This window comes from Bradyrhizobium sp. USDA3010, from assembly GCF_056429065.1.
Genome location: NZ_JBWJZD010000015.1, coordinates 1 through 54,987, shown reverse-complemented (window position 1 = coordinate 54,987; position 54,987 = coordinate 1). Strand labels below are relative to the sequence as shown.

The window sequence follows — 54,987 nt, the reverse complement described above, 5'->3', positions numbered from 1 at the left end:
GGTTGATCAGGGCCCGTTCCGCATCACTGCGGATCGACATCCGGAGCCTGCCATGACCCGAGCCTATTACAGCACCGTTCTCGACCACCCGCTCGATACCGTGTGGTCGCTGATCCGCGACTTCAACAATTATCCCGCCTATATCGAGGGCGTCAGCGAAAGCGTGATCGAGGACGACAAGCGCGGCGACCAGGTCGGTGCGATCAGGCGCTTCTGCTATCTCGGGCTCTGGGTCAGGCAACGCCTTGCCGGCCACTCGGACACGCAGCATTCGCTGACCTATGCCAGCATCGAGCCGCTGCCGTTTCTGGCGGATGCCGGTTCGGACGCGCCGCAGCCGACGCATTACGAGGGCACGATGCATCTGCTGCCGGTCGTCGAAGGCAACCGCACCTTCATCGAATGGTCGATCAAGCTCGACACGGCGCCCGGTGACGCCGATCGCTGGCACAGCCAGTTCCAGGCGTGGATCCCGGATTGGACCGGCTCTCTGGTCAGAGCGCTGGCGCGTCAGCCGGGCTGAGGCCTGCTGAAGCAGCTATTGTTGCTGATCGTCGGCGTCGGCCTTCGGCCGTGCGCCGGCGAAGATCTTCGCGCCTTCCGCCGTCAGATAAGGCTTCAGCGCCTCCCACGGCACGAAGACGACATACTGGCCTTCGGCATAGGGGCCGACGGCGTAGGGCGGGTAGTGAAAGGTGAGGCCGGAACTTTTGCCTGAAACGGTCGATGGCGCCAGCGTCACGGCGCCGATCTTGAGCAAGGACGGCTTCAGCTCCTTGTACCACTCGGCGGTTGCGGTCTCGCCGGCGCCGCGCCGCTTCTTCTCGGCATTCAGTGCCGAGACGACGGCCTTGCGCATCGCCGTCAGGGTCGGGCCGTTGTCGGCTGTCTCGGTGAAGAAGGGACGGATGCTGATGCGCTTCTTCGCCGTCGTATCCCACAGGATGGTGTTGACGTCGGTGTTCGGATGCGCGCCGAGCGTGTCCATGTAATCGTCGCGCAGCACGCTGACATAGCGGCCGTCGACGACGGAGCGCACCGAATATTTGCGCTTGGATGAATAGCCACCGCGGTCTTTGAAAAGCTCAGGCTCGTCCTTGCGCGCGGAAGCCGCCTCGACGGCGTTGTTGTCGGTCCACTTCCGGCCTTCGGCGAGGCAATCGGCCGCCAGCGCTGCGTCCGCCTTGATCTTGTCGTCGAGATAGACGTTGGCCTCGATGCTCGCATTCTTGATCGTGGCGTCGGGCTTGGGGTCGGCGGCGCGCGCGGAAAGGCAGAGGCAAGCCAGCAGGCCGGCAAGACCCATGATGCGGGCAGGCGTCGGGAAGCGAGCGGCGCGCATGGAAAGCTCCGAGCAAGGGAGGCGAAGGCGGCAGCGTCACTCCGCCGCCGCGCTATGGCCGAGCCGGGCGTTGAGCTTGTGGATCAGCTCCTCGGCGGCGTCGGAGATCACGGTGCCTGGCGGGAAGATCGCTTCGGCGCCCGCGGCATAGAGCGCATCGTAATCCTGCGGCGGCACCACGCCGCCGATGATGATCATGATGTCCTCGCGGCCGTGCTTCTTCAGTGCCGCCTTCAATTCCGGAACCGCGGTGAGATGGGCTGCTGCGAGCGAGGAGACGCCGAGAATGTGGACGTCGTTCTCGACCGCCTGCCGCGCGGCTTCGTCGGCGGTTGCGAACAGCGGTCCGATATCGACGTCGAAGCCAACATCGGCGAAGGCGGATGCGATCACCTTCTGGCCGCGATCATGGCCGTCCTGGCCGATTTTTGCCACCAGGATGCGCGGGCGGCGGCCTTCGGCTTCCTCGAAGGCGTCGATCAGCGCCTGCACCTTTTCGACCTTGTTGGACATGGCCGCTGCCTCTCGCTTGTAGACGCCGGTGATGGACTTGATCTCGGCGCGGTGCCGGCCGAATACCTTTTCCATCGCGTCTGAAATCTCGCCGACGGTGGCCTTGGCGCGCGCGGCGTCGATCGCCAGCGCCAGCAGATTGCCGTTGCCTTCGCCGGCCGAGCGGGTCAGCTCGGCCAGTGCCGCATCGACGTCCTTCTGGTTGCGCTCCTTCCTGAGCCGCGCCAGCTTGTCGATCTGCAGCCGCCGCACGGTGGAGTTCTCCACCTTCAAGACGTCGATCGGCCTCTCGTTCTCCGGCCTGAACTTGTTGACGCCGATCACCGCCTGGCGGCCGGCATCGATCCGCGCCTGGGTCTTGGCGGAGGCTTCCTCGATCCGCAGCTTCGGCACGCCGGCCTCGATCGCCTTGGCCATGCCGCCCAGTTCCTCGACCTCCTGGATGTGACCCCAGGCCTTTGCCGCGAGATCCCGGGTCAGCCGCTCGACATAGTACGAGCCGCCCCAGGGATCGATGATGCGGTTGGTGCCGCTCTCCTGCTGCAGGAACAGCTGGGTGTTGCGGGCAATGCGCGCCGAGAAATCGGTCGGCAGCGCCAGCGCCTCGTCGAGCGCATTGGTGTGCAGCGACTGGGTATGGCCTTGCGTTGCCGCCATCGCCTCGATCGTGGTGCGCATCACATTGTTGAACACGTCCTGCGCCGTCAGCGACCAGCCCGAGGTCTGGCAATGCGTGCGCAAGCTGAGCGAGCGCGGATCCTTCGGGTTGAACTGCTTCAGCAACTTGGCCCACAGCAGCCGCGCGGCGCGCATCTTGGCGACTTCCATGAAGAAGTTCATGCCGATCGCCCAGAAGAAAGAGAGGCGAGGAGCAAAACGATCGACGTCGAGACCCGCGGCCAATCCGGCACGCAGATATTCGACGCCGTCGGCCAGCGTATAGGCGAGCTCGAGGTCCTGCGTCGCGCCGGCTTCCTGCATGTGATAGCCGGAAATTGAAATGGAATTGTATTTCGGCATCCGCTGCGAGGTGTAGGCGAAGATGTCCGAGATGATCCGCATCGAGGGCGCCGGCGGATAGATGTAGGTGTTGCGCACCATAAACTCTTTCAGAATGTCGTTCTGAATGGTGCCCGACAGCTTCTCCGGCGGCACGCCCTGTTCCTCGGCGGCGGCGACGAACAGCGCGAGGATCGGCAGCACCGCGCCGTTCATGGTCATCGACACGCTCATCTGGTCGAGCGGGATGCCGGCGAACAGCGTGCGCATGTCGTAGATGGAATCGATCGCCACACCGGCCATGCCGACGTCGCCGGAGACGCGCGGATGATCCGAGTCATAGCCGCGGTGGGTGGCGAGGTCGAACGCGACCGACAGGCCCTTCTGGCCGGCCGCGAGGTTGCGGCGATAGAAGGCGTTGGAATCCTCCGCCGTGGAGAAGCCGGCATATTGCCGGATGGTCCAGGGCTGGTTGACATACATGGTCGGGTAGGGGCCGCGCAGATAGGGCGCGATGCCGGGCCAGGTCTCGAGGAAGTCGATGCCTTCGAGGTCGGCCTCGCTGTAGACGGACTTCACCGGGATGCCCTCGGGCGTCAGCCACGGCTCGGCGCTCGCGGCGGGCGCCGCGGTGGCGACGGGCTGGAAGGCAACATCGGCGAAATTGGGAATGCGGGTCATTCCTTGGCTTCCTTAGTCATGGTCCGGATGCTGATGGCTGACGATGGTCGCCATCTTCTCCGGTCCGTAATTCTGCATCGTGGTCTGGCTCGGCAGATTGGCGATGCCGACCACCCAGCCTTGGCGGGACTCGGTTCCGAATTGCTGCGTCGGGATCACCCGGTCGGGCCGGTCGAAGGCGCCGGTCATGATCTCGATACGGGGACCGTCGATCCGCCGGAAGCTGAGCGGCGTGCCGCAGGCGGCACAGAAGTCGCGCTCGGCGATCGAGGAGGATTTGAACGCCGCCGGCCTCCCCCGGGTCCAGGCGAAATCCTCTTTGTTGATGTCGGCGAAAGAGGCGAACGGCGCACCGGAGGCCTTTTGGCACATCCGGCAGTGACAGATGCTGACGCGGTTCGGTGCCGCGGACACCGCAAAGCGCACGGCGCCGCACTGGCAACCGCCGGTCAGAACGGGTTTCGCTGGTGTCTCTGCCGTCATGCCTGCTCCATCCGCCGATAGGCGTCGCGCAATGTCGCCAGCGCATCACCGCCGGCAAAGACGAACTCACCGATGCCGGCCGCCCGCAGCGCCGCTTCCTGGTCGCCGGGCCGCCCTGCCAGATAGATATGCCTTGCTCCGGCGCCGTGAAGGGCCTTGGCGGCCTCAGCGGCGCTAACGGCAAAGACCTTATCAGAGGAACAAAGGCACGCCATCGCGGCGCCCGAGGCCTTGAAGGCCGCGGCAAGCGCTGCCGCGTCGGCAAAGCCCTCGCTGTCGATGGCTTCGATCCCGCCGGTCTCGAAGAAGCTTTTTGCAAATGTCGCGCGGACCGTGAAATCCGCCGGCGTGCCGAGATTGGCGAGGAAGATCTTGGGCCGTGCGCCACGCGCCTTCAGCGCGGCGTCGGATTTGTCACGCAGCGCCTCGAACGGTTCGGCGAGCCGCATCGGCGCAAGGGCATCGAAGCTGACCTTGGCACCGGCGGTGGACACCGGCGCGGCCGGTTTCACATCCAGCACCGCGAGGTTGGTCTCGTGGAGGTTGGGGAATTCGCTGGCGCCGGTCAGCACGTCGCGCCGCTTCGCCACATTGGCTTCGCGCTGCGCCCGCGTCGCGGCGACCTTCTTTTGCAGCAGCCCCTGCTCGAGCGCGGTGAAGACGCCGCCGGCCTTCTCGATCTCCTGGAACAGCGTCCACGCCGCCTCGCAGAGTTGCGCGGTCAGCGTCTCGATGCCGCCTGAGCCTGCCGCGGGATCGGAGACCTTGGCAAGGTTGGACTCCTCAAGCAGCACGAGCTGCGTGTTGCGCGCCACGCGGCGGGCGAAATCGTCCGGCAGGCCGAGCGCCAGCGTATGCGGCAGCACGGTGATCGCATTGGCGCCGCCGAGTCCGGCGGCAAAGGTCGCGATCGTCGCGCGCAGCATGTTCACGTTGGGGTCGCGCTGGGTCAGCATCCGCCAGGCGGTCTGCGCATTGACGAAGATCGGCTTCGGCATAAGGCCGCAGGCCTCTTCGATCCTTGCCCACAGGCGGCGCAGCGCGCGGAATTTCGCCATCGTCAGGAACTGGTCGGCATCGGCGCTGAGCCGGAACGACACGGCTGCGCGCGCCGCATCGAGGTCGAGCCCTGCGGCTTCCAGCATGCGCAGATAGGCGAGCGCGGTCGCGAGCGTGAAGGCGAGTTCCTGCACCTCTGATCCGCCGGCATCATGCACCGGCCGGCCATCCGCCAGCACGAACGGGCCCTTGAAGCCGCGCTTGATCAGGCCGTTGACGACCTGGCCGAACGGCTTTGCGTAGTCGGCCCAGCTGGCTGCCGCCGCACCGCGCACGGCCATCGTGCCGAGCGCCTGGTAATTGAAATGCAGGTCGAGCTTGGCCGGATCGAGCTTGCGGGCCTCGACCATGTCGGCAAACGTCTCGCCGGCGTTCTCGCGTCCGATCACCGGGTTGAGCGCGATCATGATGCCGGCGTCGAGATGGACGCCGCCACAGGCCCGCGCCAGCGTCTTCTTGCTGGCATCGGAAAGACCGAAGCCGCGCGCGCCGGGACCGCCGGCGAACTCGAATTCGAGCCCGGTCGCTCCGTTCTCGAGATCCTGCAGCGCCTGCGCATTGGCCGCTGCGGCGTCGGGATGATCGACCCGCTGCAGGATCTGCCAGGGGGTGGCGGCGGCACGGCCGGGAAGCGGGCTTGAGTTGGTCGCGCGGCGATAGATCGGATCGATCCTCAGGCCATCATAGGTCTTGCCGACCAGCTTCTCGAACGGCGCGCCCTTGAGCACGCCGTCGACCAGCTTCCGCCAGTCGTCATAGGTCGCAGGTGCAAAATCCGAAGCCAGAGCCAAATCGTCAGTCGAGGTCGTCATCCGCCCAAATCGTCCTTCATCGGCCCCGCGAGGGCGCCCCGTGATTTGGCCGGAAATTGCCACGGGCGGGCGGCCAAGCCAAACGGTTGTTTGCGGTCGCGCGGCTTTTAATCAAGGTCCGCTAGACGGAAAATACCGTTCGTCGAGACCCCAGCCAGCGCATCCGCGACGCGGCGCCCGGCGATGACGCGGTCGGGAACGATCTCGGCCAGCGGCACCAGTACGAAGGCGCGCTCGAACAAACGCGGGTGCGGCAGCGTCAGTTCCGGCTTGTCGAGTGTGATGTCGTCATAGGCGATCAGGTCGAGGTCGAGGGTGCGCGGTCCCCAGCGCTGCTCGTTCCTGCGGTCGCGGCCGAATTTGCTTTCGATCTTGTGCAGCGTGAACAGCAGCGCGTGCGGATCGAGGCTGGTGTCGATCTCGATGCAGGCATTGATGAAGCTGTCCTGCTGCGCTTCGCCCCAGGGCGGCGTCGAGTAGTCCGACGAGCGCGCCACGAGCGCGGCCTGCGTCATGCCGCAGATATTGGCGATCGCCTTGCGAAACGTCGTGCGGACGTCGCCGACATTGCCGCCGAGTGCGATCAGGACGTCAGCCATCAGCGTTCAACCTTGGGCGTTCAACTCTGTGACGGCGGATGCCGCGAGCGGGTCAGCACCACGCCGACATCGTCGAAGATCGCGGCGATCGGCGCATGCGGCTTGTGCACGGTGACCTTGACTGCCCTGACGCGCGGGAAGGTGGTCAGGATGTCATCGGCCACCGCGCCGGCGGCGCGCTCCAGCAGCTTGTAATTGGTGTTCTTGAATGCCGATGTCGCGGTCGCCACCACGTTGGAATAGGACACCGTGTCGGAGAGGCGGTCGGTGCGCGAGGATTCCGAGAGGTCGGTATAGAGCTCGAGGTCGATGACGAACCGCTGCCCGACTTCGGTCTCATGTTCCATCACGCCATGGCGGGCATGGATGACGATCCCGGTGATGAAGATCGTGTCGGTCATTGCTGTCCCTCGATTGCCGCGGCCACCCGCAGCGCCTGAACGGTTTCCGCGACGTCGTGTGCACGGATGATGCGGGCGCCATTCCGCGCGGCGATCAGATGCGCCGCGATCGAGCCGCCGATCCGCTGTTGCGGCTCCGAGGCCACGATCGTGCTGATGAAGCGCTTGCGTGAGGCGCCGACCAGCACCGGCAGGCGGAACGCGTTGAGCTCGGCAAGCCGCGCCAGCGCGATCATGCTCTGCTCCGGGGTCTTGCCGAAGCCGATGCCGGGATCGAGCACGATCCGGTCGGGCGCAATGCCGGCGCGCGCCGCGATCTCGAGCGAGCGTTCAAAGAAGGCCGTGATGTCCTGCATGATGTCGATCGCCGGATCGGCCTGCTCGCGATTGTGCATGATGATCACGGGCACGCCGCGCGCGGCGACGAGCGGCGCCATGCCGGCATCGCGCTGCAGGCCCCAGACATCATTGGCGATCGCAGCACCCTGGTCGAGCGCCCAGGCCACGACCTCCGACTTCATGCTGTCGATCGAGACCGGCACGCCGAGCGCGACCACCTCGGCCAGCACCGGCTTCAGCCGCGCCATTTCGGCCTCGGCGATGACCGGCTGCGAGCCGTAGGGGCGGGTGGATTCCGCGCCGATGTCGATGATGTCGGCGCCTTCAGTGATCAGCCTGCGGGCCTGCGCCAGCGCCTGTTCGGGCGCGATGAACTGGCCGCCGTCGGAGAACGAGTCCGGCGTCACGTTCAGGATACCCATCACCGCTGGATAGGGCCTCGACAGCAGTGCCGGCAGCACCGCCGATACGGCCGGGCCGGTCACCGCCGGTGCTATGGGCCTGGTTGCCATCATGCGGTGGCTTTGCGCTGACCGCAGCGGCAAGTCAAGGTGTCGCCGCGATGCGCGGCGCCGGCGGCCGCGGGTGCGGTTAAGGCTGCCTAATAGTGATGCTAATAGGTGATTTTGAGCGGCAGCTTGCGTGCCTGTTCGATCAGCAACTCGACCGATTTCTCTGACGGCATCACGCGGACGAGCTTACGCCGCACATTGGCGTCCTTCATGCTCTGCGCCAGCCGCGACGGGTTGCGCTGCGCGAGCTCGCGCACGGTGGTGACGCCGGCGGCGCGGACCAGCCCGACCTTCGCCTTGCCCATGCCGGGAATCCGCATGTAGTCGGAGATGTTGGCCCATTCGAGCAATTGCTGTTCGCTGATCCCGGTCTTGGCGGCGAGCGCCTTGCGTCCCTTGACGGTGCGGGCGGCTTCAAGCAGCGCGTCGGTCGTGCGGATACCCTGCGATTTCAGTTTGGTGGCGCAATAGGCGGACAGGCCTTCGATCTCGGAGAGGGGGTATGTCATGATACTCGTATGCAGGTAACAGGTAGAAGGGAGCGCGCGCAGGGCCGATGGAAAGTGCTTCAGGCAAACTGGCTGAGGCCCGGCGTCCCCGAGATGATCTCGCCCATTTGATCCGCTCCGATTTTGTCGCGGCCGAACCTGAAAAGTTCACGCGCGACGTTCTGAATTTCACCCATGCTCAGGCCAAGCGCCATCAGCCGGGTGCCGACAGCCATCAGGCCGCCGCCCATCAACCGCGATAGGCCACCGCTGTTGTTGGAGGCGGCAATTGCCGCTTCGGCGCCGGGGATTTGGTCGATCAGAGCCTGAACTTTGTCGGAAGGTCCCTCGTTACGGAGGAAACCCAGAACGATGCCGATGGTTTTCTCAGCGACAGTGCCATCGATGCCGGCCTTCGCGGCCAGCTGTCCAACCAATTCGTCCATCTTGCCCCGCCTCAACCGGACTTTGCCGGGTCGTTCTTGAAGATTTATCTTGAGCGCCTGTGTCACGAAATACAAGCGATCCGCGCATTTCAGTTCGTTTTCTTTTTCGATCGCGTCGTGACTGTGGCCTCGCTGCAAGAGTGAGCGGCGGATTCACACCATCTTGTCGCAATGCGCAATGCCTTTCGTCACTTCGCCGGGAATAAAATATGAGGAACCACTGGCGCGACAATATACGCCAGCTTGCGCTGATGGTTTCAATCGACCGGCAAGATGCAATATGATGGCGCTGGTTCGGTATCGAACCGGGTTCGAGGTTTCGAACCGGGTTCGACGTATCGAACCGGGTGAGATGATCGAAACGATCTAAATCTGCGCGAAGAGGCGAAGCGATGGCGACCTCGGACAATAAATTGGCCGATACCGACGAAAAGATTTTTATCGGCAAGGGTGAGGAGACAGCCTGGCTGACGCTGGCGCTGGCCAACCGGCATGGCCTCGTCACCGGTGCAACCGGAACCGGCAAGACCGTCTCGCTTCAAGTGATGGCTGAAGGATTTGCGCGCGCCGGCGTTCCGGTTTTCGCCGCCGACATCAAGGGCGATCTCTCCGGTATCTCCGAGGTCGGCGAGGCCAAGGACTTCATTGTGAAGCGCGCCCAGGAGATGGGCTTGACCTTCCAGCCCGATCAATTCTCGACCGTGTTCTGGGACGTGTTTGGCGAGCAGGGCCATCCGGTGCGCGCCACCGTCACCGAGATGGGACCGCTGTTGCTGTCGCGGATGCTCGATCTGAACGACGTGCAGGAGGGCGTGCTCAACGTTGCCTTCCGCGTCGCCGACGAGAACGGCCTCGCGCTGATCGACATGAAGGATCTGCGCGCCCTGCTGGATGCGATCGCCCCCGACGGCAGCAAGAAGGGCGCCGACGACGGCGAAGATCCGTTGGCGTCGATCCGCAAGGCCGCGCAGAGCTACGGCAACGTGTCCAAGGCGACGGTCGGAACGATCCAGCGCCAGCTGCTGGTGCTCGAGAACCAGGGCGGCGCGAAGTTCTTCGGCGAGCCCGCGCTGACGCTGAAGGATTTCATGCGGACCGACCGCGACGGCCGCGGCATGGTTAATATCCTCGTCGCCGACAAGCTGATGCAGAGCCCGCGGCTTTACGCCACGTTCCTGCTCTGGATGCTCTCGGAATTGTTCGAGGAATTGCCGGAGGCCGGCGACCTGCCGAAGCCGAAGCTGGTATTCTTCTTCGACGAAGCGCATCTGTTGTTCACCGATGCGCCGAAGGCGCTCATGGACAAAATCGAACAGGTGGTGCGGCTGATCCGCTCCAAGGGCGTCGGTGTCTATTTCGTCACGCAGAATCCGATCGACGTACCGGACAAGGTGCTGGCGCAGCTCGGCAACCGCGTGCAGCACGCGCTGCGCGCCTTCACGCCGCGCGACCAGAAGGCGGTTGCCGCGGCCGCGCAGACCTTCCGGCCCAATCCGAAGCTCGATACTGCGCGGGTGATCATGGAGCTCGCCAAGGGCGAGGCGCTGGTCTCGTTCCTCGAGGGCGGCGGCACGCCGGCGATGGTCGAGCGCGTCATGGTGCGCCCGCCGTCGGCGCGGATCGGGCCGATCACGCCGGAAGAGCGCAAGGCGATCATGGATGCGAGCCCGGTGAAGGGCAAATACGACACCGCGATCGACGCCGAATCCGCCTACGAGATCATCCAGAAGCGTCTCGCCGGCACGGCGACGCCGGCCGACGGTGCGCCCGGCGAAGGCGGCGGCATCCTCGGCCAGCTCGGAGCCATTGCCGCCACGATCTTCGGCACCAACGTCAAGCGCGGCCGCATGTCGACCGGGCAGGTGATCGCGCGCAACGTCACGCGCTCCGTCACCGACAAGGTGATCGGCGGCGTGGCGGCCGATCTCGGCAAGTCGGTGGGAGGATCGGTCGGGGGATCGATTGGCCGCGCTCTCGTGCGCGGCGCGCTCGGAGGATTGCTGCGCAGATAATATTAGAGCTATCATCCCAGCATTGTCGTCATCTGATTGGAACGAACATTTGCTGAGATATCCTTCGCTGAAGGCGCCGTTTCATCTGTTGTTTTTGGTCTGCTGCATCGGGCTGACAGCAGACGTTCTGGTCCCGGAGATTTGGGGACACGGCAAGACGAAGGATTATCCATTGTGGTTCTGGGCCGGACAGCAAGTGCTGCATGGTCACAGCCTCTATCCCGCCGATGCCTCCGGCTATTTCGAGTTCATCTACCCGCCGTTACCGGCGGTGTTCCTCGCGATTCCGGCGTTCTTCGGCAAGATCCCGCTTTACTTGTGCCTTTCCCTGCTCAACGCCGCCGCGTGGTGGATGGTTGCGCAGTTCTCGCACGCGATGGCGGGATCGGGTCGCGAGCCGGGGCCCTGGCTTGAGGCGCTGCCGGGCTGCCTCATGGTGACCTTCGTCATCGATATCTTCGACCTTGGGCAGCCGAATCTGATCCTGCTTGCGATGATGCTCTATGGCTTCTGGCTGTTGCGGAGCGGGCGGTCGTGGCTTGCGGGCGGCATGTTTGCCCTGGCGGCCGCAATCAAGGTGTTCCCGATTGCGGTATTGCCCTATCTCGTCTGGCGCAGGCGCTGGGGCGCGATCGCCGGCATGACTGCATTTCTGGTCTTCTTCCTGTTCGTCCTGCCGGCGCCATTCCGTGGCTTTCAGCACAACGCTGCTGAATTGAAGACCTGGTACCACGGCATGGTTGGGGCGAGTTCGGCCGAGGGGTTTGGCCAGCGGGCCGAGCAGAACTGGTCGTCAGTAAACCAGTCGATCATCGCAGTATCGCATCGGCTGCTGCGGCCGCTGAACTACAATCAGGACGATCCGAGCAAGCCGCCGCGTTACATGAACCTCGTCGATCTCGACTTCGCGACGGCGAACTGGGTCATCGTCGCGGTGAGCATCCTGATCGGGCTTGGCTACATCTGGGTCATGCCGCCGGCCTGGTTGCGGACCGAAAAGTCGGACGCGGAGGAGATCGGCATCCTGTTCTGTCTGATGACGGTGGCTTCGCCATTGGCACGCGAATACTACTTCGTGTGGTTGTTCTTCCCGATCACGGTCTTGATGCATCGTGCCGTTTATCATCCGCGGCCAAAGGTTCGGACCGGAACCTGGGTCGTGGTTGCGGTCGTTTGTGCCCTGCTCGGGCTCTCGTTGCCGTGGTATCCGACCGCGCTGCAGGCCTATGGCAATAATCTTGTTGCGGCCTTTGTGCTGATCGCGGGCCTGGTCTGGCACATCCGCAAGTCTTCCGGCAAGGAAAGTGGGGAAGCTTTGCCTCCGGCGGCCGGCGCGCTACAACTTGGCGCAATGTCCAACCAATGGGATATAAGCGATGTCCAACGCCAAGCTGCAGCCCGTCCTCGACCGCATCGACGCCGATTTCGACAACAGTCTCGAGCGGCTGTTCACGCTGCTGCGGATCAAATCGATCTCGGCCGATCCGGCCTTCGCCAATGACTGCAAGGCGGCTGCCGATCACCTCGCCAAGGATATCGCAACCCTCGGCTTCAAGACCGAGGTGCGGCCGACCGCCGGCCATCCGGCCGTGGTCGGCAAGCTGAACGGTGCGACCGACGGCCGCCCGCACGTGCTGTTCTACGGCCACTATGACGTGCAGCCGGTCGATCCCCTGAATCTCTGGCACCGTCCGCCGTTCGAGCCCGTGGTGACCGACCATGCCGACGGGCGCAAGATCATCGTCGCGCGCGGCGCCGAGGACGACAAGGGACAGTTGATGACCTTCGTCGAGGCGTGCCGCGCCTGGAAGAATGTGACGGGATCGCTGCCGATCGACATCACCATCATTATCGAGGGTGAGGAGGAGATCGGCTCGAAGAATTTCGTGCCATTCCTGGAAGCGAACAAGGCCGAGCTCAAGGCGGACTTCGCGCTGGTCTGCGACACCGGCATGTGGGATCCGAACACGCCGGCGATCACGACGTCGCTGCGCGGCCTGGTCTATGATGAGGTCAAGATCAAGGCCGCCAATCGCGATCTGCATTCCGGCGTGTTCGGCGGCGGCGCGCAGAATCCGATCCGCGTGCTGACGCGGATCCTCGGCGGCCTGCATGACGAGAACGGCCACATCACCATCCCCGGCTTCTATGACGGCGTGAAGGATCTGCCGCCGGACATCCTGGCGCAGTGGAAGCAGCTCAATCTGACGGCAGACAGCTTCCTCAAGCCGATCGGCCTGTCGGTGCCGGCCGGCGAGAAGGATCGGCTCCTGATCGAGCAGGTCTCCTCGCGGCCGACCTGCGACATCAACGGCATTGTCGGCGGCTATACCGGCGAAGGCTCGAAGACGGTGATCCCGGCGGAGGCGTCGGCGAAGGTCTCATTCCGGCTGGTCGAGGGACAGGACCCCGAGAAGATCCGCCAGGCGTTCCGCGATTATGTGAAGGCGCGCGTGCCGGCGGATTGCAAGGCCGAATTCATCGATCATTCCTCCGCGCCGGCGATCGCGCTCGACTGGAACATGAAGCCGCTGGCGGCCGCCCGCCGCGCGCTGACCGACGAATGGGGCAAGGAGGCGCTGCTGGTCGGCTCCGGCGCCTCGATCCCGATCGTCGCCGACTTCAAGCGCACGCTCGGCCTCGACAGCGTGCTGGTCGGCTTCGGGCTCGACGACGACAACATCCATTCGCCGAACGAGAAGTACGACCTCAAGAGCTACCACAAGGGCATCCGCTCTTGGGCGCGGATCCTGGCGGCGTTCGCCGACACCAAGTAGTGCGACGGGCCGAACGCGAAAACGCCGCCCGGAATTGGGCGGCGTTTTGATTCATGTCGTGTAGAGGGTGTTGGCGGCTAGCTTACCCGAAGATTGTGAAATTTCAATCACGGTAGCCGGGATTGACGCGGTCGAGCTTGCGCAGCAGCGGCGGCCAGACCAGCTGGGTCGAGCGCAGCTCGGCGCGATCGGGGTTCGACAGCAGCTCGGTGTTCTTGTCGATCGCGTGCTGGTCGACCGGATAGGCGTTTCCGCCGAGCGCGCGGGTCGCCACCTGCATCGAGCAGGCGCGCTCCAGATGGTACATCCGCTCGAAGGCGGAGGCGACCGAGCGGCCGACAGTCAGCGTGCCGTGATTGCGCAGCAGCATGTGGTTCTTGGTGCCGAGATCGCGCTGCAGGCGCGGGCGCTCGTCGTGGTCGAGCGCGATGCCTTCATAGTCGTGATAGGCGAGGTCGTGGGTGACGAGCTGCGCGGTCTGGTTCAGCGGCAGCAACCCATCAGGGCCGCTCGACACTGCGGTGCCGTCGACCGTGTGCAGATGGAGCACGCAGCCGGCGTCGTCGCGCACCTCGTGGATCGCCGAATGGATGGTGAAGCCGGCCGGGTTGATGCTGTAGTCGCTCTTCGAGAGCTGGTTGCCGTCGAGGTCGACCTTGACCAGGCTCGAGGCGGTGATCTCGTCGAACATCAGCCCGTAGGGGTTGATCAGGAAGTGATGCTCGGGTCCGGGCACCCGGGCGGAGATGTGGGTATCGACCAGATCGTCCCAACCATAGAGTGCCACAAGCCGGTAGCAGGCGGCGAGATTGATCCGCTGCTCCCATTCCGCCGCGCTGATATCCGACGGGACTTCCTTCAGGCGCGCTTCCGCTGGCGACATGGCCGATTGCTCCGTTGATGGCTGTTTCCTGGGTCGAACCTAGCGTCGGCGCCGGATCGCGGCAAGGCAGCGTAACGGCGTGACAGTCATGTCAGCGTACGACGGCTCGCCCACGATCTGGAAGATCATGCTTCAGAAGTGGGCAGAAGCGCAACAGACGTGCTTTGCGTTACGGCGCCGGGATCGCCAGCAGGCTCGAGATGCTGCGGCCGCGGATATCATAGACGCGGGCGAACACGACGTCGTCGCGCTTGATCTCGACCATCACAGGGGCGGCCAGGCCCTTGCAGTAGAACTCGCCGAGCGTCATCGCGAAGTCGGCGGCATGGCTGTCCCAGCCGATCGTGAAGTCGGGCCCGAGCGCGACCTGCGCGGGGCGCTGCGGTCCGCAGACGGCGACCTTCCATTTGCGGTGCTGCGGCGGCACTTCCTGCCGCTCCGCCAGCTGCTCGCGCAGCCCGTCGGATGCCTGCTTCAGCGCCAGGCCCCAATAGTCGAGCATGAAGAAATTGTCGGCGGTTCGCACCGTGCCGGCGATGTGGTTGAAGTGCGTATACTGATACGGATGCAGGCGGATCATTTCGCTGAGCGGCAGCAGCAGGCCGAACGCGAACACGGCGAGCGCCGCAGGCTGCCAGGCGCGGCGGTTCTCGCCGAGCCAGTCCATGCCGCGGGCGAAGGCGACGCCGCCAAGCACCGCCATCGGCGGGATCACGAAGATGAAGTGGCGAATGCCGTTGTAGAGCGCCGGCCGCTTCACCATTGCGATCACCAGCGGCAGCGTTGCCGCCAGCGTCAGCATCAGCATGACCGACTTGCGCTTCGCCGCCACATCGGTACGCGACAGCGACATGAAGGTGGTGATGACGGCCGCGCTCAGCAGCACCAGCAGCACCTCGGGAAGCTGCAGCGCGAACAGCGTCGGCAAATAGGACCACGGCATGTCCGGCACCGAGACCAGCGCGCCGTCGAACATTTCCTTCCATGGCTTCTCGAAGAAGTGCGAGAAATAGGTCACCGCTTCCAGCGGATGCCCGGGCTCCATGATCGACCACGGCCAGATCAGGCCCATCACGAGATAGCCCAGCACGAGCCCCGGCAGCAGCACATAGATGGCATGGGCAAAGCGATGGGTCGCCTCGCGCGGGCCCTGCTTGCGGAATTCCTCGATCCAGAGCGGGATGAAGCCCACCACGGCGTAGATCAGGGCGAGGCCGCCAAGGACGCGGCAGCCGATCGACAGGCCGGCCCCGAGGCCGACGATCAGGATCGTGCGCGGCGAGGGCGCCGGATATTCCTCGATCAGGCGGACGAGGCCCATGATCAGGACCACCATCGCCACGGCGAACGGTGCATCCTTCGGATTCATGAACATGTGACCGTAGAAGGTCGGGCACAGCGCGAGCAGCAGCAGGGCCGCCAGTCCTGCCAGCGGGCCACCGACGCGGCGCGCCAGGCGCCAGGTTATGGCAAGCCCGATCACGCCGACGATCGCGCCGAGCAGGCGGCGCGTCTCGAACAATTCGAGCGGGATGACCTTGTGCAGCAGGGCTGCGGCCATATCGAAGCCGCCGCCGTACATATAGAGATTGGCGAACGAGAGCGCGCCGGTGTCCTTGAACCCGGACCCGTACATGCGCAGCAGGAGGTCGGCGTATTCAGCGTGGGTGTAGTCGTCCCAGCCCAGACCGTAGTCGCGGAATGTGAGGCCGGCGACCACGGCGACCACGCCGAGGACGAGGAATGCGAGATCGTCGCAGGTCTTCTCCACCGAGCGCCGTGCAGGCGCCTCGAGGGCAGACGTCGTAATCGATGACATAGCTAGTGATACCGGCGTGCCTGTGGCCCAGTTTGGCGCTTTAGGGCCTCATTCCCCGGCATCCATAGCGCAGTTCCGTTTCCGAGTAATTGGTAATTGTGGCGTAATTTCCCAGATGCATTGCAATATATTGGCAGCAATTCGTAGCCAGTAAATCTACGGGAGACGGGGCCTGCGCGTGGTTGCAGCCGCGATCAAGAAGCGCATCGGGCGCGGTTAAGCGGGATTTTAGGGAACTCCGTCTACAATTGGCGGTTGGCGGTGTGGGCAATATGACGGTATCGTGGCGTTGGTGGCCTGCGCCGATTTTCGGTCGGGTCTCCCGGGGGTTAGTTCGATGATGGTTGGTCTGTTGGTCGTCGGCGTGGGCCTGGTTGTGGCGGGCTTGGCGGCGATCGGCTTGGGAATCCCCTATAAGGAATTCAGCGTCGGCGGCGCGTTGATCACGACCGGCGTGACCGGCGTCTGCACCGGCGCGATCGTGCTGGCGCTCGCCGCCATCCTCCGGGAACTCCAGGTCATCGCCAGGCGGCTCGATCCCGTTGCCGCAGGCGCCCGGGCCGAGGTTCCGTCAGCGTCTGCAACTTCCCCGCGCAATACCCCCGAGGATCCTGTTTTCCCGCCGCGTGAGCCAAAGGTTGCCGCGCCTCCACCGCCGGGCCCGCCGTCCGCGTCAACGGCCCCGCCGCCCTGGCACGACGAAATCCCCCCGCGTGGCGCGCCAGGCGAGGCGCCGCCGCCCGTGCCGGGTGGCGCGCCCCCGGAGGGCGAAGCCACGCCCAAGCGGCGCAACCTGTTGTTTTCGTCGTCGCGGAAGGAACGCGAGCGGGCCCAGAGCCGTACGGCCGAGCCGCTGACGCCGGATCTGCTGTCGCCGGAGCTGCGTCCTGATCCGGCCGCGGCGGCCGAGCCCGCGCCGGCAACGTTCGACGATGCCTGGCCGAAGGCTGAGCGGCCGAGGTCGGTCGATGTTGCCCCACGGCGCACGCCCCGGCCGTCGACCTTCGGCGAGACCCGGTCAGCCGGCGCGGCGCCGTCATCAGGCCACCCGCCGCCGCCCCAGGAGCAGCCGCCGGTGACTGTGCTCAAATCGGGCGTCGTGGACGGCATGGCCTATTCGCTCTATTCGGACGGATCGATCGAGGCGCAGATGCCGGAGGGCATGATGCGGTTTGCCTCGATCGACGAGCTCAGGTCGCACCTGGAGCAGCGGCCCTAAGGTCGGCGTCAATACTTGCGAGCGGCCGGTTCGAGGCCGGAAAAATACGGCCGTTCTTGTCAGATTTGCTGTAATCCGCTCATATTCGCAAAGTAGTACGCGATTCCATTAATGTATTGCTGCACGTGGATACTGTCCGGTGGGCGCCGGGCCGTCGAGAGCACGGGGAAGATTGAGCCATGTCCGATACGTCAGGCAAAACGCCGGTCGAGCTGACCGCAAACATCGTTTCGGCCTATCTCAGCAACAATCCGACGCCGGCCTCGGACATTCCGAGCCTGATCAGCCAGGTCCATGCGGCGCTGCTGCGGGTGTCGAGCGGGCGTGCCGACACGCCGAGCGAGCCGGCCAAGCCGGCGGTGTCGATGAAGAAGTCGATCACGCCGGAATATCTGGTGTGTCTCGAAGACGGCAAGCGCTTCAAGTCGCTCAAGCGCCATCTGCGCACGCAGTACAACATGACGCCGGAGCAATATCGCGACAAATGGGGCCTGCCGGCAGACTATCCGATGGTGGCGCCGAACTATGCCGTGGCCCGATCACAACTCGCCAAGAAGATGGGACTTGGCCAGCAGGCGCGGAAGCGGAAGTAGGGATTTTACGCGGCGGACGCCAGCGCCTCGCGCGCGTCGTTGCGGATGCGATCGACCATCGAGCGGAGGCCGTTGGAGCGCTGCGGCGTCAGATGGTCGCGGAAGCCGAACTCGTCGAACAGCGCGAGCGCGTCGGTGGCGAGGATTTCCTGCGGCGTGTGCCCGGAAAACAGCGTCAGCACGATCGCGACCAGGCCGCGCACGATGTGGGCGTCGCTGTCGCCGACATAGTTCAGCCGCGGTTCGCCATTGGCATCGCGATCGATCCGCTTCGACAGCCAGACCTGGCTGACGCAACCCTGCACCTTGTTCTCGGCCGAGTGCTCCGCCTCCGACAACGGCTCCAGCGTGCGGCCGAGCTCGATGACATAGCGGTAACGGTCGTCCCACTCGTCCAGCAGCGCAAAATTGTCCCTGATTTCGTCGATCGTCGTCATCGTGGCCCGCGTCCTATTCTCAACGGCTTATATAGGAAGGCGGGCCGCGAAAGCGACGAAAATGGAACCGGTTCCCGGTTGTTTTGACGCGTTTTCTTCACGCGAGCCGGCATCCGTCTCCCGCGAAAGCACTCGATTGGCGCTTACGGCATCGGCGGCAGGCGGAATTCAATCGTCTGATCGTCCGCCGTCAGCGTGTCGCGGGACGCGCCCGGGTCGGTATCATCCTTGCCGATCGAGCCGGTGTGGTCGGGCGGCTTCTTGTCGGTGATGATCTGGTAGAGCTTGCGCGCACCATCGGTCGCGCGCTGGCCGATCGCGGTCGCGGCCTGGCCGCCGACCTCGCAGGCGGAAGGCTGACGCTTGCAGAACTGACCCATGTCGTTGATCGTCGCCGTCGCGGCCGACACCGCGTCCGATGCGCTGATCTGCGGCGTCTTGTCCGCTTCAGGTGTTTTGTCTCTCGGCAGCAGCACGAGCACAAGCCCGAGCCAGAATGCCAAACGCAGCAGGAAGAACATGGCGCGATCCCGGTCGTCTATCTTGTCTTTTGCTTCTTGCGCGGTCGATGCCGCTATTGCCCTCACGGTTAGCATCGGTCGATAAATCGGAAGTATCTGCATTGAAGTAAATCCGCCGAAAAAATCGCGGAAAATTCGCCTGAATCGATTCGCCGTAAATTTTCGATTGATGGCGGCTGACGAGTGCCGGATACGCAAGATGCGCCGCGTCCACCATTTCGAAACCATAGTTAGTCGCACCCGGAAACCAGCCGTTCACCATCCCCGACAAATGACCGGTGAATGACAGCGTCGAAGCCTCGCCAATGCACGGTGTTTGGCAGCGGGCCGCCCGGCCTTAGCGTTCGCTTAAGTTCGCTCTGACACGTTGGCCTGCAATCACAAAGGAGGCGTTCCGGCGCGTCTGTCTGACGATTAAGCCGAGGCGCGAGTGCTGTGAGTAGTTTGAGTCTGATCCGCGATTGTCTGGATGCGCTGCTGCATCCGTCGGCGCAATATGATGCGCTGACGCGTGCGCGCCACCGTGCCTTCATGGCGCCGCGGCTGCTCGGCAGTCTGGCGGCGCTGGCATCGTTCCCGGCCTTTCTGGCGATGCGCGGGGCGCCGACCGCGATCGAGGTCGCGGCCTTCGCCTGGCTGATCGCGCCGATCCTGCTGTCCTGGTTCCTATCGCGCACCGGCCGCTATGAAGGCGCGCATGTGCTGTCGTCGCTGGCGCTCGCCGGTCTCGTGATGATGATCGCGGCGTCGACCGGCGGCATCGCGTCGTTCGCGGCGGTTTGGCTCGTCGTGATTCCGATCGAGGCGGCGCTGTCGGCGTCGCGGCGCGTGGTGGCGTTTGCGTTCGCGCTGGCGATGATCTGCGCCGCGCTGCTCAGCGTGCTTGGCCATTACCACGTTCTTCCGGTGGTCGATCCCGCGGTTGCGTCGAACAGCACGCTGGTCGGCTTCGGCGTCGTGTCGGCGATCTTCTATGCGGCTGGGCTTGCCTTCGGCGCGGAGTCGCTGGCGCGCACCAGTGTGGCGCTGCTTTATGTCGAGGAAGAGCGCTACCGGCTGCTCGCCCATAACATGAGCGACGTGCTGTCGCGGCACAGCCGCAACGGCGCGGTGCGCTTCATTTCGCCCGCGGTCGAGATCATGCTCGGCGTGCCGGCATCGCGGCTGTCCGGCCACGGGCTGTTCGACCGCGTTCATGTCGCCGATCGTCCGGCCTATCTCACCGCGCTGTCGGACGCCGCGCGCGGCGAGTCCCGCAGCGTCGAGTTCCGGGTGCGCCGCGACGGCGCGCGTGGCGAGACGGCCGCCGAATTCATCTGGGTCGAGATGCGCTGCCGGGCGCTCGAGCAGGCCGCCGCCGATGCCGAGGTGGTCGCCGTGATCCGCGACGTGACCGATCGCAAGGTGCAGGAGCACGCGCTCGAACAGGCGCGCCATGCGGCCGAGCAGGCCGATGCATCGAAGACGCGCTTCCTGGCCACCATGAGCCACGAGTTGCGGACCCCGCTCAACGCCATCATCGGCTTCTCCGAGATGATCGCGCAGGAAGATGTGCTCGGCCTCGACGCGGCCCGCCGCAAGGAATACGCGCAGCTCATCAACGACTCCGGCCAGCATCTGCTGTCCGTCGTCAACGGCATCCTCGACATGTCGAAGATGGAGTCCGGCAATTTCGAGATTTCGCCGGAGCCGTTTGCGCCGCGGCCGGCGCTGCTCAATTGCTGCAATCTGGTGGCGCTGAAGGCGCGCGAGAGCGGTGTCGACCTCGTCACCCGGGTACCCGACGACCTGCCGATCGTGAACGGCGATTCGCGCGCGTTCAAGCAGATCGTCCTCAATCTGGTTTCCAATGCCATCAAGTTCACCGAGCGCGGCGGCAAGGTGACCGTATCGGCCGGCGTCGAGGGATCGCGGCTGTTGCTGCGGGTCTCCGACACCGGCGTCGGCATCGCCGCCGACGACCTCAAGCGGATCGGCGATCCGTTCTTCCAGGCCGGCAAGACCTATCAGCGCCGCCACGAAGGCACCGGCCTCGGCCTCTCCATCGTCAAGGGGCTGGTTGGACTGCACCATGGCGAGATGAATGTGGAGAGCAAGGTGGGCGAGGGCACCATCGTGTCGGTCGCGCTGCCGCTGTCGTTCACTCCGCCGGCCGCGGTCGAGCCGTCCAGCAATGTCTCGACCCTAACGCCCGCGTTGCGGTCCGGATTGCAAGAACAAACCCAACAGGTGAAGAAGAGTGCCTAGACAGACTTTGGATGACGACGAAACGCCGCGCCGTCGCCGCGGCGCCAAGGCGGTAGCCATCGCGGCCGAGGAGGAACGTGGCCTCGTCCTGCGCCTGCTGCTGCATAGTCCGAAGGATCTGGTTGCGGGCGTGCTGGCATTGTCCGCCATTGTTGCGATCCTGATCAACGCATTGTTCCTGCAGGCTGGCCGTCATCCGTCGCCGATGTTCGGCGGCTCGGTCGTGACGCTGCCGCCGCCGGCTCCGGTTGCCGCCACCACCAGTCCGATTCCGCGCCCGCGTCCGGCCGAGGCCGCCGCCCGATCGATCGAGCCCGCTGCCGTGGAACCATCAAGGCCGGTTGACGTGAAGCCGGTGGAGACCAAGCCCGCCGAGTCCAGGTCCGTTGAAGCCAAGCCGGCCGAACCTAAGGTCGAGTCCAAGCCGGTCGATCCGATGGCCAACCTAGTGCTGAAGTCGACCGTCGCGCCGCCTGCTGCGGCGCCGTCCCCGGCCGCCGTGCCGTCCGGCGTCATTCGTCCGCCGGCGCCGATCCCGACACAGCATCTGAGCCCGGCCGGCAAGCGCATCGCAGCGGTCCAGCGGACGCTGACCGAATATGGCTACGGTCAGCTCAAGCCGACCGGCACGATCGGCGCCGATACCCAGCACGCGATCGCGAAGTTCGAGCGCGCGCGCAAGCTGCCGGTGACCGGCCAGATGTCCGATCGCCTGGTGCGCGAGCTCAGCACGATGATCGGGCATTCGATCGACTAGGCTATGCTGTCCTTGCCATGGCCGGGTCTTGCTCGGCCATGCACGTCGTTCGTCGACGCGCTGACGTGTCGTCAGATTGCGTCGCCCAGCAGAACGTCCCTGACCTCGTCGGAGAACAGCTTCCTGCGGCCGGCCAGCAGCACCCATTCCGGATCGTCGCGATCCGGAACGGCGCGCGGCATGCCGTGATCGAGCAGGGCCTGCGCGCAGCCCGCCCAATCGCCGCCACTGACCGGTTCATTGCAGGACGCCCAGGACAAGGTTCCGGACGCGTTGTCGCCGAAGCCGTGCTGCTCGGTCCACTCCGCGCCGTGCTCGAGCAGGAACCGTGTCAGCCCGGCATTGCCGCGGAATACCGCATGATTGAGCGCGGATGCATCCCAATCGCCGCCGCGCACCGCGATGGGCCAGCCCAGCTTGACCATCAGCCGCACCGCATCGTCGCCGCCTGCCGCGGCGAGCTCGGGAAGCAGTCGCAGCTGCTGAGCTGAAAGCGAGCCTGGAAGATCGGACCGGCTGGCCTGGATCCGCCGCGCCTCGCGCTCGTTGCCGCTGCTGCACGCCGCGACGAACCGCTCATCATCGGCAAGTGTCTCGTCGCCGGTGCGTTGCCGCAGCAGTTCGGCGACCTCGGTCAGTCCGAACTGCAAAGCGTAGCGGTAAGCGCTGAGACCGTCCGGTGTCGTGATGCGTGGATCTGCGCCGGCGTCGAGCAAGGCCGCGATGCATGTCCGCGAGCGCCGCCGGCGGATCGCCCACATCAGCGGCGATCCACAATCCGTCAACGGCGCGTTGCGGGCCGGCTCGTTCGGGTCGCCGCCGTGCCGCAGCAACAATTCGAGCGCTGGCACGTTCTCGTCGTCGAGCACCTTGTACATCGCGTTGGTGCCCGCGATCCGCGCGCCGTGCTCGAGCAGGGCACCTGTCGTCACGGAGCCTTCGAGCGAGTGGTACAGCGATTCATTGTCGTTCGGATTGGCGCCGGCCTCGAGCAACAGCCGAGTCAGCGCGAGATCGTGATTGCGCCCGGCAGCGCCGTACAGGGCCGACAGCGGATTGCTGTCATCGGCGGCATCGACCGATCCGGGCGGCCAACGGCTGCTGATGTGCTGGTCGGGATCGGCGCCGGCCTGCAGCAGCAGGCGCGCGCAGCGATGCAGCCGCGCCTGAAATTCCGGAATCTGCAGCAGGCTGGAATGCGTCACCGCAACCAGCGGCGGCAGTTTCAGGGGACCGCCGGGACGGTTGACCCAAGCGGGATCACCGGCTGCAGTGCGCCGTATCGTCGCTTCGTCACCGATGGCGCAGGCGAGATAGGGATCATCGGCCACAAGATCGGGATCCTCGGTGAGTATCCGCACCGCGACGCGCGGATGGGCGCGATCGGTGGTGCCGCCGACGTCTGCGGCGTAGACGAGCTGCAGCCATCGCCGCACCCGATCGTCCCGGCTCTTGCCTGATGGCAATAGGGCTTCGACATAGCGGCGGAGTTCCGGCCACGAGGCGAAGCCGAGATCGCGCGCCAAGCAGGACTGCGCATCGTGGAGCCGCAGATCAAGTGCGGCGATCTGGGCGTCGCTGCGCCCTTCCGCAGCCGGAAGCGCCTGCCGGAAACGGGCGTAAGCCTCCGGCGCCTGTCGCCGGTAAAGGCGAAGGAGCTCCTTGGCCTGCTTCTTCAGATGTTCGAGATTCAATCGCGCGGGCGATCGGTTCATGAAAACCTCCGTGCATCATCGCCGATGGTCCACAAAACCGGCTGCACAAAGGCTTGGTTGGCCGCGTATCAGGTGCAAGTGGGTTCAACCCTTCCCGTGGACCCGGGCGCGGCTTGCACCGCAGATGCAAGGATATGAGCGACGCTTGTTTCGGTCAACCCGCCGGTGCGTGATGTCATCTGTGACAATTGGACGTGGCCGCGGCGCTGGCCTATAGGTCGGCGCATGCGATTGAAAACCAGCATATGGGTCGCGGCGTATCTGCGCCGCTGCCAAACCGAAGGCGTGTTCGGCGCGATCCGCAAGAAGGGCGCGGAGGAGGCCGGCGCCGTGTTCGTCAAGGTGGCGCTGATGGACGGCAACGCGATGCTGTATGCGCCGGCGCCGCAGACGTTCTATGACGACAGCCGTCCGGCCGAGCGGCTGTTCGTGCCGACGGCGCAGCAGCCGGTGTCCGAACCTTCGGTCGAGGAGCGATTGATCAAGGAGCTCCGATTCGATCCCGATGCCTGGATCGTCGAGACCGAAGATCGCGCCGGGCGGCACTTTCTCGATCTGGCGAAGGCCTAGCTTCCAGACTTTTGGTTGCGGATAGCGGGCGCGCTGCCGGGCTGCGCTACGGGGCGTGTCTGAGACGGCGTCGCGCGGACGCGATGGCGCTCGTCATCATAGAGCGACGAGCGGTACTTGGCGCGCGCCACCGCCATGGTCGAGCCGCGCCACGCCGCCAGCATCACCAGCGCCGAACGCTCGCTGAGGCGATCGTAGAGCCGCGACAGCCGATAGACATAGTTGACCGAGGAGCCGGCTTCCGGATTGAGGAACATCAGGATCCGCTGGAACGCGGCGCTCGAGACGTCAAGCGCCCGCATCGCGCAGGCGAGCGGCTCGCCGCCGGGATCGTTGACGACATCCGCCGCGATCCGCGACGGCAGGATCAGTGCCTCGCCGAGTTCGAGCGTGAAATTATCGAGGTCCTCGGCAAACGCCGCCATCTCCAGGATATGGATCGCGCGCGCGGCGCGCGCCGCCGGAATCCGTGCCGCGGCCTTCAGCGGCGTCTCCTGCAGATTGTGCAGGATCTGCGCGCGCTCCTTGGCGCTGGCGGCAAAGAACATGTCGGAGATTTCGGCGGCGTCGTTCGGCCGCATCGCAAGGCTCGCGGCCATCCGCAGCTCTGCTTCGGTGGGGATCCTGGCGGGCAGCGCGGACGGTGCGGGCGCAGGAATTGGCGCGGCCGTCGACGTCGGCTGCTCCGGACCGGTGCGACGCAGTCCGAGCTTGTCCATGATCCTGGCGGGCGTTGCCGGATAGATCGCAAGCCGCGCGCGGACGGCGGCGCGGGTCGCGTCGTCGACCTCGTCGATCAGGCGCGACGTCAACTCGACGAACTGGCGCTCTTCGTCGGCGGAGTGCGCGCTCGCCTGCACATACAGGTCGGTCAGGACACGCAGCAAAGTGGGGCGGATGTCGACTCCCTCGCGGCGGGAGAGCGTCATCAGCCCATCGAAACCAGGAAATAGCGGAGCTGCGCTCATCTCGGGCGTACGCGACTTGCCAATAAGACTCGGTTTGAAAACCTTGTGGCAGCGAGCCTACGCAGGCTGTTTTAAGACGCAGTTAAGGAAAACAAGCCGTGAAGGCGAACGCTCGAATTTGCGCGTGTCTATTAAGGCACAGCGCCACATCCGTAACCGTCCGTATCGGCAGTTTAAGATGTCGTTAACCATGCGCGTTCTTAACTCGGCGAGCGCGGGGCAAATCATGTCCGTGCGGGGCCAGAGAGAACGGAACATGGGCACCATCGTTGAGTTTCCGGCGGATGCGGCTGCGCGGCGGCCGAGCATGGTCGGTGCTGCCGGCGAAGGCATGGGGACCGTGCTGATCCTTCCCGTCGTCCGGATCGAGCGAACGACGGAGGAGACCGGCGGAGGGCGCGGACCGGAGCAGGGCACTGCGCAGGGCCGTCGTCGCCGACGCCGCTCCTGATCCCATGCCGGAACTTGCGCAGCGGACCGCCGCTCGGCGGTCACTCCCGGCGCTGATCCTGCTGCTCGCGGGCTCGGCGCTCGCGGGCTGCAGCGGCGGCGATTTCGGCCGCACCCGCGCCGATTTCCGCAACGATGACATGCATCGCTGGATGGGTGCCGAGGCGACCGGAAGCGTCGGCAAGAACGCCTCGCAATTCCAGCTCACCGAACACGAACGTCAGCTGCGCGATCTCGCCTATCAGTTCATCGAGCCGCCGCTGTCGCGACCGGCGTGGAAGAGCGTGTACGGCGACTACCAGCCACTGCCTTCGCCGTGGCGGCAGAAGGTCGTGTTCGATCGCACGGCGTATGGCCGCAATCTGATCGACGAGCCACATCGCTCGTTCGCCTCGCGTTATTCGCTGCTGATCGACCAGGTCCGCGACGACATCACGCGCTTCGAGCCGTTCTTCGCCACCGCGATCCAGGTGATCGAGCTGGATCGCAAGCGCAGTGCCAGCCTCAACATGATCGCTGACGTGTCGCCGCGCGAGAAGGCCGACGCGGTGGCGCGGATGGAAGAGAACACGCTGATCGTGCAATGGGTGCAGCAGAGCCTGGAGCGGCGGATCTCGTCCTATCGCTGGGCGCTGGAGCGGCTGGTGATTCAGGCGCCCGACGGCATGGCCGCCGACGCCGAACGCCAGATCAACGAGCTCGCCCGGCTCACCGCCAATGCACCGCTGGTCTCTGGGCCGGTCACGGGCCATGCCGTGGTGACGAAGGGCTAGGTCCGCTTCATCTTCCTCGTTGTGGGTCTGACGCGGCGACTGCTCTCCTGTCGCGGCAGGCTCGCAATGAACTCCTTCAGCGCATTCGATGGCGGGTGGGCCGAGGGATAGGCGAGGCCGACCTGGCGCGTGACGTCGACATCGATCGGGCGCACCGCCACGTCCGGATTGCCGCGCGCCACGCCTTCGGGAACGATCGCAACGCCAACCCCGGCCGCGACCAGGGCCATTGCCCATTCCTCCGATTCCGCGATCGCCACCGGCTTGCGCGGCGGCGACGTGCGCTTGAAGAATTCCTGCTGCTCGCAATGGCAGCGATCGATCATCGGAACGCCCGCGAAGTCGGTGGTCCGCAGCGTCTCTTTGAGGGTGAGTGAATGCGACGGCGGCAATGCCGCGACGTAGCGCTCGCTCCAGAGCGGGATGAAGCGCTCTCCGGCGCCGATCATGGTCTTGGCGACGATCCGCGCATCGGCTTTCTCATTGGCGCCGACCAGCCGAAGCGCGAGATCGGCATCGGCCGTCAGCGGCTTCAGCAGCGCGATCGTCCGCGCCTGATCGAGCGTCCGCAGCAGGCCGAGCGTCAGCGGCTGTTTTGTCGCAGGCTTGCGAAACAGATTTCGCGCCGCGTCCGCCTCGTCGATGATCCTGCGGGCGACGCCGTGAAACTGCGCGGCGGACTCCGTCGGTGCCATGCCCTTCTTGTGCCGGATGAACAGCGTGGTGCCGAGCTCGGCCTCGAGATTGGTGATCGCCGCCGAGATCGACGGCTGCGAGATGAAGCAGCGCTTCGCTGCGGCGGTCAGGTTGCGCTCGCGGTAGACCGCGGCGAAATAGCGGAGTTCGCGGATATCCATAGGCATATCCTATCGTATAGATAGAAAGACAATATTTTACCTATGGAAACGCGACTGGCAAGTCTGCACCGGCTTCAGCGGAGGATTTGTCATGCGCATCCACCATCTCAACACCGGCACCATGTGCCCGATCGGCAAGCGGCTCGTGAACGGCAGCGGCAGCATCTTCCAGCGCGCCCGGATGGTCTGTCACTGCTTGCTCATTGAGAGCAATGACGGCCTCGTGCTGGTCGATACCGGCATCGGGCTCGACGACATCGGCGACCCGCCGCGGCTGGGGCGCAAATGGGTGCGGCAGACGACGCCGCGGCTCGATCCGGCCGAGACGGCCGTCCGCCAGGTCAATGCACTCGGCTTCTCGCCCGACGATGTGCGGCATCTGCTGCTGACCCATCTCGATCGCGACCATGCCGGCGGCGTGCCGGACTTTCCGAAGGCCAAGGTGCATGTCGATCGCAAGGAGTATGACATGGCGGTGACGCATCAGGTCGCGCCGCCGGAAGGCCGCTACATCACGGCGCAGTGGAAGCACGGGCCGGACTGGACGTTCTACGGCGCAGGCGGCGAGGACTGGTTCGGCTTCAAGGGCGTGCGCGCGCTGGGCGATCGCGAGCCGGACGTTCTGATGATCCCGCTGCCGGGCCACACGCTCGGCCATTGCGGGATCGCGGTGCGCGGCAAGGACAGATGGCTGCTGCACGCCGGCGATGCCTATTTCCACCATGCGCAGCTCGATGCCCGGCCGCGGATCCCGCTGGTGCTCGGCATGTTCCAGCGCCGCGCCGACATGGATCGCGCGACGCGCATCCAGAACCAGGAGCGGCTGCGCCAGCTGAAGGCGGCGCATGGCGCCAGCGTCACGATCGTCAACAGCCACGATCCGGTCGATTACGAGGCCTGCCGTTGCGGCCGGCACGTGTTCGCCGCGAGCTAGCGCTTGCGTGCTGCCGGCGGCGGGGCGGGAGCCGGTAGCGGCGGCGGTGCTTCCTGCTTGGCCGCGACCGGCTCGGCCTGCACCTTGCAGGATGAGGCCGCGAGCGAGGCCTGTGCCTGCGGCATCAGGCCGGGCTCCGGCGCCAGCGCCTTCAGCAGGATCAGGCCGGTCGTCGTCGGCGAGTCGATGATCAGCCGGTCGGCGGCGGTGACTTCCTCATCCTCCGGCAGCTCGTTGTGTTGCGCTTCCGTCATCAGATCGAGCTCGATCACCTTCTTGCCGGCGGAACGGTCGTTGATCGCGTAATAGGCGACCTCGTTGCGGGTGTAGAACGACACCGAGGTATAGGCCTGGCTCACCGGCACCGTGAGCTTCAGCGGCCCGGTGGAGAGATCGTAGCGGCAGATCGCCACCGCGAAGGCCGGATCCATCAGCGGCATCGGCGAGTTGCTCGGGTCGGCCAGCGGCAGCTGCGTCACCTCGTTGAGCCTGGTCATCGGCGTGAGCCGCGAATAGGCGTCCTGCGAGGCGATGCGCGGCAGCGCCAGCACGCTGACGAGATGCACCACGCCGCCGAGCAGCACGCCTGCGAGGATGGTGAACAGCACGCGGATCATGGGCAGCCCGTCGTTGCGATCGAGGGCATCGGCGCGTCGCGCTGGGTGCGGGTCGCGACCCCGACCGGCGTGTCGTAGAGGCGCAGCATCAGCGCGTAGCGCTCGATGCCGCCGGTCGGGAGCCAATTGCCGGCGCGCGAGCGCGAGGCGATGTGGATCTCGAACGTGCCGTCGGAGGCGCGCATGATCTCCTGGCTGGTGAAGCCGTAGCGCTGCAGCGAATTGGCGACGAGGTGGCCCTTGCGGTCGAACAGCGTCAGCGTCCAGAACCGCGCCGCCGGCGTCACGCCGCTGACCACGATGTCGCAGCGGCCGTCGAGCGGCTTGTTCTTGTCGTCGGTGGTTGCCGAAAACGCGATGCCGTCGCCGGTGCCGATCGGCAGCTCGCCGCTGCGCGCGATCGTGGCGCGCGAATAGGGGTCGACGTCGGAGGTGCCGTTCTTCGGTCGCGCGGTCCAGGCGCCGATCTTCAGCGTGCCGAGATCGGTGCCGCGCGTCGCCGTCGCGTAGGTCAGGCCGAGGCCGACGGCGGTGGCGATGACGAGGGCCAGCAGGGTTGAGAGGAGGAGCCGCACGTCAGTTCTTGCGTGGCGCAGGGGCTGTCGCGCCGTCCGGCCCGGCCGCGGCAACGTAGTTTTCGGGGAACGCCAGCGCGCTCGAGGACTCCGGCTTGCCGGTTTTCGAGGGCTCGTTCAGCGTGGTCTTGTTGGTCGTCTTGGCGGCGTCGTCGAGCAGCTTCTCGACCCGCACCAGGATATCGGCACCACGCTTGGTCAGAACCGGCGGCGGACCCGGCTTGGTCTCCAGCACGCGCGGCGCCGCGTTGGCCTGGGCATTGGCCTGCGCCGGCTGCGGCGGCAGCTTCTGTCCCATGCCGACGCCGACGAGTTCCTTCACTTCCACGCCCTGATGCGCGGCGACCATGATGTCGTGCCAGGTCTGCGCCGGCAGCGAGCCGCCGGTCATGCGGTTGGTCGGCGAATAATCGTCATTGCCGTACCAGACCGCGCAGGTGAAGTTGCCGGTGTAGCCGACGAACCAGGCGTCGCGATAGGCGTTGGTGGTGCCGGTCTTGCCCGCGGTCGGAATGCCGTCGAGCGCGGCGCGGCGCGCGGTGCCTTCGCTGACCACGTGGCTCATCATGCCGGCCATGTCGGCGGCGATGTTCGGCGGGATGGCTTGCCGCGGCTTCGGACCGTCGCGGTCCCAGCGCCACACGAGGTCGCCGGCGCCGGTACGCACCTCGAGCACCGAATGCGGCGTCACCGCCTTGCCGCGGTTCGGGAAGGTCGCATAGGCCACCGCGTGCTCGATTACCGTGACTTCGTCGGAGCCGATCGGCAGCGACGGCGTATCGGGCAGCGGTGCCTTAAGGCCGAAGCGGCGTGCGACCTCGACGATCTTGGCGCGGCCGGCCTTCGGGCCTTCCTTGCCACCGAGCGCGATCGAGAGCTTGACCGGCACCACGTTGATCGAGCGGGTGATCGCCTGCGTCAGCGTGACCTGACCCGAATAGGAATGGCCATAGTTCTGCGGGCACCAGTTGCCGATGCAGACCGGGCCGTCGACGATCTTCGAGTTCGGCGTGAAGCCGTTGAGCAGCGCCGTGGTGTAGACGTAGGGCTTGAACGACGAGCCGGGCTGCCGGTAGGCGTCGGTGGCGCGGTTGAACTGGCTGGCACCGTAATCGCGGCCGCCGACCATGGCGCGGATGCCGCCGTCGAGATCGGACACCACGGTCGCGGCCTGCGTCGCGTGATAGTCACGCCCGAACTGGCGGAGCTGGTTCTCGATCGCTTCCTCGGCCGCCTTCTGCACGTTCATGTCGATCGCGGTGCGGACCACGAAGACGCGCTCGGTGTAGGATTTCGGGAACGTGTCGACCAGCTTGCGCATCTCGTCGAAGGCGTAGTCGAGATAATAGTTCGGCGAGTTCTCGTCGCGCCGGTCGACCGCGACCGCCGGATTGCGGCGGGCGCCGAACACCTGGCCCTCGGTCATGAAGCCGGCATCGACGAGGTTGTCGAGCACGACATTGGCGCGGGCGCGCGCCGCGGGCAGGTTGATATGCGGGGCGTATTTGGTCGGCGCCTTGAACAGGCCGGCGAGCATCGCGGCTTCCGCGAGGTTCACGTCGCGCACCGACTTGTTGAAGTAGAAATGCGCGGCGCCGTCGACGCCGAAGGTGCCGCCGCCCATATAGGCGCGGTCGAGATAGAGCTTCAGGATCTCGTTCTTGGTGAGCCGCGTCTCCAGCCAGATCGCAAGGAAGGCTTCCTTCACCTTGCGCTCGATGGTGCGCTCATTGTTCAGGAACAGGTTCTTGGCGAGCTGCTGGGTGATCGACGAACCGCCCTGGCGGACGCCGCCGGCCTGCGCGTTGGTGACGAGCGCGCGGGCGAGGCCCGGAACGTCGATGCCGAAATGGTCGTAGAAGCGGCGATCTTCGGTCGCGAGCGTCGCCTTGATCAGATTGTCCGGAAAGTCTTCCAGCGGGATCGAGTCATTATGCTTGATGCCGCGGCTGCCGATCGGGTTGCCGTAACGGTCGAGGAAGGTCACCGCGAGGTCGGACTTCTTCAGCCAGTCCTCGTCGGCGGTCTCGCGGAAGGCGGGGATCGCGAGCGTCAGCATCAGGATCATGCCGCCGAGCCCGATGGTTGCGGCTTCCGACAGCGGCTCGATGAACACCCAGCGCTTCCAGCGGCCGACATAGAAGCGGTCCATGAAGGTGGAATAGCGCTCGTAGAGTTCGCGCAGGCCCTTGCCCGACGAGAACAGCGTCGAGTCGATACGCGCATCGAGGTCCAGGAAGAAATTCCGGACCTTCTGTTTCCAATGCGACGGCATGATCTGAAGGACCGGACCCTTGATCAGTTCGACAGCGCTGCGGGCGCCCGAAACGGGCACAGGCCAGCGTCTTGCTTCGATGTTGCGGCAATCCCAAGGCGCTTTTGCGTCGTTGGGGACTCGTTCGTTGTTCTATCCGAGCGGCTGCCATAAACCAATGGCGCGGCTTGTGAATTTAATGAAAGCCCTAACGCTGCCCACCGGCTTTTTCGACCCCGCAATATCACCCCCTTGCGGACGGAGCGCCGGCGTCCCAAGAAGGGCTTTACCGCCATGTCAGGGATATCATGACCGCACCGCCCAAACGCCCGTCGGGACAGGAGGGATTCTTCTGGAAAACCAAGACGTTGGAAGAGATGTCCAGCGCCGAATGGGAAAGCCTGTGTGACGGCTGCGCACGTTGCTGCCTGGAGAAGCTCGAGGACGAGGACACCGGCAAGATCTATTTCACCCATATCTCCTGCAAGCTGCTCGATTCCGGCCTGTGCACCTGCAAGGACTATGCGAACCGCTCCGACCAGGTTCCGGATTGCGTCCGCCTGACGCCGGAGAACGTCCGGACGTTGAACTGGCTGCCGCCGAGCTGCGGCTACCGGCTCGTGGCCGAGGGGCGGGACCTCTACTGGTGGCATCCCCTGATCTCCGGCGATCCCAACACGGTTCATGAAGCCGGGGTCTCGGTACGCGGGCGGGTGGAGGGCACCGAACTCGACGTCAATGACGCCGATCTCGAGGATCACATCGTGCGGTGGCCGGCCCTGCTGCCGAAACGGGCGCAATTGAAGAAGCGGCCCAAGGTGCTCGACAAGACGACCAAAGGATGACGTCGCCACAGCGTCCGCGATCACGTCATCGCGAGAAGGCCGCGGCGGGATGCACCCATGCGCTGAGGTGCCTGCCTCAGCAGCGAATTGCTGCATAAATTGCGGATCAGAGAATGATTCCATCGCGGCACGAGCCCGCGCAGCAGCATTACGCCCCAAATGAACAAGTATGAACGGCAGAGCCGGATTCCTGCCGACCAAGAGACATTGCCTGACGACATTGCCGCAGAGCTGTCCCACCTCCCGAGCGAGGTGATCGAACTCACCGACGCGCCGCCGCTGGCGCCGCCGGCGCCGCTCAATCCGGACGAAGTCCGCACCATCGTGATCAGCCTGATGCTGACGATGTTCCTTGCCGCGCTCGACCAGACCATCGTCGCGACCGCGCTGCCGACGATCGGGCGCCAGTTTCACGACGTCACCAATCTGTCCTGGGTGATCACGGCCTATCTGCTCGCCTCCACGGCCGTGGCGCCGGTGTTCGGCACGCTGAGCGACATCTACGGCCGCCGCGTCATGATCATCACCTCGCTCAGCCTGTTCGTGGTCGGCTCGGTGCTGTGCGCGATCGCGCCCAGCATGACCATGCTGATCATTGCCCGCGGCCTGCAGGGGCTCGGCGGCGGCGGCATCATGCCGGTGGTCCAGACCGTGATCTCCGACGTGGTCACCCCGCGCGAGCGCGGCCGCTATCAGGCCTATTTCTCCAGCGTCTGGATGGCCGGCGGCGTTCTCGGCCCGGTGGTCGGCGGCGTGTTCGCCGAGCATCTGCACTGGTCGATGATCTTCTGGATCAACCTGCCGCTCGCGGCGGCGGCGCTGGCGCTGCTGCTGCCGAAGATGAGCAAGATCCCGGTGTTCCACCGCAAGCGCAAGGTCGACTGGCTCGGCGGCGTGCTGCTGATGGCCTCCGCCGTCGTGCTGATGCTGGTGCTGACCTGGGGCGGCACGCGTCTGTCCTGGCTGTCGCCGACCATTACCGCGATGATCGGCGCCTCGATCGCGCTCGCCGGTGCCTTCGTCTGGCATGCGCGCCGCGCCGACGAGCCATTCCTGCCGCTATCGCTGCTCGGCGGCTCGGTGGTGCCATTCGCGATGGGCGCGGGCGGCTGCGCGCTCGGCGCCATGGTCGGGCTCACCGTGCACCTGCCGCTCTATTACGAGGTGGTCTATCACCTCACCGCCAGCGAGGCCGGCCTCGCGCTGATCCCGCTCGCGGCGATCTCGACCTTTGGCGCGGCGATCGCCGGCCGGACCATGGCGAAGGCCAAGCACTACAAGCGTGTCGCGATCGTCGGCACCTCGGTGGCCGCGATCTGCGCCGTCGGCATGGCCGTGACGACGCTGCCGCTGTGGGGATTGCTGCTGTTGATGAGCGTGTTCGCGCTCGGGCTCGGCACCACATTCCCGATCAGCGTGGTGTCGCTGCAGAACGCGGTGGCGCGTCCGCAGGTCGGCACGGTGACCGGTGCGATGAACTTCTTCCGTGCGATGATGGCCTCGTTCACGGTCGCGGCCTTCACCACGATCCTGCTGATGACGCTCGGGACCGACATCTCGCTCGCCGGCGAGCACCATGCCGCGTCCGCCGGCACCGTCGGCGCGATCCCGATGGCCGACATGATCACTGCGTTCCGCTACGTGTTCGGCGCCGCCGCCGTGCTGCTGACCACGGCTTCCATCTGCATGATCACGATGGAAGAGCGCCCGCTCGCCGGTCCGGCCGCACAGCCGGTCGAGATGGCGGAGTAGGGCGGGTTCATCCCTAACGTCGTCCTGGCGAAAGCCAGGACCCATAACCACCGCATTTGATGATGGATGGGATCGCGGCCCCGGCATCGCGCAAATTGCGGCGGTGGTTATGGTCTCGGCCTCCGCCGGGACGACGGTGAGTGTGTGGCGCGGCCTGTGAATCATACAACCGTATTCTCGCGACAAGATTTGCCCGAGCTTTGCTCTTCGTTTCACCCTCTCTCTTGAAGAGGGCGCAGGGAAAGCTGGGCGCCGATCGCACCGGGGAACGACGAGGGGAGAGATCGCGGCACCACTACTTTATTCCCCGCTGCCTCAAATTTATTCAGCTGCAAAGCGCCGACCCACTACTTTAGTTGTCGTCCACGCATGGCGATCTGCGCGCAGTTTCACTTGCTGCGCGTTTTGTCGCAGCTATAGTCCCGCCCCAAGAGCTCGAAGCAGCCGAACAAAAAGAGGAGAGAAACAGGGTGAAAAGAACATCGCGACTGCCTGTTCATGCGATGCAGCAACTTGCCGGAGCGGCCGTGTTGGGCCTTTTGGCAGCCAGCCCCGGCGGCGCGCTGGCGGCTGACACCCTCAAGATCGGCGTGATCGCCGAAGCGCAGGCGATCGCCGGGGCGTCGATCCCGCAGGCGGCGCAACTCGCCGCCGACGAGATCAACGCCAAGGGCGGCATCGACGGCCGCAAGATCGAAATCGTCTCTTACGACAATCACTCGTCCTCGGCGGACTCGGTGCGGGCGTTCCAGCGCGCGGTCAACGAAGACAAGGTCAACGTCGTCATCTCGAGCTACATCAGCGAAGTGGTGCTGGCGCTCGAGCCCTGGGCTTCGCGCCTGAAGACCCCGTTCGTCACGCCCGGTGCGGCCTCCAACGAGATCAGCAAGAGCGTCCACGCCGACTACGAGAAGAACAAGTACACCTTCCACGGCTACCTGACCTCGGCGGCGCTGGCGCTGTCGGTCTGCGACGCCGCCAAGGAACTGCTGGTCGATCAGAAGCACATGAAGACCGCGGTCATCATGAGCGAGGACGCGGCGTGGACCAAGCCGCTCGACGTCGGCTACGAGGAGTGCCTGCCGAAGATCGGGCTCAAGGTCGTCGACCATATCCGCTTCTCGCCCGACACCACCGACTTCACGCCGATCTTCAACAAGGTCGAAGCCGCCAAGCCCGACGTGATCATCACCGGTATCTCGCATGTCGGCGTGCAGCCGACGGTGCAGTGGAAGAACCAGCAGGTGCCGATCCCGATGTTCGGCATCTCCTCGCAGGCGACCAACGAGACCTTCGGCAAGGACACCAACGACGCGGCGGAAGGCGTGCTGTATCAGGGCGTGTCGGGCCCGAACGTCGCGGTGACGCCGAAGTCGGTGCCGTTCGCGGAAGGCTTCAAGAAGCGCTACGGCAATTATCCCTCCTATGCGGGCTACACCGCCTATGACGAGGTCTACTACATCGCGGATGCGGTGAAGCGCGCCGGCTCGGTCGAGGCCGACAAGATGGTCGATGCGCTGGAGAAGACCGATTGGGAAGGCACCATCGGGCGCGTCCAGTTCTACGGCAAGGACGATCCGTTCACCCATTCGATCAAGTACGGCAAGGGCCTGATCACCGGACTGATGCTGCAGTGGCAGGGCGGCAAGCAGGTCGCGGTCTGGCCGAAGGAGGTCGCCAAGAGCGATCTCAAGTTCCCGAGCTTCATCAAGCTCACCACCAACTGATCGATGATCATGCTCCCGGGGCGGTCCCGGGAGCATCCGTATTCAGTTCCGCGTCCTCCACAACAGGCAGCTTTGCTGCCGCGGCCGATTTGAGATGCTTGCCTTACAGATTCTGATCGATGGCTTCGCCATCAGTGCGCTCTATGCGCTCGGCGCCACCGGCTTCACCCTGATCTTCGGTGTCTCCGGCGTTCTCAACCTCTCCCACGGTGCCATCATGGTGGCCGCAGCGGTCGCGGCCTGGGCCGCGGCTAGCGTGCTGCACCTCGACATCTACACCGGCGCGCTGTTCGGTGTCGGCGTGGCGCTGATCATGGCGTTCGCGACCTATTTCGCGGTCGTGAAGCCGATCCAGAACTCGAGGCGGATCCCCAACGAGGAGAAGGAAATCTTCGTCCTCACCGGCACCCTGCTGTGGGGCATCATGATCCAGGAGCTGATCGCCTATTTCTTCACCAACAATGCCAAGACGGTGCTGCCGATCGTCGAGGGCGTCGTCGACATCTTCGGCAACCGCACGCCGCGCAACAACATCTTCACCGCGCTGGTGTGCTGCCTCGTGATCGGCCTGCTGTGGCTCTTGGTGAACCGCACCCGGACCGGCAAGGCGGTGCTGGCGGCCTCGATGAACCCGCGCGGCGTCACCTTGCTCGGGCTCGAGCTGACCCAGATCTACATCGTGGTGTGGGGCATCTACGGCATCCTGGCCGGCATCGCCGGCGTGCTGCTCGGCATGTTCTTAGGCGTCAGCTCCTACAGCGTCGGGCCGCTGACCGCGAGCGCGTTCTCGATCGTGGTGCTCGGCGGCCTCGGCAGCGTCTCGGGCTCGCTGATCGCGGCCTTCGTCGTCGGCTATCTCGAGACCATCACGGCCTACATGATCTCGCCGGCCTACCGCACCATTCCGGCGCTGCTGCTGCTGGTGTTCGTGATGTATATCCGGCCCCAGGGCCTATTGGGGAGGCGCTGAGATGACCAACTTCTTCACCTCGCGCCTGTTCTTCATCTCGCTGGTCTGCGTGGTGGTTGCCGCGACGCTGCCGCTTTATGTCTCCGGCTACATCCTCGGGCTGCTCACCGTCGCGTTCTATTTCGGCGTGTTCGCGATGGCCTGGGACCTCTTGTTCGGCTTCGCCGGCGAGGTCAATTTCGGGCCGACCTTCCTGATCGGCACCGGCGCCTACACCGCCGGGATCCTCAACAACCAGTTCGGCTGGTCGGTCTATGTCTGTATTCTGCTCGGCGCGCTGGCGTCGGTGGTTGCGGGCTTCGTGTTGGCGCTGCCGGCGCTGCGGGTGAGGGGACCGTATTTCGGCCTCACCACGCTGGTGGCGGTCTTGATGCTGCAGAATTTCATCGTGGTGTTTGCCGACCTGACCGGCGGCGAGATCGGTCTCACCATCCCCGATGTCATCACCATCAATGCCGGCGCCAATTACTGGATCGCGCTCGGCTTCATGACTGTGAGCGCCGCGATCCTGTACGGACTGTCGCAATCGCCCGTCGGCCTCGTGCTGCAGGCGAGCGGGCAGGACCCGGTGCAGGCCGGCGCGCTCGGCTTCAACATCGTCAAGCACAAGCTCGCGGCCTTCATCGTCAGCGCCTTTTTCTCGGGACTGTCGGGCGCGCTGCTGGTGTTCTACTTCGGCACCGCCTCGGTCGGCACCGTGGTCGACGTCGCGGTCGGCGTGAACGTGATCGTGTCCGCCGTGCTCGGTGGCCGGCGCACCGTGCTGGGCGCGGCGTTAGGTGCGATCTTCCTGATCGTCGCCGGCGAATTCCTGCGTCCGACCGGCGAACTCGCAACCTTCATCGTCTCGGCGGTGGCGCTGCTCGTCGTGCTGTTCTTCCCCGGCGGTTTCCTCGGAGCGGCCCTGTCACGCGAGGCGCGCTCCTAAATGGATCAGACTGTGACCACTACTCCGACACTCGCAGTTCGCGGCCTGACCAAGCGGTTCGGCGGCCTGACCGCGGTGAAGAATCTGAGCTTCGAGCTGCGCCCCGGCGAGATCCTCGGCCTGATCGGACCGAACGGCTCGGGCAAGTCGACCGCGATGAAGAGCGTGATGGGCATCGAGCGCCCGACCGCGGGCGAGGTGCTGTTCGACGGCGAGAACGTGGCCGGGCTGCCTGCGCACAAGATCGCGCGCAAGGGCTTTGGCATGGTGTTCCAGCACTCGCGGCCGCTGAACCGGCAGACCGTGCTCGAGAACATCATGGTCGCGCTATTGCCCGACAGCCTGTTCATGCTGTTTCCCGACAAGGCGCTGACCGAACGCGCCAGGTGGATCGCCGAACGTGTCGGCCTGGGGGCGGTGATGGATCGCCGCCCGCCGACATTACCGTTCGCCGATTTGCGCCGGCTTGAGCTGGCGAAGGCGATCGCGCGCGACCCGAAGGTGGTGCTGGTCGACGAGCCGTTTGCCGGGCTGACCAGCGCCGAGGTCGGGGTGTTCTCGCAGTTGATCCGCAGCTTCCGCGACGAGGGACGCGCGGTGATGCTGGTCGACCACAACGTCAAGAGCGTCGCCGCGCTGGTCGATCGCGTGCTCGCGATGTATCTCGGCGAGGAGATCACGACCGGCCGCGCCGAGGATGTGATGAAAAACGAGACCGTGCGGCGGGTCTATCTCGGCGGCGCGATCGAGACCCATGCGCGGCCCGAGACCTCGTTCAAGGACAAGGTGCCGCTGCTGCAGGTCGAGAACGTCAGCGTGCATTACGGCAAGGCGCAGGCGCTGGAGAACGTCTCGATCCACGTCCATGAGGGCGAGTTCGTCTCGATCGTCGGGCTGAACGGCGCCGGCAAGACCACGCTGTTCAATACCATCTCGGGCTTCCTGCCCTATACCGGCGAGATCCTGCGCGGCGGGCAGCAGCTGCGCGGAACGGGACCTGCCAAGATCGCCCGCTCGGGCCTCGTGCAGTGCCCGGAATCGCGCGAATTGTTCGGCGAGATGACGGTGCGGGAAAACCTTGATCTCGGCGGCCAGCATCTCGACGACGCAGCGCGGGCGAAGCAGCTGGCCTGGCTGTTCGAACTGTTCCCGATCCTGAAGGAGCGTCAGGGCCAGATGGCGCAGACGCTGTCCGGCGGCGAGCAGCAGATGCTGGCGATCGGCCGCGCGCTGATGATGCAGCCGCAGATCCTCATCCTCGACGAGCCGACGCTCGGCCTCGCGCCGGTCATCCTCGAACTGCTGTCGAAGGCGCTGGAGAAGCTGCGCCAGACCACCAAGATCACGGTGCTGCTCGGCGAGCAGAACGTGACCTTCGCGCTTCCGCATGCCGACCGCGTCTATGTGCTGGAGCACGCGCGGATCGTCTGGGAAGGCGATCCGGGCCGCTTCGCCGCGGAGGCCGGCAAGGACTTTCTCTGACGCTCATAGTTTGAAGAATAACAAAAGCAAGGGAGATCATGATGCCAGCATATTCAACCACCACCCGCGTGAGCCTGTTGGCCTCGGCGCTCGCGCTGTGCCTCGCGGCGCCGGCCTATGCGCAATCCAAGGACCCGATCAAGATCGGAATCATCGCCGAGGTGCAGTCGATCGCGGGCGCGGCAACTCCGGGCGGCGCGCAGATCGCGGCCGACGAGATCAACGCCAAGGGCGGCGTGATGGGCCGCAAGATCGAGATCGTCACCTACGACAACAAGAGCTCGTCGGCCGATTCCGTACGCGCGTTCCAGCGCGCGGTGAGCGAGGACAAGGTCTCGGCCGTGATCGCGAGCTACATCAGCGAGGTCGTGCTGGCGCTGGAGCCGTGGGCCTCGCGGCTGAAGATGCCCTTGATCACGCCCGGCGCCGCCTCGAACGAGATCACCAAGGCGGTTCACAACGACTATGAGAAGAACAAGTACACCTTCCACGGTTACCTGACCTCGGCCGCGCAGGCGCAACTCGTCTGCGACGCGGCCAAGGAGCTGCTGGTCGACCAGCTCAAGTTCAAGTCGGTGGCGATCATGAGCGAGGACGCGGCCTGGACCAAGCCGCTCGACATCGGCTACGAGGTCTGCCTGCCCAAGGCCGGCCTGAAGGTCGTCGAGCACATCCGCTTCTCGCCCGACACCACGGACTTCACGCCGATCTTCAACAAGATGGAAGCTGCCAAGCCCGACGTGATCGTCACCGGCATCTCCCATGTCGGCGTGCAGCCGACGGTGCAGTGGAAGAACCAGCAGGTGCCGATCCCGATGTTCGGCATCAGCGCGCAGGCGCTGAGCCCGACGTTCTGGGGCGACACCAACGGCGCGGCCGAAGGCGTGCCGTCGCTCGCGGTGGCGACGCCCGACGTCGCGGTGACGCCAAAGACAAAACCGTTCGCGGCAGCATTCAAGGCCAGGTTCGGCACGCCGCCGGCCTATACCGGCTACACCGCCTATGACGAGGTCTACATCATTGCGGAAGCGATCCAGCGCGCCGGCTCGACCGATCCGGACAAGATGGTCACCGAGCTCGAGAAGACCGACTTCGACGGCACGATCGGCAAGATCCAGTTCTACGGCAAGAACGACGAGTTCACCCACGGCATCAAGTCCGGCCCGGGTGCCGTCACCGGCCTCGTGTTCCAGTGGCAGGGCGGCAAGCAGATCACGGTCTGGCCGAAGGCGATCGCGGAAGGGAAGCTGAAGTTTCCGGATTTTGTGAAGCTGTCGCAGTAACAGACTGCTTGCCGTCATTGCGAGCGAAGCGAAGCAATCCATGATTCCACTCGGGGATAGATGGATTGCTTCGTCGCTTCGCTCCTCGCAATGACGGCGAAGAGGGGGCGAGACGAGCCAACTACTATTTCCGCGTCGGCGGTGCCGTCTGGATCGTCGGCGCCGCGGCCGCAAGCAGGGCGGCGCGATCGCCGTTGCGCGGCGGGTAGATGCGCTGCTGGTTGATGGTCTGCTTGGTGAGCTTGGCGGCGGCGCCGGTGGTGTGCACCTCGCGGTCCCAGCCGGTGGTGTAGAGCGCGCCCCAGGCGCCGAGATCGAGCACCGTCACATACCAGTCGATATTGAGCGGCAGGAGTTTTTCGCCGAACAGGTCCGCGACCACATTGTGGCCGGCAAACCGGCCCATCGGCCGTGCGAACTGGCACGACATCACGGTCGGATGCTCGCCATCGATCAGGCAGGCGGCAACGTCGCCGGCGGCGAATACGCCATTGAGGCCCTCGGCGCGCATGCAATGGTCGACCGGGATGCGGCCGAGCGCGTCGCGCTTCACCGGCAGCATTGCGGCGAGGGGGCTCGCGCGCATGCCGCCGCACCACACCACGGTCGCGGCCGGAATGATCTCGCCGCTATCAAGCGTGATGCTGTCGGCGCCGACGGCGCTGACCCTGACGTTCAGCCGCGTCTCGACGCCGAGCCCGGCCAGCGCTTCATTGATGACGGGGCGGCCATGCGCGCCGAACGTCGCGCCGACCACCGGATTGGGATCGATCAGGATGACGCGGTGATCGCCGGCGATGCCGGCGTGCGCGAGCTTGGCCGGCATCTCGGCCGCGACCTCAATCCCGGTGAAGCCGGCGCCAACGACCGCCACCGTCGCGCGGGCCGGCGAGGGCGGCTGCCTGCCGAGCGCGGCAAGATGCGTGTTGAGGCGTGTGGCTGCTTCGAAGGTGTCGACATCGAAGCCGAGTGCGGCAAGGCCTGATATCGCGGGGCGGACCAGCTCGCTGCCGGTCGTCAGCACCAGCCGGTCGTAGGTCAGCGTGTCCGCGCCGGAGCCTGTCTTGACGACGACCTCGCGCTTGGCCGGATCGATCGCCGTGACGTCAGCCACCCTATGCCTGACGCCGACCGGATCGAGCAGGTCCTTGAGCGGTAGCGCGACGTCGCCGAGATCGACCTCGTAATTGCGCACCCGGATGTTGTGATAGGCGTTGCGATCGACGACGAGAATCTCGGTGTCCGCTGCCCGCGCGCCGATCTCGTCGCGCTTGCGGGCCGCACCAAGCGCCGCCCACAGACCGGCAAAGCCGGCACCCAGCACCAGGATGCGCGCCATCTCTCCCTCCGATCCTTTGTCGGAGGGAGCTTGCCCGTGCAGGCGAGGTCAAATCAAGTGGGTGAGGGGCGTGTGAGGTGCCCTCACGTCCCCGGCCGCGACACCTCGGTCTCCTTGCTGGTGATGAATTCCAGCAGCACCGGCACGCCTTCCCTCGTCTTCTGGATGCCGCGCTTGATCGCGGGGATGATATCTTCGGGCTTGGTCACCCGCTCGCCGTAGCCGCCGAAGGCGCGGGCCATCGCGGCGTAGTCGCCGGAGATATCGGTCGAGCGGTATTTCTCGGTCGAGATCGGCATCACCTTCAGTTCGATCGCCATCGAGAAATTGTTGAGCAGGATCGACATGATCGGAATCCGCTCGCGCACCGCGGTCTCGAAATCCATCCCCGTGAAGCCGATCGCGGCGTCGCCCCAGACATTGATGCAGAGCTTGTCCGGTTTTGCCAGCTTGGCGCCCATCGCGAGGCCGAGACCGTAGCCGAGCTGCGTGGTCTTGCCCCAGCCGATATAGGACAGCGGCTCGACCGACTTCCAGAACGGCGAGAGTTGATCGCGCGGGCTGCCGGCGTCGTGGGTGATGATGGTATTGTGGATGTCGACGGTGTGCTGCAGGTCCCACAACACGCGGTAGGGATTGAGCGGCGCATCGTTATGCGTCAGCTTCGGCATCCACTTGGCGAGCCATTCCTTGTGGGAGGCGGCGATCTCCTCCGCGACCGCGCCGGCGTTGCGGTCCGAGGTCACGGTCTTGCCGATCTCCTCCAACAGCGCGTCGAGCACGAGGCCGGCGTCGCCGACGAGCCCGATTGTGGCCTCGACATCCTTGTTGAGGTGGTTCGGATCGAGCGTCGAATGGATGATGGTCTTGCCCTTCGGCATCGCGATGCCGAACGAGGTTTCGGTGAAGGAGCAACCGATGCCGAAGATCACGTCGGCTTCGGCGAGGAATTTCGGCACCGCGCGCGGCACGGCAAGGCCGCCGGAGCCGAGCGACAGCCGATGGGTCTCCGGGAATGACGACTTGCCGCCGAGGCTCGTGGCGACCGGGATCGCAAGCCGCTCCGCGAGGCGCTTCAGCTGCGGCCAGGCTTTCGCATAGTGGACACCCTGGCCGGCATAGATCACCGGACGCTTGGCGTTGACGAGCAGGGCTGCGGCTTCTTTCACATGAATGGGATCGGCGCCGTAGCGGGTGCGCAGCACCGGCGTGTAGTTCAGGGGCTCCGGCACCTCCTCGTTCCACATGTCGGCGGGGATCTCGACGATCACAGGCCCGCCGCGGCCGTTCTTCAATTTGGTGAAGGCGCGGCGGAAGATGTTGCAGACCTCAGCGGCGATGTTGATCGGCTCTGCGGATTTCGAGAACGCCTTCATCGCCTGGCTGGAATTGAAGTTCGGATCGATGTTGGCAAGCCGGCGCGCATAACCCATCGGCAGCACCAGGACGGGTACGGATTCGCCGTAGCACTGCGCGACGCCGCCCATCGCGTTCTCGGCGCCCGGGCCGTGCTGCATGCAGAACGCGCCGATCTTCTCGCCCGAGGTGACGCGGGAGATCGCGTCCGCCATGTGCACGCCGATGCGCTCCTGGCGCACCATCACGGGGCGGATGTCGGCGCTGGCGGCGTATTCGATCAGATGGTTGACCGGGTAGCCCGTGAGGATCTCGATCCCCTCGCGCTTCATGATTTCCGCGATCGCGGTGCCGAGCTTCATGACGCTCACTCCCTTTGGATGCGGCCGGTTCGTTCCGGCCTCGTTGTCGTCCTGTCCGATAAAGGAACAGGATTCCGCCGCGAGGGTAAAGCGCCGCCGGGGCCGGATCGGGTAGTCCTGATATGCGTTTACGCCAATCGCGGCTTGCCGCCTCGCGGGGCGAGGTCAGGGTGCAGGCAGAACTAGCAGCGAGTTTCTCTGCAACCTTTAAGCGATCGTTCATCGTGTCCATCAATGGGCCGTCAACCAATGTGGCCTAGTTTTGCTGGAATATTACTACGGCGCGGGAGAAAAAGCCGCGGGCGTCGGACAGGAGCTTTTTCATGCGCGCGTTGGTTGCAAGATTTCTGCGCGATGACGTCGGGGCTACGGCGATCGAATACGCCATCATTGCCGGCGGCATCAGCATCGTGATCGTCGCCGGCGTCAGAGGCATCGGCACCACTGTGAGCGGCCAGTTCACTGCCGTCAGTTCGGCATTCAAGTAATCGCCGCCGGACACGCTTCACACCTTCTGCTTCAGTCGCCTCCGCCGTCTCCATTTAGCGCGCGAGCATCGCGATGCGAGCGAACATCAGCCAGCTGGCACCTCGTTCTCCCGCATTGATCAGATGCTCAACCGGAACTGCCAGCGCGCTTCCAGCCGGGCGTCTTCCGATCGTTTCATGATGTAGCCGGCGGCCTGCGGCAGCGCCGTGACCTCAACCCGCTTTCTTCCTCGCCGCGGTGCCTTGCGCACGCGCGGGCTTCTCGGCCTTCTTCGGCTCGGGCTTGACGGTTTCCTTGGGCTCGCGCTTGCCGCTGCCCGAGATCGGCAGCAGCATCTCGCGCTGGCCCTCGATGCGCTTCTTCGGCTTCTTGCCCTTCGCCGCCTTTGCCTCGGCCTTGGCCGGAGCGGCCTGCTTCTCGTTGGCGAGGCTCTTCTTCAGCGCGTCCATCAGGTTGATGACATTGCCGCCGGCCTTCGCCGCGGGCTTGGCGATCTTGATGCCGTTGCGCTTCTGGTTGATCAGGTCGATCAGCGCCTGCTCGTAGCGATCCTCGAACTCCTCCGGATCGAACTCGCCGGACTTCTGCTCGACGATGTGCTTGGCGAGATCGAGCATATCCTTGGTGATCTTCACATCCTGGATGTCGTCGAAATATTCCTTCTCGCTGCGCACCTCATAGGGGTAGCGCAACAGCGTGCCCATCAGCCCGTTGTCGAGCGGCTCGAGCGCGATGATGTGCTCGCGGTTGGTCAGCACGACGCGGCCGATCGCGACCTTGTCCATGCTGCGGATGGTCTCGCGGATCACCGCGAAGGCGTCGTGGCCGACCTTGCCGTCGGGAACGAGATAATAGGGGCGGATCAGATAGCGGCTGTCGATCTCGCTGCGCGGCACGAATTCGTCGATCTCGATGGTGCGGGTCGAATCCAGCGCGATGTCGTCGAGCTCTTCCTTGGTGACCTCGATATAGGTGTCGGTGTCGACCTTGTAGCCCTTCATGATGTCATCGGCGGAGACTTCCTCACCGGTCTCCGCGTCGACCTTGGCGTATTTGATCCGGTGGCCGGTCTTGCGGTTGATCTGGTTGAAGGAGACCTTCTCGGTATCCGACGTCGCCGGGTACAGGGCAACCGGACAAGTCACGAGCGAAAGGCGCAAAAAGCCCTTCCAGTTGGCGCGGGGGGCCATAGGGAAAACTCCGATTACGCAACCGACGGAACGGTCAAGGATAACACCGGGAACCCCGGTTTGAAACAACGCGGCCCGGTGAATCTGGCAACGGCGTTAACCGTGGCCCAAGCCTGCGCCCGTTTGACGCGGCGGTGGCGTGGTCGTTGGACAGCCGTCAAGCCGCGCGGAACATCACCCCGGATCACGCGTTGGCCCTCCGAAGGGGAGCGGCAATCGCCGGAATTTCAGGCACTTAAGCAACGAGGTCGCCATGGCAACGGAACGACACGGTCAGATCACAGAAACCCCGACCGAGGCGCGCCAGGCCGAGCCCGGACCATCGGTTCTCGCGCTGCTCACGGCCTCCACAGGGCTCGCAGTCTTGATCCTCGGAATTATCTGGTTCGCCTTTTTCCGGGTGTGACGCTGCGACCGCGGTCTCCCGCATGCGAGGTCCTGATTGTTAAACTGAAATACAAGCAGAGCAGGCCGCCACGCGCTTGCGGGGTGTGCGGTCGATCACGCCTGCATCCCGCCACGGCCGTCGCGCGTGCGGTCGCATGTCATTCTCGGGCTCGACGATCGGTTTGACGCGCGAAGCGCATCCGCGGCGCAGATCGCGATATCACGCAACTGAAAATTCCGGCGCGCGGACTGCTGAGGTCGCGGGAGCCGATCGCTGAGCATGTCACGCGGAATTTTCTTGAGCCAAGACTTTGTCGGCCAGGACTTTGTCAGCCAGGACGTGAGCCAGGAATCGTCTTCGTCGGCCCGGGCCTTCACGAGATTTTGCAGCTGAGATCCGTGACGTGCGAAGCGAATTGCTGCCGTGACGCGTCATGAGATCATCGAAATTGCCTGCTAGCTGATTTGAATCAGATGCGTCTTGAGCTTGAGATGTTCTATCCGCAAGAAGAAAAAAACTCGCTGTTGGCGCGCCTCAAGGAGAAAAGCGTTTCAGGTGCGTTCGTCGGACTGACGCTGCTGGCGATGGCAGGGTGGATTTATCTGCTCAGCTCGATGTTCCTGAAATTCATGCTGTGGTGGTTCTCCTGAGGCGCCTCGCGCACGAGAACAACCGATGTGGGCGCCGGGTCATTGTTGCGCCGTTCGATTGCACAAAAATTCCAGCGGCTGAACATTCTTTCGGCGCGCGCAATCATGATGTCGTCACAACTCCGAATGTTAATAACATCTGGTCTAACATGGACGAATGTGATGCTTTCTTCTGCTCTCATCCTTGCGGCGGCATTCGTCGCCGGCTTCTTCTCCGGTTTCGCCGCGCGCGCGTGGCGATCGCGCAAGCGCCGCGCGCAATATCGGATCTATGCGCCGTATGCGGCGCCGCCAGCCGCCAAATCGGCGAGGCGGGAACAGCCGGTCACCGCATTCGGCCACATGCGCCGCGCGTTCTAGCGGGCTAGCTCGGCAGAGGTAGCGCGACAGTGGCGTGAGTTGGGGTTGGCGGGCGACATGCAATCGGTCATCCTGTCTTCGTTGCGACAGCCGGACTGGGTTCGCGTGCCGGCGGGGTGTTGCCGTTGGCCCGCGCATCGTGAGGGAACTTGCAGGTATGAGTGATCTCAGAGGGCATTCGCCAAGGCGGTATGTCGTCGATGTCAGTGGACGGCGCGTGCTGGTCGGTCTCACGCTTGAAGAGACGTCGGAATTCGAAGGACTGGACGCCTCCCTGCCGGTGCTGGGCGGGGAAGCCCACGGCGCCGAGTTGATGCCGTCAGCCGTCGAGGGACGGTGGGTCGAGCTCTATGACAAGCACGACAAGGCTTGGATCAAGTGGAAGGCCGACCTGAGGGCCGGGCAACAGGATAATTCACTCTTTTTTAACTAAGACCGGGCGATTTTGAGTGATATTGCCTGAGTGGGCCCGAACCGGATACTGACAGATGTTTCAGCTGTTTCTGCGGGCTCGCGCGCATGACCTGATCAGGTCGCGGCGGAGCGAGGAAGGTTTCAAGGCACGCTCGGCCGAGCGCGATGCCGAGACCGATCGCGCCCGGATCGGATCGATCATGGCCGCGATCGAGGCCGCGTTACAGGCGGCCGAAAGCGAGCAATCCGGCCTTGGCCGCCGTGTCGACGATGTTCTGGCCCGCGCGGCGGTGACGCTGGGCAACGGCACCGACGAGTATCTGGAACGCGAGGCGCTTGACAGCTATCATCAAGACCTGTTTGACGCCGAGATCTCCAACGGCCAGCGTCGGCTGAAGGAATTGGCGACCGAGATTGCGCACTTCAAGTTCATGAAGGCCGCGGTACTGAGCCGCTTTCCGGACTACAAACCTCCGGCGGCCAGCAACTGACGCGCCCCGTGGCCGCAACGCGAAGCCAGAAGCTGCGGCCCGCGTCTGACGGCGTATGCGGCCTGGTCCGGCGCAAGGCGAAAGGCACAGGCGAAACGTGGTGATCGCAGGCAACCTACTCGTCACGGGCTGTGCCGGCTTTATCGGCTTCCATCTGGCGGAGCATTTGCTGCGGGCAGGGCAGCCGGTCATCGGCATCGACAATCTGAACCAGTATTACGATCCGGCGCTCAAGCACGCGCGGCTCGATCTGCTCAAGCAGCACCGTGGCTTCACCTTCCTGGAACTCGACCTCGCCGACCGCGCCGGCATGAAAGCGCTGTTCGAGCGCTATCGCTTCGAGGTCGTGGTGCATCTCGCTGCCCAGGCCGGCGTGCGCTACTCCCTGCAGAACCCGCAGGCCTACGTGGATTCCAATCTGGAGGGCTTCGTCAACGTCCTCGAGGGCTGTCGGCATACTGCGTGCCGGCATCTGCTGTTTGCGTCGTCATCGTCGGTCTATGGCGCCAATACCAAGCTGCCGTTCTCGGTCCACGACAACGTCGATCATCCGGTCAGCCTGTACGCGGCTACCAAGAAGGCCAACGAGCTGCTCGCCCATTCCTACAGCCACCTCTATCGCATCCCGACGACGGGGCTGCGGTTCTTCACCGTATATGGGACGTGGTATCGGCCGGACATGGCGCTCTATGCGTTCGCGGACGCGATCACCAAGGGGAAGCCGATCCAGTTGTTCAACAACGGCAACATGCGGCGCGACTTCACCTATGTCGATGACGTCGTCGAGGCGATGGTGCGGCTGATCGGCCGCGCGCCCGAGGGTGACGTCAACTGGTCGGGCGTGCATCCCGATCCGGGTTCGAGCAAGGCGCCTTGGCGCGTCTACAATATCGGCAACTCCAGGCCGGAAGAACTAATGCATGTGGTCGCGCTGCTCGAGCAGGGCTTCGGCCGGCCGGCTGAAAAGCAGTTGTTGCCAATGCAACCTGGGGATGTCCTGGAGACCTCAGCCGATGTCTCCGATCTGGAGCGTGAAATCGGCTTTCGGCCGCAGACGCGGATCGAGGACGGCATTGCCAGATTCGTCGCCTGGTATCGGGCTTATCACAACGTCGATCGGACGTAGTGCGCTCGTTAGCGAATTCCGGCTCGAGAAAAACCTGACTCGGCGTGGAACGGAGTGCGGCACTGAGAGTTATCAGTGGTTTTGCGTTCGCGTCAGCCATGATCATCGTGTCCAGTGCAATCGTTCCGGCGAACGCGATCGACGCCCAGGTCGCACGCGCCTGCGATGCCTTGGTCGCGAGGGCGTTTCCGCCGCGAGAGCCCGGCAATCCTGCCACCGGCAGCGCGAGGGGCGGGGCGAGGGATCAGCGCGACTATTTCAACACATGCGTCGCCAATGGCGGCAAGATGGGCGACGACGCGCCTCCCAAATCGAAATAGCACACGATCGCGACGCGCGTTGCGAATTAGCGATGCTTATGGCGGTTGGTCGAATCCGCTGCTGTCCGCCGTGGCAATCGTTCAAGCGCATGTGAGAACGTGAAGGCATTTCGCTGCCTCTGCTGAAGCCGAAATGCCTCATTACCGCTCATTTCGAATTCGAATAGCATTGTCGCATTCGGCCAGGTCGAGGTGGATATCTTACATGATCGAATGTGTGGCGTTGATTCCCTCCGCCGCATCGCAGGGCGGATCAGAATGCTCAGATCCGCGGGCTCGATATCCGAAACGGATCGAAATATTCTGCGATCAATGCAGACGACGCGGTGTCGGTTCGCTCATCCATGCTGTTCAGTTCAACCTGTTATGCGCGGCGAAAAAACTGATTGATCGAAAGCAGCAGATTTAGTGTGTGCACGCCGTGTTTGGTGGAATATCTGGTTCGAGGCTGGAACACCTCATCACGTCCCGAGCGATTGGCGCGGCGACATTGTGATAGCCAGCAGGCGTGTCGCCGGTTTCGACGGCGATCGCTGCGATCAACGATCGTCAAATGATTTCATGCTCTTGCTCGCGCCTCATGGTCAGTGCCGGCTGCGCTCTTTGGCAGCGCGCCGCGTCGCTGCCGCCGACATCCCATCGCGACGACACATATAAGGCCATCGATCGAACGTTTCGCGATCAGGTTGTGGAACCTGATTGAGAAAATTTAGCGCGGAGCCACGTTCGTCGCAAACCTGCCCCATTAACCGCATTCCATATGTGTGATCTAACTCTGTCATCGAAACTTCAATCACATCGCTCATACCCTTAACCGCAGAGCGAGGGCGCGCCATGAAGCAGCACAAAGTTCAACATTCGCATCAGCCAATCGAAGAGGCGTTGCTCGCGACCAATCAATCGCTGCGCAACGAAGTCGTTGCTCTGATGCTTGATATCGCAGCGTTGCGTGAAATCCACGAGCGTCCAGGCGCGTCTCGTTCGTTCGGCATGTCGCGTGAGCAGAACGCCCCGCGCGTCGCATTGCGCCGGGTTCACCACAGCTAAAGTCCATCAGCCTATTTCTCACCGAGCAGGATTTGCGGCCACATCCAAGCCAGTCCGGCGAGGATGTCGGCGCCTTCTGCTATGGACAATTCAATGTTAAATTGAATGTTGTCCGGCCCGATCCTCGTTTGGGCGAGCCGGCTCGATCTGGCGGATGTTTGCCGTGGAACAATTTTGTCGGAGTGAGGGCAGGCAGTCAGTGCTCTTGCCGCACCGGCTTGTGCGCCACGACGTAGGACAGCCGCTCGCGCAGGATCCACGTCTGCAACACCAGCTCGACGGCGGTGTGCCGGAGCTCGGAATTCTCCGCGACGAGGCGTTCCAAGGCCTCGGTCGCCTCGCTGGACGCGGATTGCTTCCCCTCGAAGACCTTGAGACGCGCCATAGTGTCGATCCTCGTGAAATGCGTCGATCAGAGGCTGGCTCTGACAAGCGTCAGCACAGAGTAGTTCGCGGATTGTCGGGCGGTCGTGGTTCCGCCTGATGGCCTCGGGTGGGAAAGCGCCTAATTGATAATTCGCGGATCGCGCTATGAGTGTTAGGTTTCCTGAAAATGATCCTCAAATATGTTGAAACTCTCATGAGACCTAATGTCTTAGTAACTACCGCTGCGCGTGCGTGCCCGCAAGCTGCCGGACGCGAAGGTCGCGGGATTAATTTGTTAGAATGTTGTGAAACTCTCGTTTGACCGGCGGCGTAGATATCGCGGAGAGGCATGGTGCACTCACAATCTGTCGCAGGACCGATTGGATGTTCTCATTTGCTTCTCATCCGGGAATGCAAACGGTGCGCCAATTCAATTGTCATACGTAGAAAGTCGTATAACTTTTTCTGTGATGGCGTCTTACGACGGGAATATTGCTCATATATTCCGGTAAACACCTTGCAGCTTCGGTGTTTCTTCGCACAATGCGGCGCTGCCTACGGCAAGTTCGAGGCTCCCGAAGGCCCCCCGGGAAATCCTCAATTTGAATTTCCTGTTGCATTTACATAGCTTATAGGCCATGCGATGATTGCTAATCTAGGGGGCAATGAGATGACCAATGAGGCGTCATTCAACTGACGAGATCAGTTCCAAGGTCAAACAAGCCGAGGAACTCATGGCGCGGGGGCAGTCACAAGCCCAGGCGTGCAAGGTGCTGGGCGTTAGCGTGATGACATTTCACCGCTGGCGCAAGCAGGAGGCTGCACGCGGCCATCACCCGAATGGTACTGTGACCGAGCTTGCCGCTCGTTCCGATGATCGAGATGGTATTCCCCACGTCCACAACCGTATTGACGAATTGCGGCTGGAAAATGAACGGCTGCGTCGGATTGTGACCGACCTGCTGCTCGAGAAAATGAAGATCGAGGAGAAGCTTGCGCTCAGGTCGAGCGGCGGGAACGGTTTGCCCCGCCGTGGTGAAGTCCAGAGCTGACGTAAGCCGATCCGCTAATGGATACGCGAGGGCCTGGGAGCCAGCAGCAGCTGGTCGCTCAGATGCGCTTTCTCTGATCTTGCGCGCAGCTCCTCGAGGATTGGACGTAGCCTCGCCTGCGCGAGGTCCAGACCTTTGACGATGTCCTGATTCGGCATTTCGGCCGGAAAACGGGCCGAACGCAGCTTTGTTTCGACCGCCTTGACCAGCAACTCGACGTCGTCGCGGTGCTGGCCGGCGACCAGTTCGGCGCCCATCAGGCGGATGAGATGGAGGAGGGCCAACAGCGCGGCCTCGGTTTCGCCAGCCGATGAACTCATTGAAGCTCTCTGCCTGATCTTGCCGGCAGGTCTTGCGAGCTCACGACCTGCCTGATATTAAACATGTGAATTGTTAACACGAATGTTAATTCCCGATGACGGACCTTTCGGACGCTCGAATAGCGAAGGTACCGGTTAGCTTCGGCGCCTTCTCGTTGGCTTTTGCCTCGCTCGAGGCGTTTGCTGTCGTCTTCGAGATGATCATCGTCGTGCTGTCCAGCATCATCGGCGGCGCGGCCTATCACCTGTTTTACTACCACACGGTTTATAGCAACAGCTTCGAGGGTTTTCTAGGGATCGGGGTCCTCGCCGCCATCCTTCACATGTTCGTGGCGAAGTCGCAGGGCCTCTACAATGCGCAGGTGCTGGCCGGTCTCGACCGTCGCTGGAGCAGCCTGCTCGGCGGGTGGCTGCTGGTGGTCCTGCTGATGACCCTGATCATCTTCCTTCTGAAGGTTGGCTCCGGCGTCTCGCGCGGGTCGGTGATGTCGTTTGGCGTGATCGGCGGCCTTGGGCTGGTGGCCGGACGGATGCTGCTGCAGGCGCCGCTGCAACGTGCGATCGACCGCGGCATGCTGGCGACGCGCCGCGCGGTCGTGGTCGGGATGGCGGACGAATTGTCCCGGGTGCGGCAATCGAGCCTGCTGCGCGATTTCGGCCTCAGCGAGGTGCGACGGATCCAGTTGTCCGGCCTGTCCGACAACGCGGGCGATCGCGCCGCCGTCGCGTCAGCCATTCGCGCGGCTCGGGAGTGCGGCGCCGACGAGATCATCCTGGCGATGCCCTGGCAGCAGGAACCGCGCATCCAGTTCGTGTGCGATCAGCTGCGGGCGTCACCACTGCCGGTGCGGCTTCTGCCGGATCGGACGGCGGAGCGGTTCCTGGCGCTGCGGATGGTGGCGTCTGGCCCGATACCGACGCTGGAAATGCAGCGCGCGCCGCTGACCTCGGTCGAGCGTGCCGGCAAGCGGCTGTTCGACATCGTGGCATCGAGTGGCCTTCTGGTGCTGTTCGCGCCGCTTTTGATCGGGACGGCGATTGCGATCAAGCTCGACTCCAGGGGGCCGGTCCTGTTCCGGCAGCGCCGCAACGGGTTCGACGGCAAGCAATTCACCATCCTCAAATTCCGCTCCATGCATGTGCTCGAGGACGGCGATGTCATCACGCAGGCTCGCGCGAACGATCCGCGGCTGACCGGGATCGGCGCCACGCTGCGCCGCCGCAGCATCGACGAGCTGCCGCAGCTGGTGAACGTGCTGCGCGGCGACATGTCGCTGGTCGGGCCGCGGCCGCATGCGCTGGCGCATGACGACAAATATTCGAAGCTGATCGCAAGCTATGCGCAGCGCCAGCACGTCAAGCCGGGCATCACCGGTCTCGCACAAGTGCAGGGACTGCGCGGCGCGACGCCCGCGATCGAGGACATGCAGCTGCGCGTCGCGCACGACCTCATCTACATCAAGAGCTGGAGCTTCGTGCTCGACCTGCGCATCCTGTTGCGCACCGTCGGCGCCGTGCTGCGGCACAAGGGAATCTAGCGGGTCGGGCATCCGACGGCTGTCCGCGTGCCGGCGCGTGCTACTCCGGAATGCTCTGGCCGACGTCCTTGAATTCCGCCTCGATCATGCGCCGGTTGGCATCGGTCGCCACGCGATAGGCTTGGCCGAGCGCGCCCTTCAGCTCAGGCGCACGGGTGAGGATCAGGCGGATCTGCCGTTGTAGCAGATCGACCAGCTCCACATCGCGCGTGGTGTCGACCTGCGCCAGCAGGATCAGGCGCGGCGCGATCAGGTCGCTGCGGTTGAAGCCGGTGTAGTAGGACATCTTCAGCGCCTTCGATGCGGTCGGGTTCAGCCAGTCGAACCGCCCGGTCGCCGAGGCGAGGCCGAACCAGCCGCCGGCGTCCATCGGCGAGAGCCGAAGCGCGCGGGTGAAGGCGGCTTCGGCCGCCTCGGGCGAGGTCTGCAACTCGCTCCAGCCGTCGGCGAGCCACAGCTCGCTCCTGACCACGCCGACATCGGCGGCGAGCCAGGGTTTGCCGCGCAATGCATCGGCGGCCAGCCACCAGATCGACAACGCCAGCGTCGCGGCGCCGATCGCTGCCGCGGCCGGCACGAAGGCCGGCGACAGCTGGCGTGCGTGACGCCGGGGCGCGTCAGCCTTCGCATCAGCCATGGCGCGCTGCCCGGTTGCCGGTCATCAGCAGGGTTCGCCGCGCGTCCTCCAGCTTGACGCAGGTCAGGCGGCCCGTCGCATAGGCGCCGGTGTCGACATTGATGCGGTTGCGCAGCAGTTCGGCCTCGTGCACCGGCGTATGGCCGTGGACCACGACCTTGCCGAAATCATCTTCCGACACCAGGAAGTCGTCTCGGATCCAGAGCAGGTCCTCCTTGCGCTGTTGCTTCAGCGCGACCCCGGGCCTGACGCCGGCATGCACGAAGAAATAGCGGCCGCAGGAATAGGTGATCGGCAGCGAGCGCAGGAAGGCGAGATGGGCCGGCGGCATCTGGCGGACCAACTGTTGGGCGAGCGCCCTGCGTTCCGCGGCGTCGGGATTGAGCGAGGGCGTCAATCCATAGGACATCAGCGTCTGCAGGCCGCCGAATTGCCGCCATTGCGCGAGCATGTCGGGATTGACGAGAAACTCCAGCAGGCAAGCCTCGTGATTGCCGAGCAGGCAGACCAAACTGTGGGTCCGGCGGCGTTGATCGAGCATCGCGATCACATCGCGCGAATCCGGTCCGCGATCGATGTAGTCGCCAAGGAAGACCTGGATGGGCCGCGCCGGCCGGAACTTGCGGATATCGGCATCGATCCGTGCGCAGATCTCGTGCAGCAGGTCGGCGTGTCCGTGGATATCGCCGACGGCATAGATGCAGGTCTCGTCGCCCTCGTCATGTTCGAGGTCGCCGGTCTGGCCGACCATACGCCGGAGGAGGCTGCGCATCTGTGGTCTAGCCCGTCTTATTCATGATTGCCGGGCGGGGCAGCTGGAACATTTCCGGTCGGGGTGAAGGCGCGCGCGAACGCTTCGGCTTTTTCGCCGCTTTTCGACCCGACTTCGTGAACGCGTTGGAG

The 54,987-nt window shown here is 64.5% G+C and carries 57 protein-coding genes; 31 read left to right on the top strand and 26 right to left on the bottom strand.

Annotated features, from left to right (window positions below; translation table 11 throughout):
* Nucleotides 1-52 precede the first annotated feature (52 nt).
* Nucleotides 53-523 carry an SRPBCC family protein gene (locus tag AC066Y_RS22740; protein WP_478275815.1) on the top strand — a complete coding sequence of 157 codons (471 nt, stop codon included), beginning with the start codon at nt 53-55 and terminating at the stop codon, nt 521-523.
* A 15-nt stretch (nt 524-538) separates the two neighbouring features.
* Here AC066Y_RS22740 and AC066Y_RS22735 read toward each other — a convergent pair whose 3' ends face one another.
* From AC066Y_RS22735 to AC066Y_RS22695, 9 genes are all read right to left on the bottom strand, one after another.
* Entirely contained in the window at nt 539-1,342 is an 804-nt protein-coding gene (locus tag AC066Y_RS22735; RefSeq protein WP_478275814.1) for an RsiV family protein, read from the bottom strand.
* Between the two features lie 36 nt (nt 1,343-1,378).
* A complete protein-coding gene (gene scpA, locus AC066Y_RS22730) occupies nt 1,379-3,535 on the bottom strand; it encodes a methylmalonyl-CoA mutase (RefSeq protein WP_478275813.1) in 2,157 nt (718 codons plus the stop codon).
* Between the two features lie 12 nt (nt 3,536-3,547).
* Nucleotides 3,548-4,018: a GFA family protein gene (locus AC066Y_RS22725; protein ID WP_478275812.1), complete on the bottom strand. Its 471-nt coding sequence runs from the start codon at nt 4,016-4,018 to the stop codon at nt 3,548-3,550.
* The gene (locus AC066Y_RS22720) at nt 4,015-5,889 is read right to left on the bottom strand and encodes a methylmalonyl-CoA mutase family protein (protein ID WP_478275811.1); all 1,875 of its coding nucleotides are present in this window, start codon (nt 5,887-5,889) and stop codon (nt 4,015-4,017) included. Before AC066Y_RS22720 ends, AC066Y_RS22725 begins: the two co-directional genes overlap by 4 nt.
* 107 nt (nt 5,890-5,996) lie before the next feature.
* Nucleotides 5,997-6,488, bottom strand: a complete 492-nt coding sequence (gene folK / locus AC066Y_RS22715; protein WP_478275810.1) for a 2-amino-4-hydroxy-6-hydroxymethyldihydropteridine diphosphokinase — start codon at nt 6,486-6,488, stop codon at nt 5,997-5,999.
* A 20-nt stretch (nt 6,489-6,508) separates the two neighbouring features.
* On the bottom strand, nt 6,509-6,889 hold the full coding sequence (gene folB, locus AC066Y_RS22710) for a dihydroneopterin aldolase (RefSeq protein ID WP_092125171.1): 381 nt from the start codon (nt 6,887-6,889) through the stop codon (nt 6,509-6,511).
* Complete coding sequence (gene folP, locus AC066Y_RS22705; protein ID WP_478275809.1) at nt 6,886-7,743, bottom strand: dihydropteroate synthase; 858 nt, start codon at nt 7,741-7,743, stop codon at nt 6,886-6,888. Before folP ends, folB begins: the two co-directional genes overlap by 4 nt.
* A 98-nt stretch (nt 7,744-7,841) precedes the next feature.
* Nucleotides 7,842-8,249 carry a DUF4332 domain-containing protein gene (locus AC066Y_RS22700; RefSeq protein WP_092125172.1) on the bottom strand — a complete coding sequence of 136 codons (408 nt, stop codon included), beginning with the start codon at nt 8,247-8,249 and terminating at the stop codon, nt 7,842-7,844.
* A 59-nt stretch (nt 8,250-8,308) separates the two neighbouring features.
* Entirely contained in the window at nt 8,309-8,674 is a 366-nt protein-coding gene (locus tag AC066Y_RS22695; protein ID WP_478275808.1) for a DUF2267 domain-containing protein, read from the bottom strand.
* 392 nt (nt 8,675-9,066) lie between these two features.
* On the opposite strand from AC066Y_RS22695, the gene AC066Y_RS22690 reads away from it, so the two are divergent.
* Genes AC066Y_RS22690 through AC066Y_RS22680 form a run of 3 tightly spaced genes read left to right on the top strand, consistent with a single transcriptional unit; the run spans nt 9,067 to nt 13,463 of the window.
* Nucleotides 9,067-10,686: a helicase HerA-like domain-containing protein gene (locus AC066Y_RS22690; RefSeq protein WP_478275807.1), complete on the top strand. Its 1,620-nt coding sequence runs from the start codon at nt 9,067-9,069 to the stop codon at nt 10,684-10,686.
* A gap of 22 nt (nt 10,687-10,708) precedes the next feature.
* Nucleotides 10,709-12,187: a glycosyltransferase family 87 protein gene (locus AC066Y_RS22685; protein ID WP_478275898.1), complete on the top strand. Its 1,479-nt coding sequence runs from the start codon at nt 10,709-10,711 to the stop codon at nt 12,185-12,187.
* The gene (locus AC066Y_RS22680; RefSeq protein ID WP_478275897.1) at nt 12,078-13,463 is read left to right on the top strand and encodes a M20/M25/M40 family metallo-hydrolase; all 1,386 of its coding nucleotides are present in this window, start codon (nt 12,078-12,080) and stop codon (nt 13,461-13,463) included. Before AC066Y_RS22685 ends, AC066Y_RS22680 begins: the two co-directional genes overlap by 110 nt.
* A 103-nt stretch (nt 13,464-13,566) precedes the next feature.
* Here the strand turns inward: AC066Y_RS22680 and AC066Y_RS22675 are convergent, their stop codons facing one another.
* Together AC066Y_RS22675 and AC066Y_RS22670 are read right to left on the bottom strand one after the other, a co-directional pair.
* Nucleotides 13,567-14,346 (bottom strand): class II aldolase/adducin family protein, encoded by a 780-nt coding sequence (locus AC066Y_RS22675; protein WP_478275806.1) that lies wholly within the window; start codon nt 14,344-14,346, stop codon nt 13,567-13,569.
* Nucleotides 14,347-14,515: 169 nt separating this feature from the next.
* On the bottom strand, nt 14,516-16,165 hold the full coding sequence (locus tag AC066Y_RS22670) for a glycosyltransferase family 39 protein (RefSeq protein WP_478275805.1): 1,650 nt from the start codon (nt 16,163-16,165) through the stop codon (nt 14,516-14,518).
* Nucleotides 16,166-16,502: 337 nt separating this feature from the next.
* Between AC066Y_RS22670 and AC066Y_RS22665 the strand changes: the two genes are divergently transcribed.
* Together AC066Y_RS22665 and AC066Y_RS22660 are read left to right on the top strand one after the other, a co-directional pair.
* Nucleotides 16,503-17,384, top strand: coding sequence for a DUF308 domain-containing protein (locus AC066Y_RS22665; protein ID WP_478275804.1), 882 nt, complete (start codon nt 16,503-16,505; stop codon nt 17,382-17,384).
* A 179-nt stretch (nt 17,385-17,563) separates the two neighbouring features.
* Nucleotides 17,564-17,977: a Ros/MucR family transcriptional regulator gene (locus AC066Y_RS22660; protein WP_092125178.1), complete on the top strand. Its 414-nt coding sequence runs from the start codon at nt 17,564-17,566 to the stop codon at nt 17,975-17,977.
* Nucleotides 17,978-17,982: 5 nt separating this feature from the next.
* On the opposite strand, the gene AC066Y_RS22655 is transcribed toward AC066Y_RS22660, so the two are convergent.
* On the bottom strand, nt 17,983-18,414 hold the full coding sequence (locus AC066Y_RS22655; RefSeq protein ID WP_478275803.1) for a SufE family protein: 432 nt from the start codon (nt 18,412-18,414) through the stop codon (nt 17,983-17,985).
* Between the two features lie 143 nt (nt 18,415-18,557).
* Entirely contained in the window at nt 18,558-18,935 is a 378-nt protein-coding gene (locus AC066Y_RS22650) for a DUF5330 domain-containing protein (RefSeq protein WP_456660815.1), read from the bottom strand.
* 435 nt (nt 18,936-19,370) lie between these two features.
* Between AC066Y_RS22650 and AC066Y_RS22645 the strand changes: the two genes are divergently transcribed.
* Nucleotides 19,371-21,182, top strand: coding sequence for a PAS domain-containing sensor histidine kinase (locus AC066Y_RS22645; RefSeq protein ID WP_478275802.1), 1,812 nt, complete (start codon nt 19,371-19,373; stop codon nt 21,180-21,182).
* Complete coding sequence (locus AC066Y_RS22640) at nt 21,175-21,939, top strand: peptidoglycan-binding domain-containing protein (RefSeq protein ID WP_478275801.1); 765 nt, start codon at nt 21,175-21,177, stop codon at nt 21,937-21,939. Before AC066Y_RS22645 ends, AC066Y_RS22640 begins: the two co-directional genes overlap by 8 nt.
* A 71-nt stretch (nt 21,940-22,010) precedes the next feature.
* Here AC066Y_RS22640 and AC066Y_RS22635 read toward each other — a convergent pair whose 3' ends face one another.
* The gene (locus AC066Y_RS22635) at nt 22,011-23,654 is read right to left on the bottom strand and encodes an ankyrin repeat domain-containing protein (protein ID WP_478275800.1); all 1,644 of its coding nucleotides are present in this window, start codon (nt 23,652-23,654) and stop codon (nt 22,011-22,013) included.
* A 225-nt stretch (nt 23,655-23,879) separates the two neighbouring features.
* Here AC066Y_RS22635 and AC066Y_RS22630 point away from each other — a divergent pair, with 225 nt between their 5' ends.
* Nucleotides 23,880-24,224, top strand: coding sequence for a DUF1491 family protein (locus AC066Y_RS22630; protein ID WP_478275799.1), 345 nt, complete (start codon nt 23,880-23,882; stop codon nt 24,222-24,224).
* Here the strand turns inward: AC066Y_RS22630 and AC066Y_RS22625 are convergent.
* Nucleotides 24,221-25,153 carry a DUF2336 domain-containing protein gene (locus AC066Y_RS22625; RefSeq protein WP_478275798.1) on the bottom strand — a complete coding sequence of 311 codons (933 nt, stop codon included), beginning with the start codon at nt 25,151-25,153 and terminating at the stop codon, nt 24,221-24,223. The two genes, AC066Y_RS22630 and AC066Y_RS22625, sit on opposite strands and share 4 nt — an antisense overlap.
* Nucleotides 25,154-25,448: 295 nt before the next feature.
* Here AC066Y_RS22625 and AC066Y_RS22620 point away from each other — a divergent pair, with 295 nt between their 5' ends.
* Nucleotides 25,449-25,643 (top strand): hypothetical protein, encoded by a 195-nt coding sequence (locus AC066Y_RS22620; RefSeq protein WP_298367447.1) that lies wholly within the window; start codon nt 25,449-25,451, stop codon nt 25,641-25,643.
* A 4-nt stretch (nt 25,644-25,647) separates the two neighbouring features.
* Nucleotides 25,648-26,415, top strand: coding sequence for a hypothetical protein (locus tag AC066Y_RS22615; RefSeq protein WP_478275797.1), 768 nt, complete (start codon nt 25,648-25,650; stop codon nt 26,413-26,415).
* Here AC066Y_RS22615 and AC066Y_RS22610 read toward each other — a convergent pair.
* Nucleotides 26,412-27,272: a LysR family transcriptional regulator gene (locus AC066Y_RS22610; protein WP_478275796.1), complete on the bottom strand. Its 861-nt coding sequence runs from the start codon at nt 27,270-27,272 to the stop codon at nt 26,412-26,414. The genes AC066Y_RS22615 and AC066Y_RS22610 overlap by 4 nt on opposite strands.
* Before the next feature lie 91 nt (nt 27,273-27,363).
* Between AC066Y_RS22610 and AC066Y_RS22605 the strand changes: the two genes are divergently transcribed.
* Nucleotides 27,364-28,206, top strand: coding sequence for an MBL fold metallo-hydrolase (locus AC066Y_RS22605; RefSeq protein ID WP_478275795.1), 843 nt, complete (start codon nt 27,364-27,366; stop codon nt 28,204-28,206).
* On the opposite strand, the gene AC066Y_RS22600 is transcribed toward AC066Y_RS22605, so the two are convergent.
* From AC066Y_RS22600 to AC066Y_RS22590, 3 genes are read right to left on the bottom strand one after another with little or no spacing between them, the layout of a single operon-like run.
* Nucleotides 28,203-28,823: a DUF1254 domain-containing protein gene (locus AC066Y_RS22600; protein WP_478275794.1), complete on the bottom strand. Its 621-nt coding sequence runs from the start codon at nt 28,821-28,823 to the stop codon at nt 28,203-28,205. The genes AC066Y_RS22605 and AC066Y_RS22600 overlap by 4 nt on opposite strands.
* A complete protein-coding gene (locus AC066Y_RS22595; RefSeq protein ID WP_176532518.1) occupies nt 28,820-29,398 on the bottom strand; it encodes a DUF1214 domain-containing protein in 579 nt (192 codons plus the stop codon). Before AC066Y_RS22595 ends, AC066Y_RS22600 begins: the two co-directional genes overlap by 4 nt.
* A gap of 1 nt (nt 29,399) precedes the next feature.
* Nucleotides 29,400-31,673, bottom strand: a complete 2,274-nt coding sequence (locus AC066Y_RS22590) for a transglycosylase domain-containing protein (protein ID WP_478275896.1) — start codon at nt 31,671-31,673, stop codon at nt 29,400-29,402.
* A gap of 287 nt (nt 31,674-31,960) precedes the next feature.
* On the opposite strand from AC066Y_RS22590, the gene AC066Y_RS22585 reads away from it, so the two are divergent.
* From AC066Y_RS22585 to AC066Y_RS22555, 7 genes are all read left to right on the top strand, one after another.
* Nucleotides 31,961-32,497 (top strand): YcgN family cysteine cluster protein, encoded by a 537-nt coding sequence (locus AC066Y_RS22585; protein ID WP_478275793.1) that lies wholly within the window; start codon nt 31,961-31,963, stop codon nt 32,495-32,497.
* Nucleotides 32,498-32,656: 159 nt separating this feature from the next.
* A complete protein-coding gene (locus AC066Y_RS22580) occupies nt 32,657-34,249 on the top strand; it encodes an MDR family MFS transporter (protein ID WP_478275792.1) in 1,593 nt (530 codons plus the stop codon).
* A 503-nt stretch (nt 34,250-34,752) separates the two neighbouring features.
* Nucleotides 34,753-35,976 carry an ABC transporter substrate-binding protein gene (locus AC066Y_RS22575; RefSeq protein ID WP_176535132.1) on the top strand — a complete coding sequence of 408 codons (1,224 nt, stop codon included), beginning with the start codon at nt 34,753-34,755 and terminating at the stop codon, nt 35,974-35,976.
* A 94-nt stretch (nt 35,977-36,070) separates the two neighbouring features.
* Nucleotides 36,071-36,946: a branched-chain amino acid ABC transporter permease gene (locus AC066Y_RS22570; RefSeq protein WP_050404977.1), complete on the top strand. Its 876-nt coding sequence runs from the start codon at nt 36,071-36,073 to the stop codon at nt 36,944-36,946.
* Between the two features lies 1 nt (nt 36,947).
* On the top strand, nt 36,948-37,874 hold the full coding sequence (locus AC066Y_RS22565; protein WP_478275791.1) for a branched-chain amino acid ABC transporter permease: 927 nt from the start codon (nt 36,948-36,950) through the stop codon (nt 37,872-37,874).
* The gene (locus tag AC066Y_RS22560; protein ID WP_478275790.1) at nt 37,875-39,356 is read left to right on the top strand and encodes an ATP-binding cassette domain-containing protein; all 1,482 of its coding nucleotides are present in this window, start codon (nt 37,875-37,877) and stop codon (nt 39,354-39,356) included.
* A gap of 38 nt (nt 39,357-39,394) precedes the next feature.
* Nucleotides 39,395-40,639: an ABC transporter substrate-binding protein gene (locus AC066Y_RS22555; RefSeq protein WP_478275789.1), complete on the top strand. Its 1,245-nt coding sequence runs from the start codon at nt 39,395-39,397 to the stop codon at nt 40,637-40,639.
* A gap of 124 nt (nt 40,640-40,763) precedes the next feature.
* On the opposite strand, the gene AC066Y_RS22550 is transcribed toward AC066Y_RS22555, so the two are convergent.
* Both AC066Y_RS22550 and AC066Y_RS22545 read right to left on the bottom strand, forming a co-directional pair.
* The gene (locus AC066Y_RS22550) at nt 40,764-41,978 is read right to left on the bottom strand and encodes an NAD(P)/FAD-dependent oxidoreductase (protein ID WP_478275788.1); all 1,215 of its coding nucleotides are present in this window, start codon (nt 41,976-41,978) and stop codon (nt 40,764-40,766) included.
* Nucleotides 41,979-42,061: 83 nt separating this feature from the next.
* Nucleotides 42,062-43,696, bottom strand: a complete 1,635-nt coding sequence (locus tag AC066Y_RS22545; RefSeq protein WP_478275787.1) for a thiamine pyrophosphate-requiring protein — start codon at nt 43,694-43,696, stop codon at nt 42,062-42,064.
* A gap of 323 nt (nt 43,697-44,019) precedes the next feature.
* Here AC066Y_RS22545 and AC066Y_RS22540 point away from each other — a divergent pair, with 323 nt between their 5' ends.
* Nucleotides 44,020-44,184 (top strand): Flp family type IVb pilin, encoded by a 165-nt coding sequence (locus AC066Y_RS22540; protein WP_478275786.1) that lies wholly within the window; start codon nt 44,020-44,022, stop codon nt 44,182-44,184.
* Between the two features lie 213 nt (nt 44,185-44,397).
* Here the strand turns inward: AC066Y_RS22540 and ku are convergent, their stop codons facing one another.
* Complete coding sequence (ku, locus tag AC066Y_RS22535) at nt 44,398-45,375, bottom strand: non-homologous end joining protein Ku (protein WP_478275785.1); 978 nt, start codon at nt 45,373-45,375, stop codon at nt 44,398-44,400.
* Between the two features lie 253 nt (nt 45,376-45,628).
* Between ku and AC066Y_RS22530 the strand changes: the two genes are divergently transcribed.
* From AC066Y_RS22530 to AC066Y_RS22490, 9 genes are all read left to right on the top strand, one after another.
* On the top strand, nt 45,629-45,781 hold the full coding sequence (locus AC066Y_RS22530) for a hypothetical protein (RefSeq protein ID WP_173641807.1): 153 nt from the start codon (nt 45,629-45,631) through the stop codon (nt 45,779-45,781).
* Nucleotides 45,782-46,254: 473 nt separating this feature from the next.
* Nucleotides 46,255-46,413, top strand: a complete 159-nt coding sequence (locus AC066Y_RS22525) for a hypothetical protein (protein ID WP_171948113.1) — start codon at nt 46,255-46,257, stop codon at nt 46,411-46,413.
* A 27-nt stretch (nt 46,414-46,440) separates the two neighbouring features.
* Nucleotides 46,441-46,773 (top strand): hypothetical protein, encoded by a 333-nt coding sequence (locus AC066Y_RS22520; RefSeq protein ID WP_478275784.1) that lies wholly within the window; start codon nt 46,441-46,443, stop codon nt 46,771-46,773.
* A gap of 157 nt (nt 46,774-46,930) precedes the next feature.
* Complete coding sequence (locus tag AC066Y_RS22515; protein ID WP_092125201.1) at nt 46,931-47,206, top strand: hypothetical protein; 276 nt, start codon at nt 46,931-46,933, stop codon at nt 47,204-47,206.
* A 55-nt stretch (nt 47,207-47,261) separates the two neighbouring features.
* Nucleotides 47,262-47,678: a hypothetical protein gene (locus tag AC066Y_RS22510; RefSeq protein ID WP_478275783.1), complete on the top strand. Its 417-nt coding sequence runs from the start codon at nt 47,262-47,264 to the stop codon at nt 47,676-47,678.
* A gap of 55 nt (nt 47,679-47,733) precedes the next feature.
* Entirely contained in the window at nt 47,734-48,804 is a 1,071-nt protein-coding gene (locus tag AC066Y_RS22505; protein ID WP_478275782.1) for an NAD-dependent epimerase, read from the top strand.
* Between the two features lie 98 nt (nt 48,805-48,902).
* Nucleotides 48,903-49,124: a hypothetical protein gene (locus AC066Y_RS22500; RefSeq protein ID WP_478275781.1), complete on the top strand. Its 222-nt coding sequence runs from the start codon at nt 48,903-48,905 to the stop codon at nt 49,122-49,124.
* 205 nt (nt 49,125-49,329) lie between these two features.
* Entirely contained in the window at nt 49,330-49,533 is a 204-nt protein-coding gene (locus AC066Y_RS22495) for a hypothetical protein (RefSeq protein ID WP_478275780.1), read from the top strand.
* A gap of 425 nt (nt 49,534-49,958) precedes the next feature.
* Nucleotides 49,959-50,171, top strand: a complete 213-nt coding sequence (locus AC066Y_RS22490) for a hypothetical protein (protein WP_092125205.1) — start codon at nt 49,959-49,961, stop codon at nt 50,169-50,171.
* 196 nt (nt 50,172-50,367) lie between these two features.
* On the opposite strand, the gene AC066Y_RS22485 is transcribed toward AC066Y_RS22490, so the two are convergent.
* A complete protein-coding gene (locus AC066Y_RS22485; protein WP_478275779.1) occupies nt 50,368-50,556 on the bottom strand; it encodes a hypothetical protein in 189 nt (62 codons plus the stop codon).
* 658 nt (nt 50,557-51,214) lie between these two features.
* Here AC066Y_RS22485 and AC066Y_RS22480 point away from each other — a divergent pair.
* Nucleotides 51,215-51,589, top strand: coding sequence for a helix-turn-helix domain-containing protein (locus tag AC066Y_RS22480; protein WP_092125207.1), 375 nt, complete (start codon nt 51,215-51,217; stop codon nt 51,587-51,589).
* A 14-nt stretch (nt 51,590-51,603) separates the two neighbouring features.
* Here the strand turns inward: AC066Y_RS22480 and AC066Y_RS22475 are convergent, their stop codons facing one another.
* Nucleotides 51,604-51,909: a hypothetical protein gene (locus tag AC066Y_RS22475; RefSeq protein ID WP_194455378.1), complete on the bottom strand. Its 306-nt coding sequence runs from the start codon at nt 51,907-51,909 to the stop codon at nt 51,604-51,606.
* A gap of 155 nt (nt 51,910-52,064) precedes the next feature.
* Between AC066Y_RS22475 and AC066Y_RS22470 the strand changes: the two genes are divergently transcribed.
* Nucleotides 52,065-53,447, top strand: coding sequence for an undecaprenyl-phosphate glucose phosphotransferase (locus AC066Y_RS22470; RefSeq protein ID WP_478275778.1), 1,383 nt, complete (start codon nt 52,065-52,067; stop codon nt 53,445-53,447).
* A gap of 40 nt (nt 53,448-53,487) precedes the next feature.
* Here the strand turns inward: AC066Y_RS22470 and AC066Y_RS22465 are convergent, their stop codons facing one another.
* Nucleotides 53,488-54,084: a hypothetical protein gene (locus AC066Y_RS22465; RefSeq protein ID WP_478275777.1), complete on the bottom strand. Its 597-nt coding sequence runs from the start codon at nt 54,082-54,084 to the stop codon at nt 53,488-53,490.
* A complete protein-coding gene (locus AC066Y_RS22460; protein WP_478275776.1) occupies nt 54,077-54,856 on the bottom strand; it encodes a metallophosphoesterase family protein in 780 nt (259 codons plus the stop codon). The genes AC066Y_RS22465 and AC066Y_RS22460 overlap by 8 nt, the downstream gene beginning before the upstream one ends.
* Between the last annotated feature and the right edge of the window lie 131 nt (nt 54,857-54,987).

Excerpts from the sequence above, each read along its gene's own strand:
- AC066Y_RS22740 (WP_478275815.1), top strand. The coding sequence starts at position 53 with ATGACCCGAGCCTATTACAGCACCGTTCTCGACCACCCGCTCGATACC.
- AC066Y_RS22735 (WP_478275814.1), bottom strand. The coding sequence starts at position 1,342 with ATGCGCGCCGCTCGCTTCCCGACGCCTGCCCGCATCATGGGTCTTGCC.
- scpA (WP_478275813.1), bottom strand. The coding sequence starts at position 3,535 with ATGACCCGCATTCCCAATTTCGCCGATGTTGCCTTCCAGCCCGTCGCC.
- AC066Y_RS22725 (WP_478275812.1), bottom strand. The coding sequence starts at position 4,018 with ATGACGGCAGAGACACCAGCGAAACCCGTTCTGACCGGCGGTTGCCAG.
- AC066Y_RS22720 (WP_478275811.1), bottom strand. The coding sequence starts at position 5,889 with ATGACGACCTCGACTGACGATTTGGCTCTGGCTTCGGATTTTGCACCT.
- folK (WP_478275810.1), bottom strand. The coding sequence starts at position 6,488 with ATGGCTGACGTCCTGATCGCACTCGGCGGCAATGTCGGCGACGTCCGC.
- folB (WP_092125171.1), bottom strand. The coding sequence starts at position 6,889 with ATGACCGACACGATCTTCATCACCGGGATCGTCATCCATGCCCGCCAT.
- folP (WP_478275809.1), bottom strand. The coding sequence starts at position 7,743 with ATGATGGCAACCAGGCCCATAGCACCGGCGGTGACCGGCCCGGCCGTA.
- AC066Y_RS22700 (WP_092125172.1), bottom strand. The coding sequence starts at position 8,249 with ATGACATACCCCCTCTCCGAGATCGAAGGCCTGTCCGCCTATTGCGCC.
- AC066Y_RS22695 (WP_478275808.1), bottom strand. The coding sequence starts at position 8,674 with ATGGACGAATTGGTTGGACAGCTGGCCGCGAAGGCCGGCATCGATGGC.
- AC066Y_RS22690 (WP_478275807.1), top strand. The coding sequence starts at position 9,067 with ATGGCGACCTCGGACAATAAATTGGCCGATACCGACGAAAAGATTTTT.
- AC066Y_RS22675 (WP_478275806.1), bottom strand. The coding sequence starts at position 14,346 with ATGTCGCCAGCGGAAGCGCGCCTGAAGGAAGTCCCGTCGGATATCAGC.
- AC066Y_RS22670 (WP_478275805.1), bottom strand. The coding sequence starts at position 16,165 with ATGTCATCGATTACGACGTCTGCCCTCGAGGCGCCTGCACGGCGCTCG.
- AC066Y_RS22665 (WP_478275804.1), top strand. The coding sequence starts at position 16,503 with ATGATGGTTGGTCTGTTGGTCGTCGGCGTGGGCCTGGTTGTGGCGGGC.
- AC066Y_RS22660 (WP_092125178.1), top strand. The coding sequence starts at position 17,564 with ATGTCCGATACGTCAGGCAAAACGCCGGTCGAGCTGACCGCAAACATC.
- AC066Y_RS22655 (WP_478275803.1), bottom strand. The coding sequence starts at position 18,414 with ATGACGACGATCGACGAAATCAGGGACAATTTTGCGCTGCTGGACGAG.
- AC066Y_RS22650 (WP_456660815.1), bottom strand. The coding sequence starts at position 18,935 with ATGTTCTTCCTGCTGCGTTTGGCATTCTGGCTCGGGCTTGTGCTCGTG.
- AC066Y_RS22635 (WP_478275800.1), bottom strand. The coding sequence starts at position 23,654 with ATGAACCGATCGCCCGCGCGATTGAATCTCGAACATCTGAAGAAGCAG.
- AC066Y_RS22630 (WP_478275799.1), top strand. The coding sequence starts at position 23,880 with ATGCGATTGAAAACCAGCATATGGGTCGCGGCGTATCTGCGCCGCTGC.
- AC066Y_RS22625 (WP_478275798.1), bottom strand. The coding sequence starts at position 25,153 with ATGACGCTCTCCCGCCGCGAGGGAGTCGACATCCGCCCCACTTTGCTG.
- AC066Y_RS22620 (WP_298367447.1), top strand. The coding sequence starts at position 25,449 with ATGGGCACCATCGTTGAGTTTCCGGCGGATGCGGCTGCGCGGCGGCCG.
- AC066Y_RS22615 (WP_478275797.1), top strand. The coding sequence starts at position 25,648 with ATGCCGGAACTTGCGCAGCGGACCGCCGCTCGGCGGTCACTCCCGGCG.
- AC066Y_RS22610 (WP_478275796.1), bottom strand. The coding sequence starts at position 27,272 with ATGGATATCCGCGAACTCCGCTATTTCGCCGCGGTCTACCGCGAGCGC.
- AC066Y_RS22605 (WP_478275795.1), top strand. The coding sequence starts at position 27,364 with ATGCGCATCCACCATCTCAACACCGGCACCATGTGCCCGATCGGCAAG.
- AC066Y_RS22600 (WP_478275794.1), bottom strand. The coding sequence starts at position 28,823 with ATGATCCGCGTGCTGTTCACCATCCTCGCAGGCGTGCTGCTCGGCGGC.
- AC066Y_RS22590 (WP_478275896.1), bottom strand. The coding sequence starts at position 31,673 with ATGCCGTCGCATTGGAAACAGAAGGTCCGGAATTTCTTCCTGGACCTC.
- AC066Y_RS22585 (WP_478275793.1), top strand. The coding sequence starts at position 31,961 with ATGACCGCACCGCCCAAACGCCCGTCGGGACAGGAGGGATTCTTCTGG.
- AC066Y_RS22580 (WP_478275792.1), top strand. The coding sequence starts at position 32,657 with ATGAACAAGTATGAACGGCAGAGCCGGATTCCTGCCGACCAAGAGACA.
- AC066Y_RS22575 (WP_176535132.1), top strand. The coding sequence starts at position 34,753 with ATGCAGCAACTTGCCGGAGCGGCCGTGTTGGGCCTTTTGGCAGCCAGC.
- AC066Y_RS22570 (WP_050404977.1), top strand. The coding sequence starts at position 36,071 with ATGCTTGCCTTACAGATTCTGATCGATGGCTTCGCCATCAGTGCGCTC.
- AC066Y_RS22565 (WP_478275791.1), top strand. The coding sequence starts at position 36,948 with ATGACCAACTTCTTCACCTCGCGCCTGTTCTTCATCTCGCTGGTCTGC.
- AC066Y_RS22560 (WP_478275790.1), top strand. The coding sequence starts at position 37,875 with ATGGATCAGACTGTGACCACTACTCCGACACTCGCAGTTCGCGGCCTG.
- AC066Y_RS22555 (WP_478275789.1), top strand. The coding sequence starts at position 39,395 with ATGATGCCAGCATATTCAACCACCACCCGCGTGAGCCTGTTGGCCTCG.
- AC066Y_RS22550 (WP_478275788.1), bottom strand. The coding sequence starts at position 41,978 with ATGGCGCGCATCCTGGTGCTGGGTGCCGGCTTTGCCGGTCTGTGGGCG.
- AC066Y_RS22545 (WP_478275787.1), bottom strand. The coding sequence starts at position 43,696 with ATGAAGCTCGGCACCGCGATCGCGGAAATCATGAAGCGCGAGGGGATC.
- AC066Y_RS22540 (WP_478275786.1), top strand. The coding sequence starts at position 44,020 with ATGCGCGCGTTGGTTGCAAGATTTCTGCGCGATGACGTCGGGGCTACG.
- ku (WP_478275785.1), bottom strand. The coding sequence starts at position 45,375 with ATGGCCCCCCGCGCCAACTGGAAGGGCTTTTTGCGCCTTTCGCTCGTG.
- AC066Y_RS22530 (WP_173641807.1), top strand. The coding sequence starts at position 45,629 with ATGGCAACGGAACGACACGGTCAGATCACAGAAACCCCGACCGAGGCG.
- AC066Y_RS22525 (WP_171948113.1), top strand. The coding sequence starts at position 46,255 with ATGTTCTATCCGCAAGAAGAAAAAAACTCGCTGTTGGCGCGCCTCAAG.
- AC066Y_RS22515 (WP_092125201.1), top strand. The coding sequence starts at position 46,931 with ATGAGTGATCTCAGAGGGCATTCGCCAAGGCGGTATGTCGTCGATGTC.
- AC066Y_RS22510 (WP_478275783.1), top strand. The coding sequence starts at position 47,262 with ATGTTTCAGCTGTTTCTGCGGGCTCGCGCGCATGACCTGATCAGGTCG.
- AC066Y_RS22505 (WP_478275782.1), top strand. The coding sequence starts at position 47,734 with ATGCGGCCTGGTCCGGCGCAAGGCGAAAGGCACAGGCGAAACGTGGTG.
- AC066Y_RS22500 (WP_478275781.1), top strand. The coding sequence starts at position 48,903 with ATGATCATCGTGTCCAGTGCAATCGTTCCGGCGAACGCGATCGACGCC.
- AC066Y_RS22495 (WP_478275780.1), top strand. The coding sequence starts at position 49,330 with ATGATCGAATGTGTGGCGTTGATTCCCTCCGCCGCATCGCAGGGCGGA.
- AC066Y_RS22490 (WP_092125205.1), top strand. The coding sequence starts at position 49,959 with ATGAAGCAGCACAAAGTTCAACATTCGCATCAGCCAATCGAAGAGGCG.
- AC066Y_RS22485 (WP_478275779.1), bottom strand. The coding sequence starts at position 50,556 with ATGGCGCGTCTCAAGGTCTTCGAGGGGAAGCAATCCGCGTCCAGCGAG.
- AC066Y_RS22480 (WP_092125207.1), top strand. The coding sequence starts at position 51,215 with ATGAGGCGTCATTCAACTGACGAGATCAGTTCCAAGGTCAAACAAGCC.
- AC066Y_RS22475 (WP_194455378.1), bottom strand. The coding sequence starts at position 51,909 with ATGAGTTCATCGGCTGGCGAAACCGAGGCCGCGCTGTTGGCCCTCCTC.
- AC066Y_RS22465 (WP_478275777.1), bottom strand. The coding sequence starts at position 54,084 with ATGGCTGATGCGAAGGCTGACGCGCCCCGGCGTCACGCACGCCAGCTG.
- AC066Y_RS22460 (WP_478275776.1), bottom strand. The coding sequence starts at position 54,856 with ATGCGCAGCCTCCTCCGGCGTATGGTCGGCCAGACCGGCGACCTCGAA.